Below are 50,984 nucleotides of genomic sequence, written 5' to 3' on the forward strand. Positions count from 1 at the left end.
GAACCGGGCCGCGCGCGGGTACGGGACCTCAGGCGGAGGCCGGGGGGTACAGCTCGCGGGGGAGGGCCGAGGCCGCCGCCGCGTCCAGCAGCCACAGGGTGCGGCTGCGGCCGTACGCGCCCGCCGCCGGGGCCTGGATCTCGCCCGCGCCGGACAGCGCGATCTCCGCCGCCTTCGCCTTGTCCTCGCCCGCCGCCAGCAGCCAGACCTCGTGCGCCGCGCGGATCGCGGGCAGGGTGAGGGAGATCCGCAGCGGCGGCGGCTTGGGCGCGCCGTGCACCGCGACCACCGTGCGCTCGGTCTCCCGGACGCCCGGCAGCTCAGGGAAGAGCGACGCGACATGGGTGTCAGGTCCGACGCCCAGCATCAGCACGTCGAAGGTCGGCACCGGACCGTGGTCCTCGGGCCTGGCCGCCGCCGCCAGCTCCGTGGCGTACGCGGCGGCCGCCGCCTCCACATCGCTGCCGTACGGACCGTCCGAGGCGGCCATCGCGTGCACCCGGCTCGGGTCCAGCGGCACCGAGTCGAGCAGTGCCTCCCGGGCCTGGGTGATGTTCCGCTCCGGGTCGCCCTCCGGCAGGAAGCGTTCGTCGCCCCACCACAGGTCGAGCCGCGACCAGTCCACCGCGTCCCTGGCGGGCGCCGCCGACAGCGCGGCCAGCAGCCCGTTGCCGTTGCGCCCGCCCGTCAGCACCACCGACGCGGAGCCGCGCGCGGCCTGGGCGTCCACGATCTTCGTGATCAGCCGGGCCGCCGCGGCCTGCGCCATCAGCTCCTTGTCGCGGTGGACGACGAGCTGCGGAGCGCTCACTTCGACGCCGCCTTCTTCACCGGCATGCTCGCCGGCGTGACCGGATGCGCGGGCGTGTGCTCCGACGAACCCGCCTCCCTCGTCGGCAGGGGCGGCAGGGAGGAGGACTTCGAGTCCCCCAGCCGGTGCACACCGAACTTCAGCGCCGAGGCGTAGGTGTCGTCCGGGTCGAGCCGGCGCAGCTCCTCCGTGATCAGCTCCGCGGTGTCCCGCCGCTTCAGGGCGACCGCGCGGTCCGGCTGCCCCTCGATGGAGAGCGTGGCGAGCGAGCCGTCGGCCCGGTCCAGCTTGATCGGCCCGCAGGTCGTCTCCATCCGTACGGCCGTGAGCCCGGGGCCCGAGGAGACGGAGCGCCGTACCGGCACCCCCAGCCGGTTCGCGAGCCACATCGCGAGCAGCTCACCGCTGGGGTTGTGCTCCTCGCCCTCCACCTCGACCGAGGTGACCTTGCAGTCCACCTGGTCCAGGGCCGCCGCGACCATCGAGCGCCACGGCGTGATCCTGGTCCAGGACAGATCGGTGTCGCCCGGGGTGTAGGCGTCGGCGCGGGCCGTCAGCTCCTCCACCGGGTGCTCGGCGGCGTACGTGTCCGTCACCCGGCGCTGTGCCAGCCTGCCCAGCGCGTCCTTGGCCGGGTTGACCGGCGAGTTGACCGGCCACCAGACCACGACGGGGGCGTCGGGCAGCAGCAACGGCAGCACCACCGACTGGGCGTGGTCCGTCACCTCGCCGTACAGCCGCAGGACGACCGTCTCGCCGGTGCCCGCGTCCGTGCCGACCCGTACTTCGGCGTCGAGCCGGGCCTGCGCCCGGTCGCGCGCCGAGCGCGAGACCCGCTTCACGACGACGAGCTTGCGCGACGGGTGCTCGCGGGACGCCTCGTTGGCGGCCTTGAGCGCGTCGTACGCGTTCTCCTCGTCGGTGACGATGACCAGCGTGAGGACCATGCCGACCGCGGGGGTGCCGATCGCGCGACGCCCCTGCACGAGCGCCTTGTTGATCTTGCTGGACGTGGTGTCCGTAAGGTCGATCTTCATGGCCGACGCCAGCTCCGTCCGTCTCGTGCGAGCATTTCGTCCGCCTCGACCGGACCCCAGGTCCCGGACGCGTACTGCGCGGGCTTGCCGTGCTTGTCCCAGTAGTGCTCGATCGGATCGAGGATCTTCCAGGACAGCTCGACCTCCTCCAATCGCGGGAAGAGGTTCGAGTCGCCGAGCAGCACATCGAGGATGAGCCGTTCGTACGCCTCGGGGCTGGACTCCGTGAAGGACTCGCCGTACGCGAAGTCCATCGAGACGTCCCGGACCTCCATGGAGGTGCCGGGGACCTTCGAGCCGAACCTCATCGTCACGCCCTCGTCCGGCTGGACGCGGATGACCAGGGCGTTCTGCCCCAGCTCCTCCGTGGCCGTGTGGTCGAAGGGCGAGTGCGGCGCGCGCTGGAAGACGACCGCGATCTCCGTGACCCTGCGGCCGAGCCGCTTGCCGGTACGGAGGTAGAAGGGGACGCCCGCCCAGCGGCGGTTGTCGATCTCCAGCTTCACCGCGGCATAGGTGTCGGTCTTCGACCGGGCGTCGATCCCGTCCTCCTGGAGATAGCCGACGGCCTGCTCGCCGCCCTGCCAGCCCGCGGCGTACTGCCCGCGCACCGTGCCCTCTCCCAGGTCCTTGGGCAGCTTCACCGCACCCAGCACCTTGGTCTTCTCCGCGACCAGCGCGTCCGCGTCGAAGGAGGCGGGCTCCTCCATCGCGGTCAGCGCGAGCAACTGGAGGAGGTGGTTCTGGATGACGTCACGGGCCGCGCCGATGCCGTCGTAGTAGCCGGCCCGGCCGCCGATGCCGATGTCCTCGGCCATGGTGATCTGGACGTGGTCGACGTACGACCGGTTCCAGATCGGCTCGAAGAGGGTGTTGGCGAACCGGAGCGCCAGGATGTTCTGGACGGTCTCCTTGCCCAGGTAGTGGTCGATCCTGAAGACCTCGTTGGACGGGAAGACCTCGTGGACGACCTTGTTCAGTTCCTTGGCGGAGGCCAGGTCGTGCCCGAACGGCTTCTCGATGACGGCGCGGCGCCAGGAGCCCTCCGTCTGATCGGCCAGCCCGTGCTTCTTGAGCTGCTGGACGACCTGCGGGAAGAACTTCGGCGGCACGGAGAGGTAGAACGCGAAGTTCCCGCCCGTGCCCTGGGCCTTGTCCAGCTCCGCGATCGTCGCCTTCAGGTTCTCGAACGCGTCGTCGTCGTCGAAGTCGCCCTGGACGAAGCGCATCCCCTGGACGAGCTGCTGCCAGACCTCCTCGCGGAACGGCGTACGCGCGTGCTCCTTGACCGCGTCGTGCACCTCCTGCGCGAAGTCCTCGTCCTGCCATTCACGGCGGGCGAAGCCGACGAGGGAGAAGCCCGGCGGCAGCAGACCACGGTTGGCGAGGTCGTAGACCGCAGGCATCAGCTTTTTGCGGGACAAATCGCCCGTGACGCCAAAGATGACCAGGCCCGACGGCCCCGCGATACGCGGGAGCCGTCGGTCCGCGGCGTCACGGAGCGGGTTCGCTCCGTGGGTTGCGGTCAAGGGTTCAGCCCTCCGAAGGGGCGAGGCGCTTGAGCTCCGCCTCGGTCGACTTGAGCAGATCGGTCCAGGACGCCTCGAACTTCTCGACGCCCTCGTCCTCAAGGAGCTGGACGACCTCGTCGTACGAGATGCCCAGCTTCTCCAGGGCCGCCAGCTCGGCGCGCGCCGTGTCGTACGTGCCGCGCACCGTGTCACCGGTGATCCGGCCGTGGTCGGCGGTCGCCTCCAGGGTGGCCTCCGGCATGGTGTTCACCGTGTTGGGCGCGACCAGCTCGTCCACGTACAGCGTGTCCTTGTACGCGGGGTCCTTGACGCCCGTCGAGGCCCACAGCGGACGCTGCTTGTTGGCCTGCGCGCGGTCCAGGGCGGCCCAGCGCTCCGACGCCGGAGTCGATTTGCCGGCAAGGCCGAACACCTCCTCGTACGCCTCGTACGCGAGGCGCGCGTTGGCCAGGGCGGCCTTGCCGCGGGCCTCCTTGGCCTCCGGGGTGCCCAGCGCGTCGAGCCGCTTGTCGATCTCGGTGTCCACGCGGGACACGAAGAAGGACGCCACCGAGTGGATCTTGGAAAGGTCGAGGCCCGCGGCCTTAGCCTTCTCCAGACCCGTGACGTAGGCGTCCATGACCTCGCGGTACCGCTCCAGCGAGAAGATCAGCGTGACGTTCACGCTGATGCCCCGGCCGATGGTCTCGGTGATCGCGGGCAGCCCCGCCTTCGTCGCCGGGATCTTGATGAGGGTGTTCGGGCGGTCCACCAGCCAGGCGAGCTGCTTGGCCTCGGCGATGGTCGCCGTGGTGCTGTGCGCGAGACGGGGGTCGACCTCGATGGAGACCCGGCCGTCCTGGCCCTGCGTCGCGTCGAAGACGGGGCGCAGGATGTCGGCGGCGTCCCGGACGTCCGCCGTCGTGATCATGCGGATGGCTTCCTCGACGGTGACCTTCCGGGCCGCGAGGTCGGTGAGCTGGGTCTCGTACCCGTCGCCGCCCGAGATCGCCTTCTGGAAGATCGACGGGTTGGTGGTGACACCCACCACGTGGGACTGGTCGAGGAGCTCCGCCAGGTTCCCGGACGTGATCCGCTTGCGCGACAGGTCGTCGAGCCAGATCGCGACGCCTTCGTCGGAGAGGCGCTTGAGTGCGTCTGTCATGAGGTTTGCATCTCCTACAGTTCGTATATGAGCGTCAGCGCGCTGCGGCCTCAAGAGATTCCCGGGCGGCGGTGACCACGGCGTCCGCGGTGAAACCGAACTCGCGGAAAAGGACCTTGGCGTCCGCCGAAGCCCCGAAGTGCTCCAGTGACACGATCCGGCCCGCGTCGCCCACGTACCGGTACCAGGTGAGCCCGATGCCGGCCTCGACCGCCACACGCGCCTTCACGGCCGGCGGCAGGACGCTGTCCTTGTACGCCTGGTCCTGCTCCTCGAACCACTCGACCGACGGCATCGAGACGACCCGCGCCGGCACCCCGGCCGCCTGGAGCCGCTCACGCGCCTCCACCGCGAGCTGCACCTCGGAGCCCGTACCGATCAGCACGACCTCCGGAGCGGCGGCCTGTCCGTCCGCGCCCTCGGCCTCGAACAGGACGTAACCGCCCTTCGCCGCGTCCTCGTTGGCCGCGTACGTCGGCACGCCCTGGCGGGTCAGCGCCAGACCGTGCGGAGCGCCCTTGTCGTGCCGCTTGAGGATCTCGGCCCAGGCGGTCACCGTCTCGTTGGCGTCGGCCGGGCGGACGATGTTCAGGCCGGGGATGGCGCGCAGCGCCGACAGGTGCTCGACCGGCTGGTGCGTCGGGCCGTCCTCGCCGAGGCCGATGGAGTCGTGCGTCCACACGTACGTGACGGGGGCCTGCATCAGCGCGGCGAGCCGGACGGCGGGTCGCATGTAGTCGGAGAACACCAGGAAGGTGCCTCCGTAGATACGGGTGTTGCCGTGCAGCGCGATGCCGTTCATCGTCGAGCCCATCGCGTGCTCGCGGATGCCGTAGTGCACCGTGCGGCCGTAAGGCGACGCCTCCGGCAGCGGGTTGCCCGCGGGGAGGAACGACGACGTCTTGTCGATGGTGGTGTTGTTCGAGCCCGCGAGGTCGGCGGAGCCGCCCCACAGCTCGGGGATGACCTCGCCCAGCGCCTGGAGGACCTTGCCGGACGCGGCGCGCGTGGCGACGGCCTTGCCGGTCTCGAACACGGGCAGCTTGTCCTGCCACCCCTCGGGCAGCTCGCCCGCCCGCACGCGGTCGAACGTGGCAGCGCGCTCCGGGTTGGCGGTGCGCCAGGCGGCGAAGGTCTTCTCCCACGCCGCGCGGATCTCGCGGCCCCGGTCGAGCGCCTCACGCGTGTGCGCGATGACCTCGTCCTCGACGGCGAAGGACTTCTCGGGGTCGAAGCCGAGCACCGCCTTCGTCGCGGCGACCTCGTCGGCGCCGAGCGCCGAGCCGTGCGCCGCCTCGGTGTTCTGCGCGTTCGGCGCGGGCCAGGCGATGATCGAGCGGGCCGCGATGAACGACGGGCGCCCCGTCTCGGCCTTGGCCGCCTTCAGCGCCTCGTACAGCGCCTCGGGGTCGAGGTCGCCGTCCGGCGCCTGCTCGACCCGCTGGACGTGCCAGCCGTACGCCTCGTACCGCTTCAGGGTGTCCTCGGAGACCGCGGTCTCCGTGTCCCCCTCGATCGAGATGTGGTTGTCGTCCCACAGCAGGACCAGATTGCCCAGCTTCTGGTGCCCGGCCAGCGAGGACGCCTCGGCGGAGATGCCCTCCTGGAGGCAGCCGTCGCCCGCGATCGCGTAGATGGTGTGGTCGAACGGCGAGGTGCCCGCCGCGGCCTCCGGGTCGTACAGTCCGCGCTCGTACCGCGCGGCCATCGCCATGCCCACCGCGTTCGCGACACCCTGTCCGAGGGGGCCCGTCGTGGTCTCCACGCCGACCGTGTGCCCGTGCTCCGGGTGACCCGGGGTCTTCGAGCCCCAGGTACGGAAGGACTCCAGGTCGGTCAGCTCCAGGCCGTACCCGGCCAGGTAGAGCTGGGTGTAGAGCGTCAGGGACGAGTGGCCCACCGAGAGGATGAACCGGTCACGGCCGGTCCACTGCGCGTCGGAGGGGTCGTGCCGCATCAGCTTCTGGAAGAGCACGTACGCGGCGGGGGCCAGGCTCATGGCCGTACCCGGATGGCCGTTGCCGACCTTCTGTACGGAATCCATGGCCAGGACGCGGGCGGTGTCTACAGCCCGACGGTCCAATTCGGTCCATTCAAGGTCTGTGGTGGTCGGCTTGGTGCTCACCCTGAGTCAGGGCTCCTCTCCACATGTTCTCATCCCGGTGTCTGAGGGCGCACCGGGTCGTTGTCGAGCCTACCCGCAGCATCCGACATCTTTCCGAGCGTCTTTCCAGGGTGCGGTGCGTGCGGGGACTTCGCCTCTCGGCGGGCTGTCGGCAGGGTGTACGGGGCGGGTCAGGACCGCGTTCAACACGGCGTTCAACACGACTCCGCACGCCCCACCCCGGCGACAAACGGGATATGGGCAACGTCTAGAGTGGCGCGGTAAGAGCAAGCCTTTACGGGGCCTTCACGCCCGGATGCTTGCTGGGATTTCTCTGTCAGGGGTGTGCGTGACGGCCGTCGAGTCCCGACCCGCAGGGGTCGCCTTGACTCCGAGCTCGGGGGGCCACCGGCCGTTCGGTGCCCGCGTCAAGGCGTTCGTGATGCTGACCAAGCCGCGGATCATCGAACTGCTGCTGATCACCACCGTTCCGGTGATGTTCCTGGCCCAGCAGGGCGTACCGAATCTGCTGCTGGTGCTCACTACGTGTATTGGCGGTTATCTCTCCGCCGGTGGCGCCAATGCGCTCAACATGTATATCGACCGCGACATCGACGCGCTGATGGACCGTACGTCGCAGCGCCCACTCGTCACGGGAATGGTCTCGCCGCGTGAAGGGCTGGTCTTCGGCCTCACGTTGACGGTCGTCTCGACCCTCTGGTTCGGATTTCTCGTCAACTGGCTGTCCGCGGCCCTCTCGCTGGGCGCACTGCTCCTCTACGTGGTCCTCTACACGATGATCCTCAAGCGCCGCACCTCCCAGAACATCGTCTGGGGCGGTATCGCGGGGTGCATGCCGGTGCTGATCGGCTGGTCGGCCGTGACGAACTCGATGTCCTGGGCCGCCGTCATCCTCTTCCTGGTCATGTTCTTCTGGACCCCGCCGCACTACTGGCCCCTGTCGATGCGGGTCAAGGCGGACTACGAGCGCGTGGGCGTCCCCATGCTGCCGGTCGTCGCGACCAACCGCGTGGTGGCCCGCCAGATCGTCCTCTACAGCTGGGTGATGGTCGGCGTCTCCCTGCTGCTGACGCCGCTGGGGTACACCGGGTGGTTCTACACGACGGTGGCGCTCCTGGCCGGCGGCTTCTGGCTCTGGGAGGCGCACGGGCTCCAGTCGCGCGCCAGGGCCGGGGAGTCGGGCGCGAAGCTCAAGGAGATGCGGCTGTTCCACTGGTCCATCACCTATGTGTCGCTGCTCTTCGTGGCCGTCGCGGTGGACCCCTTCCTCCGCTGACCCCCTGGGGGACGCTGCCACCCCTGTGGGACACCTCTCTCCGAGAGACGCCTTTCCGGTGACGGGCGGGCCGCGTGGTCAAGGCCACGTGGCCCGCCCGTCGCCCGTTGATCTACCCGTCGGTAGCATCCCGTTCATGGCAGAGACCCAGCAGGCAGACCAGAGCGGCGAGACCGGCGAGAGCAACGCACGGACCCGGCACGAGGCGCGCGCCGAGCGCAGGGCCGCCCGGCTCGCGAAGCGGATCGGCGCCTTCGCCGGACAGCACGGCGGCGCCGAGGGACAGCTCGCGTACATGGGGCAGGCCGGCACCCGGATCGTGCTCGTCGGCGAGGACGGCGCGTGGGGCGATCTCGTCGCGCCCACCCACGCGGTCGCGAGCGCCGCGGCGGAGCGGGCCGGGCTCACCCTCCACGAGTCCTTCGACGGCGCGTTCGCGGCCAAGGTGCGCACCGGACCGTACGAGTGGGGACGGATGGCCGGACTCCAGCTCGGCGGCCGGCCCGACCACACCTGATCCGCCCGGTGTGCGCCCCCGCAATGCTCCCCGAGCGCTCCCGGAGAGATCCCCGGGGCGCCACCGGAATCCTCGTTCACCCGTTAGGACTGTGAGGAGTGACGACCAGGTCGTCGGACCGTCGGTCACCGGTCCGGCCGGTCGTGCGGTCCATGATCCACGGTCCACGACGGGAAGCCCGATGATCGAGACAGCGTCCCTCGTGGACCAGTACTGCCACGGCGTGGTCACCACGGAGCTGGGGCTCGGCACCTTCGAGGCCCAGCTCCGCGGGGCCGCGCAGGCCGCCCCCGGCACCACCTTCTTCGACACCCAGACAGGGGTGGCGGTACGGCGCTGGTGCCCGCCGCTGCTCGGTCTGGAGCCGCACTGCACACCGGCCCGCTATCTGGCCCGCCGCCGGGAGCTCGGCTCCCTCGAAGTCTCCCGGCGGCTGCTGCGCGCCACGGGGATCTCCACCTATCTGGTCGACACCGACGGCACCCACGACGACGGCACCCACGGCGCCGCAGGCTCGCCCGATGAACTGACCGGGCCCGCGGAGACCGCGGCGATGGGGGCCGCCCGCGGCCGGGAGATCGTCCGGCTCGAACCTCTTGCCGCGCGGGTCGCCGCCACCGCGGGCGGCGTCGGATCCTTCCTCGCCGGGCTCGCCGAGGCCGTTCACACCGCCGCCGCGTCGGCCGTCGCGCTCAGCGCCGCCGCCACGACCCGCCCCGGTCTCGCTCTCGACCCCGAGCCGCCGGGCCCCGGCGAGGTGCGCGGCGCCGCCGGCCGCTGGCTCTCCGGGCGCGGTCCCGGGAGGGGGCCCGGCCCTGGAAGGGGTCCCGGCCCCGGAGAGAATCGTGGCCCGGGGCCCGGGGGAGGCCCGTACATCGACCCCGTACTCCTGCGCCATCTCCACTGGACCGCCGTCGGCACCGGGCTGCCGCTGCACCTGGACACCGGAGGCGGCGCCGACGCGTACCCCTTCGCGGCGGCCATGGCGGGCGTCGGCGGCGCGCTCGTCCTGCGGGACACGTATCCGTACCACCGCGACGCGGCCCGCCTCACGGGCCTCTTCCCTCAGGTGTACGCCGACCTGGGCTCCGTCCTCACCCGTACGGGGGCCGGGGCCGCGGGCGTGCTCGCGGAGATGCTGGAGAGCGCGCCGTTCGGGAAGCTGCTCTTCTCGACCGGCGCGCGCGGGCTGCCCGAACTGCATCTGGTGGGGGCCCGGGTCTTCCGGGCCGCGCTGGAGCGGGTCCTCGGCTGCTGGGTACGTGACGGGGGGTGGCCGGTGGGCGACGCCCGGCGGGTGGCGGGGCTGATCGCGGCGGGCAACGCCCGCCGCGTCCACGGCCTCGCGGACGGCTGACCTCAGACGGCCGCGCGCGCCGGGTCCTGGTCCGCCTGGGCGGGGATCTCCGCCGTCGTGACGGGCCGCTCCCGCATGCTCACCGCGACCCGCAGGACGGCGATCCACACCACGGCCGAGCCGAACATGTGGCAGGCCACCAGGACCTCCGGGGAGTCGGTGAAGTACTGCACGTAGCCGATGGCGCCCTGCGCGAGCAGGATCAGCAGCAGGTCCCGGGCGCGCGCCCGGGTGTCGGCGGGGGCGTCCACCACCCGCAGCACCAGCCACATCGCCACCGCCAGCGCGCAGACGACCCAGGCGAACGCCGCGTGCACATGGGCGACGGTGATGTAGTCGAAAGGCATGCGCGGCACATCGCTGCTGTCGCCCGCGTGCCGGCCGGAACCCGTCACCGTCGTACCCGCCGCGATCAGCACCACCGACGAGACGATCAGCGCCCAGGACAGCTTCCGCACCGGGCGCGGGACGCGCGGGCGGGGGGCGCCGTCGCCCTCGTGCGTGCGCAGCCAGGTGAGCGTGGTGACCGTGAGGAGGGCACTGGCGGCCAGGAAGTGGCCCGCCACCGTCCACGGGTTGAGCTCCGTGAGCACCGTGATGCCGCCGATGACCCCGTTGGCCATCACGAGCCAGAACTGCGACCAGGCGAGCTTGGTCAGACCGGGCCGCCGGGGCTTGACGGAGCGCGCCGCGATGATCGCCCAGCCGACCGCCGCGCTCAGCACGTACGTCAGCATCCGGTTGCCGAACTCGATCGCCCCGTGCAGCCCCTGCTCGGGGGTGGCGATGAGGCTGCCCTCCGTGCACTTGGGCCAGGTGTCGCAGCCGAGGCCGGAACCGGTCAGCCGGACCGCGCCGCCGGTCACGATGATGAGCACGCTCATCACGACGGCGGAGAAGGCGGCGCGCCGGAGGATACGGGGGGAGGGTGTCCAGCGCTGGGCGATGTACGCGAGGGGGTTCAACACGGCCACCATGCTAGGACGGAGCTTGTGCAGGTTTTCACGAGGGGTACGTATGCCGCGTGCGCGCTGGTGGGGCGGGCACCCGGCGGGCGGACACCCGCTCCCCGCGGCCTACTCCCAGCGGAAGAGACGGCCCGCCGCGCCGAGGCCGAGCGCGGCCCACACCGCCAGTACCCCGAGACCGCCCCAGGGGACCCCCGCCCCGTGCTGGAGCACATCGCGCAGCCCGCCGGAGAGCGCCGAGATCGGCAGCAGCTCCAGCACCGCGCGCGCCGCGTCGGGGAACCGGTCCAGCGGCACGATCACCCCGCCACCGACCAGCAGCAGCAGGAAGACCAGATTCGCGGCGGCCAGCGTCGCCTCCGCCTTGAGCGTGCCCGCCATCAGCAGCCCCAGCCCGGAGAACGCGGCGGTGCCGAGGACGAGCAGCAGCAGTACGGCGAGGGGGTTGCCGTGCGGCGACCAGCCGAGACCGAACGCGATCACCGTCAGCAGCACGACCTGAAGGACCTCCGTGACCAGCACGGAGAGCGTCTTGGCCGTCATCAGGGCCCAGCGGGGCAGCGGCGACACCGCGAGCCGCTTGAGCACCCCGTACCGCCGCTCGAAACCGGTGGCGATGGCCTGCCCGGTGAACGCCGTGGACATCACCGCCAGCGCCAGCACGCCCGGCGCGAGGAAGTCGACCGCCCTCCCCTCGCCCGTGTCGACCACGTCGACCGTGGAGAAGAGGACCAGCAGCAGCGACGGGATGATCACGGTCAGCAGGAGCTGCTCGCCGTTGCGCAGCAGCAGTTTCGTCTCGAACGCCGTCTGCGTCGCGATCATGCGCGCCAGGGGGGCCGCGCCGGGCGCCGGGGTGTACGTACCGCCGCTGGTGGCGCCCTTACCGCCGGCGGCTCCGCCGGTGCTCGTACTCATGGACGCAGCTCCTTGCCGGTCAGTTCGAGGAACACGTCCTCCAGGGTGTGCCGCTCGACGGAGATCCCGTCCGCCATGACGCCGTGCTGCGCGCACCAGGAGGCCACCGTGGCCAGCAGCTGCGGGTCGATCGAGCCGCTGATGCGGTACGCGCCCGGCGACAGCTCGGCGGCCTCGGAGCCGTCGGGCAGGGCCTTCAGCAGCGAGCCGAGGTCGAGCCCTTGGCGTCCGGTGAAGCGCAGGGTGTTCTCGGCGCCGCCGCGGCACAGCTCCTCGGGGCTGCCCTGCGCGATGACCCGGCCCGCGTCGATGATCACGACGTCGTCCGCCAGTTCCTCGGCCTCGTCCATGAAGTGCGTGGTCAGCACCACCCCGACGCCGTCGGCGCGCAGCTCGCGTACCAGCTCCCAGGTGGAGCGGCGGGCCTGCGGGTCGAGCCCGGCGGTCGGCTCGTCCAGGAAGACCAGCTCGGGGCGGCCGACCACGGCCAGCGCCAGCGCGAGCCGCTGCTGCTGGCCGCCGGAGAGCCGCCGGTAGGTCGTACGGCCGCAGCCACCGAGGCCGAGCCGTTCGATCAGGGCGTCCACGTCCAGCGGGTGGGCGTGCAGCCGGGCCATGTGGCGGAGCATCTCCCCGGCGCGCGCGCCGGAGTACACGCCGCCCGACTGGAGCATCACCCCGATGCGGGGGCGCAGCCTGGCGGCGTCGGCGACCGGGTCCAGGCCGAGGACCCGTACCGAGCCCGCGTCGGGCCTGCGGTAGCCCTCGCACGTCTCGATCGTGGTGGTCTTGCCGGCTCCGTTGGGGCCGAGGACCGCGGTGACCGTACCGGCGCCGACCACCAGGTCGAGGCCGTCCACCGCGGTGCTGGTGCCGTACCGTTTGACCAGGCCACGGACCTCTACGAGGGGCGTTCCCGCGGGCGGGCCCACGGTCGTGCCGCTGTCGGGCAGGGGGCCACCCGGGAAGACGCTGCGCATGCCGGGAAGTCTAGGCAGGGCGGGCGCGCCCGGGTCCGGCGGGGGCGCGAGGTGGACGAAAGGGGCACCGGAAGGGCCGGAAAGAGCCTTTCTTAGGTAACCCTTAGTGATGAAGCGCACCGGCACCCGTCCGGCACCTCGGTTGTCAGCGCCGAAGGAATTACGCAACAATGGCGTTGTGAAATACGTTGGCGAGGCTCCGCAGGAGGAACTCGCGACCGGTGAGCACTCCACTCGCAACCGGGTCGCGCGCTCCATCCTGGACCACGGCCCGTCCACCGTCTCCGACCTGGCGAAGCGCCTCGGGCTCACCCAGGCGGCCGTCCGCCGCCATCTCGACGCGCTGGCCGCCGACTCCGTGGTGGAGCCGCGCGACCAGCGGGTCTACGGCTCGCGCGGACGCGGCAGGCCCGCCAAGGTGTTCGCCCTGACGGACTGCGGCCGGGACGCCTTCGACCAGTCCTACGACCAGCTCGCCGCCGACGCCCTGAAGTGGATCGCGGCCTCCGCCGGCGGCGGCGCACCGGGCGAGGCGGCCGTCGCCGCCTTCGCCCGCGCCCGGATCGCCGCCCAGGCCGAGAGCTACCGGAAGTCGGTCGAGGCGGCGGGGCCCGGCGGGCGCACCGAGGCGCTCGCGAAGGCGTTGAGCGCCGACGGGTACGCTGCTACGGCCCGCGGCGCGCCGGGCCAGCAGGGCGAGCAGCTCTGCCAGCACCACTGCCCAGTGGCGCATGTCGCCCAGAAGTTCCCGCAGCTCTGCGAGGCGGAGACGGAGTTCTTCTCCCAGCTTCTCGGGACGCATGTGCAGCGGCTCGCCACCATCGCCCACGGTGACGGCGTGTGCACGACCTTCATTCCCCGCGCCACCCCACAGACCACCGATCACGCATCCGAAAGCACAGCCGGGAGGAACCCCGCATGACGCTCCCCACCGAGACTGCCCATCCTGAGCTCGAAGGCCTGGGTACGTACGAATTCGGCTGGGCGGACTCCGACGCCGCCGGTGCCGCGGCCAAGCGCGGCCTCTCCGAGGCTGTCGTGCGCGACATCTCGCAGAAGAAGAACGAGCCGGAGTGGATGCTGAAGCTGCGGCTCAAGGGTCTGCGGCTGTTCGACAAGAAGCCCATGCCGAACTGGGGCTCCGACCTGTCGGGCATCGACTTCGACAACATCAAGTACTTCGTCCGCTCCACCGAGAAGCAGGCCGCTTCCTGGGAGGACCTGCCGGAGGACATCAAGAACACGTACGACAAGCTCGGCATCCCGGAGGCGGAGAAGCAGCGCCTCGTGGCCGGTGTCGCCGCCCAGTACGAGTCGGAGGTCGTCTACCACCAGATCCGTGAGGACCTGGAGGAGAAGGGTGTCATCTTCAAGGACACCGACACCGCGCTGAAGGAGCACCCGGAGCTCTTCCAGGAGTACTTCGGCACGATCATCCCGGTCGGCGACAACAAGTTCGCGTCGCTGAACTCGGCCGTGTGGTCCGGCGGATCGTTCATCTACGTGCCGAAGGGTGTGCACGTCGACATCCCGCTCCAGGCCTACTTCCGTATCAACACGGAGAACATGGGCCAGTTCGAGCGGACGCTGATCATCGTCGACGAGGACGCCTACGTCCACTACGTGGAGGGCTGCACCGCCCCGATCTACTCCTCGGACTCGCTGCACAGCGCCGTCGTCGAGATCATCGTCAAGAAGGGCGGCCGCTGCCGCTACACGACCATCCAGAACTGGTCGAACAACGTCTACAACCTGGTCACCAAGCGCGCCGTGGCGTACGAGGGCGCGACCATGGAGTGGGTCGACGGCAACATCGGCTCCAAGGTCACCATGAAGTACCCGGCCGTCTACCTGATGGGCGAGCACGCCAAGGGCGAGACGCTCTCCATCGCCTTCGCGGGCGAGGGCCAGCACCAGGACGCGGGCGCCAAGATGGTCCACATGGCCCCCAACACCTCGTCCAACATCGTCTCCAAGTCGGTGGCGCGCGGTGGCGGCCGTACCTCCTACCGCGGTCTGATCGAGATCGGTGAGGGCGCCGAGGGCTCCAAGTCCAACGTGCTCTGCGACGCGCTGCTGGTCGACACCATCTCGCGCTCCGACACGTACCCGTACGTCGACGTCCGCGAGGACGACGTGTCGATGGGCCACGAGGCGACCGTCTCCAAGGTCTCCGAGGACCAGCTCTTCTACCTGATGAGCCGCGGTCTCTCCGAGTTCGAGGCGATGGCGATGATCGTGCGCGGCTTCGTCGAGCCGATCGCCAAGGAGCTGCCCATGGAGTACGCGCTGGAACTGAACCGGCTGATCGAGCTCCAGATGGAAGGCTCCGTCGGCTAGCCGGACCGGCCGGCCGGACCCGGCACCCGCGCGGCTCGTACGACCTGAGTGGCGTACCGAAGCAGCGGACCGATTTTCTTACGCAGAGGCAGAGAGAGAGCACGACGACAGCCATGGCTGAGGCTCAGAACATTCCGGCGGGCTCCACGACTGCCGGTTCGATCGCGGTGGCCGCCGAGTCGACCGTCGCCACGCGCATGAGCGCGCCCCCGTCCTTCGACGTGGCGGACTTCCCCGTCCCGCACGGCCGCGAGGAGGAGTGGCGGTTCACGCCGCTGGAGCGGCTGCGCGGGCTGCACGACGGCACCGCCGTCGCGGTGGACGGAGGCGTCACGGTCGAGGTGACCGCCCCCGAGGGCGTCACCGTCGAGACCGTGGGCCGCGACGACGCGCGGCTCGGCAGGGCCGGCGTCCCGGTGGACCGGGTCACCGCCCAGGCGTACTCCTCGTTCGAGAAGGCGTCCGTCGTCTCGGTGCCCAAGGAGACCGTGGTCGCCGAGCCGATCCGGATCGCCGTCCACGGCGAGGGCGGCACCGCCTACGGCCACCAGGTCGTCGAGCTGGGCGCCTTCGCCGAGGCGGTCGTGGTCCTCGACCACACCGGCGACGCGGTGCTCGCCGCCAACGTCGACTACCTGATCGGGGACGGCGCCAAGCTGACCGTCGTCTCCGTCCAGGACTGGGACGACAAGGCCGTCCACGTCGGCCAGCACAACGCGCTGGTCGGCCGCGACGCCTCGTTCAAGTCGATCGTCGTCACCTTCGGCGGCGACGTCGTACGGCTCCACCCGCGCGTGCAGTACGCGGGGCCCGGCGGCGAGGCCGAGCTGTTCGGTCTCTACTTCACCGACCAGGGCCAGCACCAGGAGCACCGCCTCCTGGTCGACCACAACGCCCCGCACTGCAAGTCCAACGCCGTCTACAAGGGCGCGCTCCAGGGCAGCGACGCCCACGCCGTCTGGATCGGTGACGTCGTCATCCGCGTCCAGGCCGAGGGCACCGACACGTACGAGATGAACCGCAACCTGGTCCTCACGGACGGCGCGCGGGTCGACTCCGTACCGAACCTGGAGATCGAGACCGGTGAGATCGCCGGCGCCGGTCACGCCTCGGCCACCGGCCGGTTCGACGACGAGCAGCTCTTCTACCTGATGGCCCGCGGCATCCCGGAGACCGAGGCCCGCCGCCTCGTCGTCCGCGGTTTCTTCGCCGAGCTGGTCCAGCAGATCGGACTGCCGGACGTCGAGGAGCGCCTGCTGGCCAAGATCGAGGCGGAGCTGGAGGCGTCAGTCTGATGGCCTTCGTCCGTGTCTGTGCGCTCGGCGAGCTGGAGGAGGACGCCCCGAAGCGGGTGGAACTCGACGGCACGCCGGTCGCCCTCGTCCGCACCGAGGGCGAGGTGTTCGCGATCAACGACATCTGCTCGCACGCGAACGTCTCCCTCTCGGAGGGCGAGGTGGAGGACTGCGCGATCGAGTGCTGGCTGCACGGATCCCGCTTCGACCTCCGTACCGGCAAGCCGTCCGGTCTTCCCGCGACGCGCCCCGTCCCCGTATACCCCGTACAGATCCAAGGGGACGATGTGCTCGTCTCCGTCACCCAGGAGTCCTGAGTCACCCATGGCAACGCTTGAAATCCACGACCTGCACGTCTCCGTCGAAGCGGAGAACGGCCCCCGCGAGATCCTCAAGGGCGTCGACCTGACCGTCAAGCAGGGCGAGACGCACGCCATCATGGGCCCCAACGGCTCCGGCAAGTCGACTCTCGCGTACTCCCTCGCGGGCCACCCCAAGTACACGATCACCGGGGGCACGGCCACGCTGGACGGCGAGGACCTGCTGGAGATGACCGCCGACGAGCGCGCCCGCGCCGGTCTCTTCCTCGCGATGCAGTACCCCGTCGAGGTCCCCGGCGTCTCGGTCTCCAACTTCCTGCGCACCTCGGCGACCGCCGTGCGCGGCGAGGCCCCCAAGCTGCGTACCTGGGTGAAGGAGGTCCGGGAGACCATGGAGCGTCTCCAGATGGACCCCGCCTTCGCCGAGCGCAATGTCAACGAGGGCTTCTCCGGCGGTGAGAAGAAGCGCCACGAGATCCTCCAGCTCGAACTGCTCAAGCCCAAGATCGCGATCCTGGACGAGACCGACTCCGGCCTCGACGTGGACGCGCTGCGGGTCGTCTCCGAGGGCGTCAACCGCGTCCGGGAGACCGGCGAGGTCGGCACTCTGCTGATCACGCACTACACCCGGATCCTCCGCTACATCAAGCCCGACTTCGTGCATGTCTTCGCCCAGGGCCGGATCGCCGAGTCCGGCGGCGCCGAGCTGGCCGACAAGCTGGAGAACGAGGGCTACGAGGCATACGCGAAGGGCGGCCCCGTGAGCGGAGTGAACTCGAAGGAGGACGTCGCGTGACACAGCTTCCCGGCCTGCTCGACACCGAGGCGATCCGCAAGGACTTCCCGATCCTGGACCGGGTGATCCATGACGGCAAGAAGCTCGTGTACCTGGACTCCGCCGCGACCTCGCAGAAGCCGCGGCAGGTACTCGACGCGCTGAGTCAGTACTACGAGCAGCACAACGCGAATGTCCACCGAGGCGTGTACACCATCGCCGAGGAGGCCACGGCGCTGTACGAGGGCGCCCGCGACAAGGTCGCCGCCTTCATCAACGCACCCAGCCGCAACGAGGTGATCTTCACCAAGAACGCCTCCGAGTCGCTGAACCTCGTGGCCAACATGCTGGGCTGGGCCGACGAGCCCTACCGGGTCGACCACGAGACCGAGATCGTCATCACGGAGATGGAGCACCACTCCAACATCGTGCCGTGGCAGCTCCTCGCGCAGCGCACCGGTGCGAAGCTGAAGTGGTTCGGCATCACCGACGAGGGCCGTCTCGACCTGTCGAACATCAACGAGGTCATCACGGAGAAGACGAAGATCGTCTCCTTCGTGCTGGTCTCCAACATCCTGGGCACCCAGAACCCGGTCGAGGCGATCGTCCGCCGTGCCCAGGAGGTCGGCGCGCTGGTCTGCGTCGACGCCTCGCAGGCCGCCCCGCACCAGGTGCTGGACGTCCAGGCGCTCCAGGCCGACTTCGTGGCCTTCACGGGCCACAAGATGGTCGGTCCGACCGGGATCGGCGTGCTCTGGGGCCGGCAGGAGCTGCTGGAGGACCTGCCGCCGTTCCTCGGCGGCGGCGAGATGATCGAGACCGTGTCGATGCACTCGTCCACGTACGCCCCCGCGCCGTACAAGTTCGAGGCGGGCACGCCCCCGATCGCCCAGGCCGTCGGCCTCGGCGCGGCCGTGGACTACCTCGCGGCGATCGGCATGGACAAGATCGCCGCGCATGAGCACGCGATCACCGAGTACGCGGTCAAGCGGCTGCTGGACGTCCCCGACCTGCGGATCATCGGCCCGGCGACGGCCGAGGACCGCGGGGCCACGATCTCCTTCACGCTCGGTGACATCCACCCGCACGACGTGGGCCAGGTCCTGGACGAGCAGGGCATCGCCGTCCGGGTCGGGCACCACTGCGCGCGGCCGGTCTGCCTGCGGTACGGAATTCCCGCGACGACGCGAGCGTCTTTCTATCTGTACTCCACTCCGGCCGAGGTCGACGCCCTGGCCGAGGGGCTGGAGCACGTCCGTAACTTCTTCGGATGAGGACGAGAAGGGCTGGCTGTCCGTGAAGCTGGATTCGATGTACCAGGACGTCATCCTGGACCACTACAAGCACCCCCATGGGCGCGGTCTGCGGGACGGCGACGCCGAGGTGCACCACACCAATCCGACGTGCGGTGACGAGATCACCCTGCGGGTGCGGTACGAGGGCTCGCTGATCGCGGACGTCTCGTACGAGGGGCAGGGCTGCTCGATCAGCCAGGCCAGCGCGTCCGTGCTCAACGATCTCCTGGTGGGCAAGGAACTGGCCGACGCGCGGAAGATCCAGGGCGCCTTCCTGGAGCTGATGCAGTCAAAGGGCCAGTTGGAGCCGGACGACGCGATGGAGGAGCTGCTGGAGGACGCGGTCGCGTTCTCGGGCGTCTCGAAGTACCCCGCCCGCGTGAAGTGCGCCCTGCTGAGCTGGATGGCGTGGAAGGACGCGACGGCCCAGGCCCTGGGCGACAGCGCGACGAAGGAGACGGCATGAGCGAGAACGAGACCCTGACGACGAAGCCGGCCTCGGAGGAAGAGGTCCGCGAGGCCCTCTACGACGTCGTCGACCCCGAGCTGGGCATCGATGTCGTCAACCTCGGGCTGATCTACGGCATTCACGTCGATGACGCGAACATCGCCACCCTGGACATGACCCTGACGTCGGCGGCCTGTCCGCTGACCGACGTGATCGAGGACCAGGCGAAAGCGGCGACGGACGGCATCGTCAACGAGCTGAAGATCAACTGGGTCTGGATGCCCCCGTGGGGCCCGGACAAGATCACGGACGACGGCCGCGAGCAGTTGCGCGCGCTGGGCTTCAACGTCTGAGACGCCTCGGTGAGCAGGGCCCCCGGCATCGCGCCGGGGGCCCTGCCGCGTTCCGCGCGGGGCCGGCGGGCGACCGCTCGGTGCGCCTCCCGGCGTTCCGCTTCATGTGTACGACCGTACGCAACGATATGTACACTCGTACGCATGGGATATGGACTGCTGGCCGTGGCCATCGCGGCAGAGGTGGGCGCGACCACCGCCATGAAGTACAGCGAGGGCTTCACCCGGTTGTGGCCCTCGGTGGTGACCGTGGCCGGGTACCTCCTCGCCTTCGCCTTCCTCTCGCAGACGCTCAAGACGCTCTCCGTCGGGACGGCGTACGCGATCTGGGCCGGGGCCGGCACGGCGGCCGTCGCCGCCATAGGGATGATCTTCATGAACGAGTCCGCGGACCTGCTCAAGCTGCTGGGGATCGCCCTGGTGATCGCGGGCGTCATCGTGCTCAACCTCGGAGGGGCCCACTGATGTCACGCCGTTACGACCCCGAGCGCCGCCAGCGCATCATCGACGCCGCGCTGCGGGTGGTCGGGCGCGCCGGCATCGCCGGACTGAGCCATCGCACGGTCGCCGCCGAGGCCGATGTGCCGCTCGGCTCGACCACGTACCACTTCGCCTCGCTGGACGAACTGCTGATCGCCGCGCTCCGGCAGGCCAACGAGGGGTTCGCCGACGTCGTACGGAAGAGCGGCGCACTCGCCGACCCCGCGTGCGACATCGCCGCGGAGCTGGCCCGGATCACCGGGGAGTGGCTGGCGGGGGACCGTACCGGAGTGGAACTGGAGTACGAGCTGTACCTCGCGGCCCTGCGCAGGCCCGCGCTGCGCCCGGTCGCCGCGGAGTGGTGCGGCGCGGTCGTCGAGCCGCTGGCGGAGCGCATCGACCCCGTCACCGCTCGGGCGCTGGCCGCGCTGCTGGACGGGATCTGCCTCCAGGTGCTGCTGACGGACGCGGTGTACGACGAGGAGTACGCGCGGCAGGCGCTGGCGCGGCTGATTCCGCCCGCCGTAGGTTGACGGAATGAGCGATCCGTCTCCCGGGCCCGAGATCACCTACGCCGAGTGCCGGCAGTGCGGCACCCTCATCGCCGGACTCGACGGCCGCTACAGCTGCGGCGTCTGCGGCTGGGTCAACCACCACTCCGAGGGGCACGGCCCGCTGCCCGGCGCGGAGGACGACGTCGACCACAGGGCGGGCGGCCGTGAGGGCAACCGGCTGAGCTGAGCCGAGCCTTTGACCTGTGGCCGGGGGCCGGGCGGGGCCGGGACGGTCGCCCGGCACCTGAGACCGGTTGGCCCGGGCGGCGTCGAGAACGTTAGGTTCTGACCATGACCGACACGTCTTCCCAAGGTTCCCCCCGTTCCTCCCGGGCCACCGGCGCCGTCGCCGCCGGCCTCGCCACCCTCACGGCGGACGGCACCGTCCTCGACACCTGGTTCCCCGCCCCCGCGCTCACCACCGAGCCCGGCCCGGCCGGCACCGAGCGGCTCTCCGCCGAGCGCGCCGTGGAACTGCTCGGTGACGGCGCGGCGAAAGCCATCGGGCCCGATGCCCGGCGCGGGGTCGAGATCGTCGCGGTCCGTACGGTCATCGCCTCCCTCGACGACAAGCCGCTGGACACGCACGACGTGTACCTGCGACTGCACCTCCTCAGCCACCGGCTGGTCCAGCCGCACGGCCAGAACCTGGACGGCATCTTCGGGCTCCTCGCCAACGTCGCCTGGACCTCGCTCGGCCCGGTCGCCGTGGACGCGCTGGAGACCGTACGGCTCAACGCCCGCGCCGAGGGGCTGCACCTCCAGGTGACCTCGGTCGACAAGTTCCCGAGGATGACGGACTACGTGGCACCGGCCGGTGTCCGGATCGCCGACGCCGACCGCGTACGCCTGGGCGCGCACCTCGCCGAGGGCACGACCGTGATGCACGAGGGCTTCGTCAACTTCAACGCGGGCACCCTCGGTACCTCCATGGTCGAGGGCCGTATCTCCGCGGGCGTGGTCATCGGCAACGGCACCGACATCGGCGGCGGCGCCTCCACCATGGGCACGCTCTCCGGCGGCGGCAAGGAGCGCATCGTCATCGGCGAGCGCTGCCTGGTCGGCGCGGAGGCGGGCGTCGGGATCGCCCTCGGCGACGAGTGCGTCGTGGAGGCCGGGCTCTACGTCACGGCCGGCACACGCATCACCCTGCCGGACGGCCAGATCGTCAAGGCGCGCGAACTGTCCGGCGCGAGCAACATCCTCTTCCGCCGCAACTCGATCACCGGCGCCGTCGAGGCCCGCCCGAACAACGCGGTCTGGGGCGGCCTCAACGACGTGCTCCACAGCCACAACTGACCCCCGGTCACCGACCTCACGTCGCGGCGGCCCCCACCAGCTCGCCGTACAGCCCCAGCAGCCCGTCGGCCGTCTCCCGGCCGGCGGGCCGCAGTGGTTCACGGACCGGGCCGCCCGGCAGGCCGAGGCGGCCGAGCAGCGCCTTCGCGGTCACCGTGCCCGGCAGTCCGGACGCCATCATCGCCTCGATCAGGGGGAGCGCGCGCTGGTGCGCCCGTACGGACCCGGCGCGCCCGTCCGTACGGTAGGCGCCGCCTGCTGTTCCGTTCGTGCCGGTTCCGCCCGTGGCGCAGTCGCCTGTGCCTGAGTCGTACGCGTCCAGTACGTCGCGCAGCGGGCCCGGCGCGACGTTGGCGACCGTACTCACGAAGCCCGCGCCGCCGACCGCGTACAGCGGAAGGTTCAGCTCCTCGCAGCCGGAGTAGTACGCGAGCGAGGTGCGGGCGATCACCTTCGAGCTGCCCGCCAGGTCGTACGCGCAGTCCTTCACGGCGACGACGCGCGGGTGCGCGGCGAGCCGGATCAGGGTGGCCGGCTCGATCCTGGTGCCGGTGCGCGCGGGGATGTCGTACAGCATCAGCGGGACGCGCGCCGCCTCCGCGATCCGCAGGAAGTGCGCCTCGACGTCCGCCTGCGGCGGGCGGCTGTAGTACGGCGTGACCACCAGCAGGCCGTGCGCTCCGGCGTGTTCGGCCGCGCGCGCCAGCGCGAGGGTGTGCCGGGTGTCCGCGCTGCCGACGCCCGCGATGACGTGCGCCCGGTCGCCGACCTCCGCGCACACGGCTTCGATCAGGGCGGTCTTCTCGGCGTCCGTCGTGGTGGCGGACTCCCCGGAGGTCCCGTTCAGGACGAGTCCGTCGCATCCCCTGTCCACGAGACGGCGGGCGAGCGTGCGCGCACCGGCCCGGTCCAGCTCCGCGGAGGGGGTGAAGGGGGTGACCATGGCGCACAGAGCCCGTCCGAAAGGGCGGCGTGAAGTCGTCATGCCCGGAGTCTCCGCCCACCGGACTGTGAAGGTCTACTTAGATTTCCTTCGGGTGGGTGTGAAGTAACGCTGAAGGATCCGGTGGTCTACCGCCGGTCTGGCATGATCGGTAAAGGTCCCTCAGCTCGTACCGGCGGCTCGTACAGGCAGTTCGGGCATGGGCCGAACGGGGGAAGGGGGATCGCGTGGTGCGCGTGCATCGGGCGGTGAGGGCGGGGCGCGGGCGCAGCCATGGTGGTGCGGGCCGTGCCGGACACACCGACGAGCCGGGGCCAAGGGCCTTATCGCGTCAAGGGGCCACCGGGTGCCGAGGTTCTGGCCAAGGATCGTGTGCCGCTCACGCTGACGACGATCCTGGCGCCCGGGGGGCGCCGTGACATCGGTTCCTCCGCCGAGCCGGGCGTCACCGCCCGGACCGCCGCCCGTATCTCTCCCGCCGCGCCCACCTGCCAGGACGCTCCCGCAGGCGGAGCCGCCGGGCGCTCGCGGTGTGAACAGGACGCCGTGGCCGGGTCTCGCGCCCCGGGACGTACACAAGAGTACGCGGGGGCGGAAGGGGGCCATATCGTACGGCTCAACGGCGAGGGCGCCCCCGACAACAGCGTGCGGGAGGGTGCTTCGGGGTAGCAGGGGTCGAAGTGTCAGTGGGTGCTGGTCCAATGAGGGACATGGAGGGCATGGAGAGCATGAACACCGAATACGCCGACCGGGGCGGAGCGGACCGGGGCGAACTCGACGCGCTGCGCGCGGCCTTCCCGCCGGAGCGACGGCTGCCGCCGCTGGGCTGGGAGGCCGTGCGGGCCTTCGAGCGTGAGCAGGGCATCGTCCTGCCCGAGCCGTACCGCACGCTGGTCGCGGAGATAGGCGACGGCTGCACGGAGGGGCCCGCCGACGTCGACGGGCTGATACCGGTGGCCGCGCTTCCCGAGGACTGGGGCTGCGACCAGACGCAGCGGGTGCTCGCGAAGCCGTTCCCCCTCACCGAGGCGTGGGTGTGGGAGGACGACCCCCGGCCGTACGAGGAGATAGAGCCGCTCATCGACGAGGTGAGCAACCACGGCAGTGTGGTGCTGGGCACGGACGGCTGCGGCATGTACTGGCATCTCGTCGTCACGGGTGCGGAGCGTGGCCGGATATGGAACATCAGCGATGTCGGGGCGGCACCGTTCGGGGCGGCGTTCGGCCACCCGGCGGCCGGGGCCGGCTTCGCCGGCTGGGTGGCGCACTGGGCCACCACGCGCCGGCCGTGGTTCGACGTCGTGGTCTGACACCGCGCCGCTGAACGGCGAAGGGGGAAATGGGGGAAGGGGGAGCGGGCGGGTACGGGGATACGGGGTGAACGGGGCGACGGGGATACGGGGTGGCTTGCACTTGCCCGGGGGCAAGGGGGCGCGAGGCGGGGGCTCGGGACGACGCCCCGGCCAGGGGGTGACCTCCACCGCGCTTCGTCTCTGCGCACGGTGATCGTGGGCGCGCCGCGGGGGTGTGCCGCGAGGAGGCCTCGCCCTGTCCGTACGGTCGAGCACCCTCCCTGATGCCGTGAGCCCCGGCGTGGGCTCCGTCACGATCGGCACGCCGCCGTGCCCGGCATCGAGCGCGCGCTGCCGCGCCCCGTCACACGTCCGCGATCAGGCGGTTCTCCGCCGGTGACACCGCCCCTGACGGAGCGGGCCGACGAGGGCCGGGGGCGGGGGAACGACCGTGCTGCCACCGCCGGGCCAAGACAGGCGCGGGGGAGGGTGATTGTCGGGTACATGAACCGGGTGGGAAGGGTCCAAAAGCGTCTACGCTGGGGAACCCTTCGGCTGTCCGTACCCCACAAGGAGACCCACCCGATGCCCGCAGACCACCCCACCCTGCCGCCGGTACGGCTGCTCCCGGACGCCGAACTGGCCCGGGACGCGCTCGCCGCGCCGCTGCTCGCCCGAGCCGTACGCCTCGCCCGCTGGGCGGGCCCGGAGACACGGGTGAGCGCCGGGGGCGAGCTGGTCGACGAGCAACTGCCCGCCGCGGCCGAACAGCTCGGCCTCGGCGACGAGATGTCGGAGGGCGACGGGGAGGCGTACGCGAGCGAGGCGTGGCGCGTCGCGGTCGACACGGGACTGGTGGACGTCGAAGACCTCGACGAGCCCGTGGACGGCGCGCACCCGGACGGCGCGGAGGAGCCCACGGGCAGCGTCACGGCGGGCGAGCAGCTCCCCCTGGTCACGTCCGGCTCCCCACAGGACGTCCTCTCCCTCTGGCTGGACGCCCTGGACGTCGCCTTCGCGGACGCCACCGTGCCCGTGATCGACGATCTCGCGGCGGCCATCGACGACGACGGCGAGATCGACTTCGAGTCGCTCGACTGGGACCCGGAGGAGGAGGCGGAGTTCCTCGAAGGCGTCCTCGGCAACCTCTACCTGCTCACCGTCGCGGAAGGCGGCGGCACGGACATCTCCGTGCCGTTGCCCGTCCTCGCCGCGTCGATGATCGTCCCCGACGACATGGGCGAGCCCACGGACGACATCCTGGAGCAGGTGTCCGAGGCGATGATGCGCCTCGACGAGCAGTTCCGGGTGCTGGAGCCGATCGGGCTCGTCTCCTACGTACCGGTGGACGAGGCCCTGATGGCGGAGGACGCCGACCAGGAGCCGCCGGTGGACGAGGACGACTTCTCCCGGTACGGCATGGTCCGGCTGACACCGCTCGGGCTCTACGGGATCAGGTCCCGGATGCTGGAGGCGGGTGTCGCCGCGCCCGTCGTCGGCGAACTCGCGGACAAGGACGCCCACGCGCTCCTCGACGGTATCGCGCGCTTCCCCGAGGCGGCGGCCCGCGCCGAGACGGAGCAGTGGCTCACCGGCCGGGCGCCCCTCGAAGCCGTACGCGAACTCCTCGCCGCCGCACGGGGCAGGGACTCCGGCGCGCCGCTGCGCCGCCTCCAGTGTCAGCAGGCGCTCTCCCTCGTCGGCGCGGAGGCCGAGGCGGCCGTACGGGAGGTCCTGGACGACGCGGAACTGGGCGGTCTGGCGCGGGTCTGGCTCGCGGAGCTCGGTGCCGGGGACGTACCGCCGCCGCCCGAGCCGATGATCTTCTGGCTGGCCGTCGACACGATCGCCGCGCAACTCGACGCGGAGGGCGAGCCGGACGAGCTCCAGGAACTGGTGGAGGGGCTGGTGGGGCAGCACAGCGGGTTCTTCGAGGCGGCGTGGCGGGTGGACCATCCGGCGACGGCGGACGTCCTGGAGGCCATGGGCCGGCTGCACCGGGACCGGGCCGTGTCGAAGGACGCGCGCAAGGCGGCGTTCAAGGCGCGCTCGCGCGGCGGCAATTGAGCGGTCGCGAAGGCTCTGGCGGGCGGTGAAGGGCAAGCGCGAGGGCTCTGGCGGGCGGTGAAGGGGGACGGCGTGCGGGGGCGCGTTCGGGGCACCGAAGCGTGATGTGTGGTGCACGAGCGGCCGGAACAGGAGCACAGAGCCGCAGGAGAACAGAGCCGCGTGCGCCGTACGTCGTGCCGTCCCGAATGTGCCCCCCCCGGGGCCTTGGCGGCAACTCGTCACCGTACGCCCCGGGGCCCCGCGCCCTCCGGCCGTGCCCCTCAGCGGAGGTGCGACGCCCCGTTCAGGTCCAGGACCGCTCCCGACGACCACTCCGCGCCCGGCGAGGCCAGCCAGCGCACCGCCTCCGCGATCTCGTCGGCCGAGGCCACCCGGCCGTACGGGCTCTGGGCGCGGATCCTTGCGCCTTCCTCGCCCGCCAGCCGGGACGCCACCCGCTCCGTCTCGAAGAAGCCCGGCGCCACCGACGCGACGCCGATGCCGTACGGGGCCAGGGAGACCGCGAGGGACTGGCCCAGGGCGTGCACGGCGGCCTTCGTGGCCCCGTACGCCGGATGGTCCGGTTCGCCGCGGAAGGCGCCCCGGGAGCCGATGTTGACGATCCGGCCGGCCGTGGCGCGGGCGATCATGCCGTGCGCGGCGCGGTGGCTGAGCAGCGCCGTCGCCAGGAGGTTGACGGAGAGATGGTGCTGCCAGGCCGCCGTCCACTCCTCGTAGTCCGTCGTGGGCAGGGGGTGGGGCGCGTTCACCGCCGCGTTGTTGACGAGGACGTCGATCCCGCCGAGCGCGTCCGCCGCCTCGTCCGCGACGCGGGCCACCTCCGCCGGGTCCGAGAGATCGCCGCCGACCAGCACATGGCCCGCGCCGGGCAGGGACTCCAGGGTGTCGCGGGCGTCGGCGGAGCGGCTGCCGTAGTGGACGGCGATCCGGTCGCCCTGGGCGGCGAAGGCTTGGCAGACGGCGCGGCCGAGGCCGCGGGACGCGCCGCTGACCAGCACGCCGCGGTTGGTGGCCGCAAGCCGCGCCCCGGGCTTTGCGGCGGGCTCCGCCGTGGGCTCGTTCCCGGGCTCCGGCTCGGGCTTTCCGCCGGGGAGATTCATGGAGGGGCGCCTCTCGACGTCGGACGGTGTTCAGCAGCCGTTCAGGCACGCGCGGCAGCCTGGGGAGCGTACCTCCGCACCTCCGCACCCCGAATCTCCGCTCCCCGCCGTACCCGCCCCGGTCCCTCCTTCCGTCCCCAGGAGCCACCATGCCGCTGACCCGCAGGGAATTCACCGGAAGATCGGCGCTCACCGGCGCCGGACTCGTCCTCACCGGCGCCGCGGGGGCGCTCGCGACGGCGCCCGGCGCGCTCGCCGCCGACGACGGCCCCGACGTCGCCTCGGGGCCCGTCCCCGAGCCGGGGTACGGGCCCCTCGTCGCCGACCCGCGGGGCATGCTCGCGCTGCCGGCCGGGTTCACGTACCGGGTCATCACCCACAGCGGGGTCACCCGGCTGGAGACCGGCGAGTACACGCCCTCGAACCACGACGGCACCGCGACGTTCGAAGGCAGCCGCGGTGTCACCCTGCTCGTCAACAACCACGAGCTGAAGGGCCCCAGGTCCGACTGGCCCCACCCCGTACCGCTCACCGAGGGCCTGGTCTACGACCCCGCCGCGGCCGGCGGCTGCACGGTCGTGGAGACCCGCCCCGACGGCCGGACCGCCGAGTGGGTCGGCATCGCCGGTACGTCGACCAACTGCGCCGGCGGACGCACCCCCTGGGGCACCTGGCTGACCTGCGAGGAGAACACCGACCGCGCGGGCGAGAACGGGATGACCAAGGACCACGGCTACGTCTTCGAGGTCGACCCGTACGACCGGCGCGCCAACCGTGACCCGCGGCCCGTCAAGGCGCTCGGCCGCTACGACCACGAGGCCGTCGTCATCGACCCCCGCACCGGATACGCGTATCTCACCGAGGACGCCTCGGGCCCCAACGGCCTCTTCTACCGCTGGATCCCGCCGCACGGCTTCAAGCACGGACGCGGCGGGTTCGCCGGGCTCGCCGACGACGCGGGCGCCCTCCAGGCGCCGCGCTGCTTCGACGCGGGCGGCTCGTTCGTCGACGATCTCTCGCGGGCCACACGGATCGGCACGGTCTACGGCGTCGACTGGGTGGACGTACCGGAACGGGACGCGCGGACCGTCGAGGTACGGGAGCAGTTCGGCGCCGGGGACGTCACCCGGGCCAGGAAGCTGGAAGGCATGTGGTGGGGGGACGGCGGCGCGTACCTCGTCTCCTCGTACGCCCGCGACGAGAGCCCCGGGGCCCCGCACGACGGCCAGGTGTGGTTCTACCACCCCAGGCGGCGCACGCTCACCCTCAAGGTGCTGCTCGGCGTCAACCCCGATCCCACGAAGGACGGAGCCTTCGACGGGCCCGACAACATCACCGTCTCGCCGTACGGCGGGCTGGTCATCGCGGAGGACGGCCAGGGGCTTCAGCACCTCTTCGGCGCTACGGAGAGCGGACGGACCTATCCCATCGCGCGCAACGACCTCAACGACAGCGAGTTCACGGGGGTCGTGTTCTCGCCCGACGGCCGCACGCTTTTCGCCAATATCCAGGAACCGGGCATCATGCTGGCCGTCACCGGCCCGTGGCGGCGCTCGCCGCGCCGCTGACGCCGCCGGGTCCGGGGCTGCCGTAGGCCCGGACCGCCGCTTTGCCGGTACGGGCCCGGCCGGCCCGCGCCGTCCGCCGCCGGCGCTCCTCGCCGGTGGTGGGGTCCAGGGCCTGGAGGGTGGTCCCCGGACCCGCGCGGCGCTCGCGCGCTCCCGGTTCGGTCACCGCGGTGCCCGGAGCGCCCCGGAAATCTTCTCGCGGGGCGCTCCGCTCGGATGAGCTGGTCCAGCGCGCCGGTCCGGTGGGCCCGTCGGATGGCCGATCGGGTGCGCCGACCGGGTGGCCGCACCCGGCGGTGAAGGAGCGTCGACGGGGGAGTGCAAGGGGAGTGAAATGGGCGCGAGAAAGGGGCGCATACGACTCGGGAACGGGTCGTCCGGCCGCTCGTCCGGGGCCGGGCATGGCGCGGCAGGGCCCCTTGGGCGCATACTCCAAGTAATGACAAAGTCAGCCGGATCCCGGCGCCACCTGCCGTCCAGTCCCTTCAACCGCCAGGCCCCGGCCTCACCCCCGCCCGAGCAGTTCGATGTGGGGGACAGGGTTTCCCACGACCAGTTCGGGTTGGGAAGAGTCATCGGAGTCGAGGGCGAACACGCAGTGCTCATCGATTTCTCGGGTCGACAGGGGCGGATTCTGAGCCCCTTCGCCAAGCTCACCAAGCTCTGAGGTCCGTCCCGGCCCCCGGGCCCGCAGCGGACCTTCAGGACCCGCGGCGGCCCGGGGGCTCCGCCCTGCGCGCACGGGGCGGAGCGTCTCCCGGCGATGTCGGAGGATCTTCCGGTGTCAGAGGATCTTCGCGGCGGGCTTCACCATCCCGCGGACCGTCCGGGACTTCACGAACTCCCCGAGCCCGGTCATCTCCCACTCGCCGGAGAACTGGCGGATCAGCTTCGCCATCATCACGCCCGTCTGCGGCTCGGCCGTGGTCAGGTCGAAGCGCACCAGCTCCTCGTCGGTCGCCGCGTCGATCAGCCGGCAGTACGCCTTTGCCACCTCGGTGAACTTCTGCCCGGAGAACGAGTTGACCGTGAAGATCAGGCCGCTCACCTCGGCGGGGATCTTGCCGAGATCGACGACGATCACCTCGTCGTCTCCCCCGCCCTCGCCCGTGAGGTTGTCGCCGGAGTGCTTGATCGCCCCGTTCAGGATCGAGAGCTTGCCGAAGTAGCAGCTGTCGAGATGATTCCGGGTCGGGCCGTAGGCGATCACGGACGCGTCGAGGTCGATGTCCTTGCCCCGGTACGCGGGCTCCCAGCCGAGGCCCATCTTCACCCGGCTGAGCAGCGGGGCGCCGCCCTTGACCAGCGAGACCGTCTGGTTCTTCTGGAGGCTGACCCGGCCCTTGTCCAGGTTGATCTTCCCGCTGCCGGGCGCGGGCGCGGCGGGTGCCTGGGGCGGGGTGGCCGGGACCGGGGGAGCGGCGACCCGGGGGTCGGCGATCGCGGGCGCGGGGGCCGGGGTGGGCGCCGAGGCCGGGGCGGGCTCCTCGACGGAGACGCCGAAGTCGGTGGCGATCCCGGCCAGCCCGTTCACGTACCCCTGCCCGACCGCGCGGGCCTTCCAGGCGCCGTTGCGGAGATAGATCTCCACGATCACGAGGGCCGTCTCCGCGCCCAGCCGGGGCGGGGTGAACGTGGCCAGCGCGCTGCCCGTGGAGGCGTCACGGATCGTGGCCGTGGGCTCGATGCCCTGGAAGCTCTGCCCCGCCGCGTCCGGGCTCGCGGTGACGACGATCTTCTCGATGCCGGCGGGGACGGCGGTGGTGTCGACGACGATCGCGTCGGGCGCCGAACCCCCGCCGGAGCGGTAGCTCACGCCGGGGCCCGCCGGCTGGTTGTAGAAGATGAAGTCGTCGTCTGAGCGCACCTTGCCGTCGGCGGTGAGCAGCAGGCCCGATACGTCGAGCCGCACGGGAGCGGCGACGTCCACCGCGACATGGGCGGTGGGAAGGGGGATGTTCGAGCCAGGGGTCATAGCTGTCATGCCAGACGTAACGAACGACCCCGCTTTGCCGTTCCCTTACCTTCGGCCGCCTTCGTGACCTCCGGCGACCCCCCCCGCCACCGCCTGCGGGCACCCTCCGCCCGGCCTCTGAGGGAGCCTCAGTACGGCCACCGCGGCGGGTCGGTGGTGAAGGCTCCGCCCAGCCGTGTGTGCGCCGGGTTCGCCGGATCGGCCTCACCCTGTTCCGCGATCAGCTTCTCGGCGTACTGCTCCGAGTCGTCCTGCGGCGTGTAGCCGAGCGCGCGCGCCGTCGTCAGGTCCCACCACAGCCGGGTGTTGGCGGACGAGCCGTAGACGGTGGTGTGGCCGACGTCCTCGGCGGTGAGCGCCGCGTGGAAGAGCCGGGCGCAGTCGCCGGGGCTCAGCCAGATGGAGAGCATCCGTACGGAGGTGGGCTCCAGGAAGCAGGAGCCGATCCGTACGGAGACGGTCTCCTGGCCGTGCTGGTCCCAGTAGAGCTGCGCCAGGTCCTCCCCGAAGCATTTGGAGAGCCCGTAGAAGGTGTCGGGGCGGCGCGGCGTGTCGATCGGGATCAGCGGCTCGCCGGGCTCGGGGCGCGGGGTGAAGCCGACCGCGTGGTTGCTGGAGGCGAACACCGTGCGCCGCACGCCCGCCTCGCGTGCCGCCTCGTAGAGGTTGTACGTCCCCTCGACGTTGGCGCGCACGATCTTGTCGAAGGAGGCTTCCAGCGAGATGCCCGCGAGGTGGATGACCGCGTCGACGCCCGACACCGCCTCGCGCAGCGCCGCCGTGTCCGCCAGGTCCGCCGTGATGGCGTCCGGCTCGCCCTCGATGGGTGTGGCGTCGAGGAGCCGCAGCTCGTAGCCGTACGCGGGCAGCAGGCCCCGCATCAGGGTGCCGAGGCCGCCGGCGGCGCCGGTGAGCAGGACGGTTCGGGGTGCGGGCATGGGCGGAATCTCCTCGACGGTTCGGAGAATACTCAGATTCGTAGACAGAATTCACATGCGTGGACAAAATAGGCAGCGTGCCGCGCCCTCGTCAAGTGTCGCCCCCAGGGTGCGAATCCGCCCCCGCGTTGCGGTATCCCGTCTTGACCGGCCCCTCAAGGCTGGCCTAGCGTGGCGCCGTTCAGACATATGGACGTCGATCAGAGTGATGCACGAGCCATCAACGCTCGCCCCACGGCCAGGGAGCGCCCGTGACCTCAGCCCCGCTCGCCGCCCGCCTCACCCGTGTGGCCGGGCCGCTGTTCTTCCCCGTCACCGCGTACGGTCCTGACGGCGGCCTCGGCCTCGACGCCTACCGCGCGCACGTACGCGGCGGTGTCGACGCGGGCGCCGCCGCGGTCTTCGCGTGCTGCGGCACCGGCGAGTTCCACGCGCTGGACCCGGAGGAGTACCGCCGGTGCGTCGCCGCCGCCGTCGAGGAGGCCGCGGGCCGCGTCCCCGTCGTGGCGGGCGCCGGCTACGGCACGGCCCTCGCCGTGCGGTACGCGCGGATCGCCGAGGAGGAGGGCGCGGACGGGCTGCTCGCCATGCCGCCCTATCTGGTCGCCGCCGACCAGGAGGGCCTGGTACGCCACTACACCGAACTGGCCGCCGCCACGTCCCTGGAGACCATCGTCTACCAGCGCGACAACGCCGTCTTCACGCCCGCGGCCGTCGTCGAGCTGGCCCGGGTCGAGAAGATCATCGGCCTCAAGGACGGCTGTGGCGACCTCGACCTGATGCAGCGCGTCGTCAGCACCGTCCGCCGCGAACTGCCCGGGCGCGAGTTCCTGTACTTCAACGGCCTGCCCACCGCCGAACTCACCGGCCTCGCCTACCGGGGCCTCGGCATCACCCTCTACTCCTCCGCGGTCTTCGCCTTCGCCCCCGACATCGCCCTCGCCTTCCACCGGGCGCTGACCACCGGCGACGACACGACGGCCGTCCGGCTGCTCGACGGCTTCTTCGTACCGCTGGTCGAACTGCGCAACCTGGGCCGTGGCTACGCCGTCTCGCTGGTCAAGGCCGGGGTACGGCTCGGCGGTCTGGACGTCGGCGAGGTACGGCCCCCGCTGCGCGAACCCCGGGCCGACCACCTCAAGGCCCTCGCGGAACTCGTCGAGCACGGCCGTACGCTGCTCCCGGACACCACGGAGGACGGCGGGTCCGGCGGGTCCGTTCGGTCCGTCAGGTCCGGCGAGTCCGGCGACCGCGCCGAGGAGGACGCGTGAAGACTTCCGCCTTCGTCTATCCCTGGGACGTGGTGGGCGACCTCGACGCCCCCGCCAGGATCGCGGACCTCGGCGTCCAGCAGGTCACCCTCGCCGCCGCCTACCACTCCACCCGCGCCCTGACCCCGCGCCATCCCCGCCACCGGATCGTCACCGCCGAGCACGCCGCCGTCCTCTACCCGCCGGACCCCGCCCGCTGGGCGGACCGTGAGCCGCGCCCGTACCCGTCCGGTGCCTGGGCACCCGGCGACGCCTACAGTGAGGCCGCGGAGGCGCTGGCCGGCGCCGGGCTCGACGTGCACAGCTGGGTCGTCCTCGCGCACAACTCCCGCCTCGGCGCCGAGCGTCCCGACACCTCCGTGGTGAACGCCTACGGCGACCGCTACCCCTGGGCGCCGTGCATCGCGCGCCCCGCCGTCGCCGCTTACCTGACGGAGCTGGCCGCCGAGGCCGCCGTACGCCCCGGCACCGGCGGCACCGAGCTGGAGTCCTGCGGCTGGTACGGACTGGGCCATCTGCACGCCCACGACAAGACCGCGGGCGTCGGCCTCGGGGACGCCGCGCAGTACCTGATGTCGCTCTGCTTCTGCGAGGTCTGCCGGCAGGGGTACGCGGGCCTCGGGGCGGCCCCGGACGAACTGGCCGCCGCCGTACGGCGCGCCCTGGATCCGGTGTGGGCCACGGGATCCCAGGAGAGCGGCTGGACCGCCGTCGAGAAGCTGCTCGGCGCGGATCTAGCGGCCCTCGCCGCCACCTGGCGCCGCGGCGTCGCCCAGGGGCTCCAGGAGGCGGCCGTCGCGGCCGTACGGGCGGAGGCCCACCCCGGATTCCAGGTGCTGCTGCACGCCGACCCCACCCCGTACCGCGTCGGCGCCAACCCGGGCGTGAACCCGGCGCACATCCTGGGCGTCGCGGACGGCGTCGTCCTGCCCTGCACCGGCGGCGCGGCGGCGGCGATGCTCGGCCCGTTCGCCGGCCACCGCACCGCGACCTCCGTACTGGCCGCCAACTTCGGCGTCGTCAGCGGCATGGGCGGCGACCCGGCCGCCCTCGCCGAGGACGCGGCGCACGCCGCGGAGCTGGGCGCGACCGAACTGCGCCTCTACCACGCGGGCCTCGCCTCGGACGCGGACCTGAAGGCGGTGACGGCGGCGCTGTCCCGGCTACCCGGGTGAGCCCGGAGCCCGGTCAGCCCCTTCAGTCCCTGTCAGCCCCCTAAAGCCTCTTCAGCCCGTTCGCTTCCCTCGGTCCCGTCCGCGGCCGGCGCCGCCCGCAGGAGCCACCCGGCCACGAGCAGCCCGGCCGCCCCGGCCACCGGCAGCAGTACGGTGTGGCCGACGACGGCGACGAGCCCCGCGCCCAGCGCCAGCGCCACCGCGTTCGGTACGTACATCAGGGTGTTGGCGCTCGCCACCGTCCGGCCGAGCACCGCGTCCGGAGTCTCCCGCTGGACGGCCGTCAGCGCGGCGATCAGCACGCACGGCAGCCCCATGCCGATGCCCACGGCGCTCGCCAGCACCACCGCGTCGTACGGCAGCGCCCGCGCCCCGACGGACACCGCGAACAGGGCGATCCCGGCGGCGGCGTACACCCGCTCGGGCAGCCGCCGCAGCAGCGGGCCGCCCAGCAGCCCGGTCAGCACGGACCCGGCCCCCTGCGCCGCGTACAGCACCCCCGCGTACGGGGGCGCGTGGCCGAGCCCCCGGTCGATCACGGCGTGGATCACCGCCCCGTTGACCCCTGCCAGCAGCATGGTGGCCGACGCGGCGAGCACGAGCGGCCGGACGGCCGGCGATCCCCGCAGCCGCCGGACGCCCTCGGCGAGCCCGGACCGCCAGGCGCCCGGCGGCCCCGGGGCCGGCCGGTCCTCCCGTACCCGCAGCAGCGCGAAGAGGCCGGCGGCCAGCACGAACGTCGCCGCGTCGAGCAGGGCGACCGGGCCGCCGCCGTACCGTGCGTAGAGCGCCGCGCCCGCGAGCGGTGCCAGCAGCTTCATGCCCTCGTTGGCGGTCATCCGCAGCCCGTTGAAGTCGCCCAGCAGCCGCCGGTCGACGGCGGTCGCGACGAGGGCCGCCTCCGCCGCGTCCTGGACGACCCCGCTCGCGCCGTACACGACCAGCACACCGAACAGGATCCAGAGCCGGTCCGCCCCGTCGACGGCGGGCAGCGCGGTGAGCAGCACCGCCAGGGCGAGCTGACAGCCGATCAGCAGAGGTCGCCGCCGCACCCGGTCGGCCACCACCCCCAGCACCGGACCCACGAGCACCGGCGCCCACATCGCGAAGACCGTGAGCGCGGCCAGACTGTCCGACCCCGTCAGTGACTTGACCCAGATCCCCGACACCAGCCACAGCGCGGACGTACCGAACCCGGAGACGACGACCCCGGCGAGAGCGAGCGCCGCGTTCCGGTCCCGCAGCACGCCCCCACGCGTCGACCCCATGGCGCCCCGCCTCTCCGCCGGGCCGCACCGCCCCGCCGGAGAGGCGGGGAGGCGGGCCGGTCACCGGGCGCCAGTGTGGCCGCTGAGGAGCGGCCCGCCGCATGGGGAGAACGACCTACTTCCCGCCACGACGAGGGACCCGCGAACCCTGAGGACCCTTAGGGCGGCTCAAGGGCCGTCGGCGCGGGCCGCTTCAGGACGGACGGGTCACTTCAGCGCCGCCTTCATCATCTTCTGCGCGATCGGCGCGGCCAGCCCGTTGCCGCTGACCTCCGAGCGGGCCGCTCCCGAGTCCTCCACGACCACCGCGACCGCCACCTCCTTGCCGCTGGAGGAGTCCTTCGCGTACGACGTGAACCAGGCGTACGGCGTGCGGCTGTTGTCCACCCCGTGCTGCGCGGTGCCCGTCTTGCCGCCCACCTCGGCGCCGTCGATCCTCGCGTTCGTCCCGGTGCCGTCCTCGACGACCGTCACCATCGCGCTGCGCAACTGCTCCGCCGTCGTGGACGAGACGATCCGGGTCGTGTCCCCGTCCGGGTACGACCGGAGGGTGTCGCCGCTCGCGCTCACGACCTTCGACACCATGTGGGGCGCGGCCATCAGCCCGTCGTTCGCCAGCGCGGCCGACACCATCGCCATCTGGAGCGGCGTCGCCGTCACATCGAACTGACCGATGCCCGTCAGCGCCGTCTGCGCCTTGTCCATGCCGGACGGGTAGACGCTCGCCGAGGCGCGGACCGGCATGTCCTGCGCCGTGTCGTTGAACCCGAACTTCTCTGCCATGGCGCGCACCTTGTCCTGCCCGAGATCGTCGGCCATCTTCGCGAAGACGGTGTTGCAGGAGTAACGCAGAGCCGTGCGGATGGTGGCGTTCTCGCACGGCGCCGAGGTGTTCTCGTTGCCCAGGTCCTGGGACGTCGTGGGCAGCGTGTACGGGTCGGGGCTGTCCGTCGCCTCGTCCACCGAGCTGTAGAGACCGTCCTCCAGCGCCGCCGCCGCGACGACCAGCTTGAACGTCGATCCCGGCGGCAGCGGCTGCCGCAGGGCGCGGTTGACCATGGGCTTGTCCGTGTCCCCGGTGAGCTTGCGCCACGCCGCGCCGTCCGTCGTCCCGCTGATCTCCGTGGGGTCGTACGAGGGGGTGCTGACCACGGAGAGGACACGGCCGGTCTTCGGGTCGATCGCGACGGCGGCGCCCTTGTTGGAGCCGAGCGCGGCGTATCCGGCGCGCTGCACGGCGGGGTCGACCGTCGTCAGCACGTCGCCCGGCCGGGTCGATCCGCCCATGAGCGCGCCGAGCGGGTTCTGGAGCCGGCTGTCCGTCCCGTCGAGGACATCCGCGTAGATGCCCTCCAGCTGGGTGGAGCCGTACGCCTGCGAGCTGTAGCCGGTGACGGGCGCGTAGAGCGCGCCGTCCTGGTACGTCCGCTTGTACTCCAGATCGCTCCCGCTCGTCCTCGCGGAGCCGGTGACCGGCGAACCGGCCACGATGATGTCGCCCAGTGGCCGCGCGTACTGGGCGATGGCGGTACGACGGTTGTGCGTGTCGTCCGCGAGCGCCTTGGCCTCGTACGCCTGGACCCAGGTCGCCCGCACGAGGAGGGCGAGCACCAGGGACAGGCAGATGACCGCTGTGTGTCTGATCGTCTTGTTCATCCCGTATCAGGGACGAGCGGGGAGGTGACCGCGTTCCACCTGAGGGCGCTTCTCAGGAACTCTTCATCCTGGGGGCGCGGTCACTCCTGGGCGTCCCGGGGTTCAGAGCCGCCGCGTGGCGAGCGTGAGCCGGTCACGCGCGTCGAACAGCGTGTCCTTGATCATCTGCTCGTGCGCGGGCGTGAGCCGGGCCACCGGCACCGAGCAGCTGATCGCGTCCCGCGCCGGCGTCCGGTACGGGATCGCGATCCCGAAGCAGCGCAGCCCCAGGGTGTTCTCCTCGCGGTCCACGGCGTACCCCTGCTCGCGCACGGCGTGCAGCTCCTCGATCAGCAGCTCGCGGTCCGTGATGGTGTGCTCGGTCAGCGCGGGCAGCGTCTCCGGCAGCAGCTTGCGCACCTGCTCGTCGCTGTGCGTCGCGAGCAGCGCCTTGCCCAGCGAGGTCGAGTGCGCGGGCAGCCGGCGGCCGACGCGGGTGAAGGGCCGCAGATAGTGCTGGGACTGGCGGGTGGCGAGATAGACCACATTGGTGCCGTCGAGACGCGCGAGGTGGATGGTCTCACTGGTCTCGTCCGACAGCCGGTCCAGCGTCGGCCGCGCGGCGGCCACGACCTCGTCCCCGTCGATGTACGACGTGCCGACCAGCAGCGCCCGTACGCCGATGCCGTACCGCGTCCCCGTCGCGTCCGTCTCCACCCAGCCCAGCTCGACCAGCGTGCGCAGCAGCATGTAGAGGCTCGACTTGGGGTAGCCGACCGCCTCCTGGACGCTGGCCAGGGAGTGCATGCCGGGGCGCCCGGCGAAGTATTCGAGCAGCTCGACCGTCCGCACCGCGGACTTGACTTGCGCTCCACCGGTTTCCGCAGCCGACATCGTCCCTCGCCTCTTCTGGCCCGCTCGTCTTGCCCACTTGACCGCTCTTGACCACACAGAACGTGCGGAAATAGAGTCCTTGCACATTCACTATCAGGAACCCTGTTCAGAATACCGAACAGTATCGGGATCGGGGCACCGATGACGGTGAGTGGTCCGTACGTACGTGAGTCGGGAAGGAAGCCGCGGTGGCAGCAGCACCAGTCTGGAGTGTCGACCCCCGAACGGGGAAGCCGCGTGAGCAGGTCGCGCAGGAGGCCACGGCCGCGGAGGTGGACAGCGCGGTCCGGGGCGCGCACGCCGTCAGAGGAGCGCTCGCGGACCGTACGGTGCGCGCCGCCCTGCTCCGTACGGCGGCCGACCTGCTCGACGCCGCCGGCGAGCACGTCATCGAGGCGGCGGACGCCGAGACCGCCCTCGGGCCCGTCCGCCTCACCGGCGAGCTGGCCCGCACCACGGCCCAGTTGCGGGCCTTCGCCGAGGTCGTCGACGAGGGCGCGTTCCTCGACGTACGCATCGACCACGCCGACGGCGACCGCACCCCGCCCTGGCCCGACCTGCGCCGCTACAAGGTGCCGCTCGGCGTCGTCGCCGTCTACTCCGCGAGCAACTTCCCGTTCGCCTTCTCCGTGCCCGGCGGCGACACCGCGAGCGCCCTCGCGGCCGGCTGCCCGGTCGTCGTCAAGGCGCACCCCGACCACCCCGCCACCTCCGAGCTGTGCGTCTCCTTGCTGCGCAGGGCCGCCGCCCAGGTGGGGCTGCCCGAAGACGTGGTGAACCTCGTCCACGGCTTCGAGGCCGGGGTCGAACTGGTCCGCCACCCGCTGGTGTCGGCGGCCGGCTTCACCGGCTCCGTACGCGGCGGGCGCGCCCTCTTCGACGCGGCCTCGGCCCGGCCCGCCCCCATCCCCTTCCACGGCGAACTGGGCTCCCTCAACCCCGTCGTGATCACCGAGGCCGCCGCCGCCGGGCGCGCCGAGGAGATCGGCGCCGGGCTGGCCGGTTCGATGACGCTGGGTGTCGGCCAGTTCTGCGTCAAGCCGGGCTTCGTCCTGGCCCCGGCCGGTGAGCCGGGCGACCGGCTCCTCAAGTCGCTGACCACGGCGGTCAGCGAGACCGAGCCCGGCGTGATGCTCGACCACCGGATGCGCGACGCCTTCGTCGCGGGCGTGGCCGAACGGGCCGCGCTCCCCGGCGTGGACGCCCCCATCACGCCCGGCGCGGGCGGCGAGCACACCGTCAGCGCGGGCTTCCTGACCCTGCCCGCCGAGCTGCTCACGGCGGAGGGACCGCACGACCTGCTGCTGGAGGAGTGCTTCGGCCCGGTCACGGTCGTCGCCCGGTACACCTCCACGGACGAGGTCACCTCGATCCTCTCCCGCCTCCCGGGCAACCTCACCGCCACCCTCCAGCTCGCCGACGAGGAGGCCGACGGCACCGAGCCGGGCGCCACCGAACTCCTTGCCGAGCTGACCCCGCTGGCCGGTCGCGTCCTGGTCAACGGCTGGCCCACCGGCGTCGCGGTCGCCCCCGCGCAGCACCACGGCGGCCCGTACCCGGCGACCACCTCCACCTCCACCTCGGTCGGCGCCACGGCGATCGAGCGCTGGCTGCGCCCGGTCTCGTACCAGTCGACGCCGGCCGCGCTGCTCCCGCCGGAGCTGCGCGACGAGAACCCGCTGGACCTGCCGCGCCGCGTCGACGGCCGCCCGGAGAGCTGAGCCCGCTCACCTCTTCCTCCCCTGCCCCACCGCGCGCCCGCGCGGTGGGGCAGGGGCGTTCTCGCGGCGCACAATGATGGGAGCGCCAAGGTCGTCGGCCGAGCCGTTGCCCACCGCCGCCCCCAGGAGGCATCACGTGTCACGTCCGGTCACCATCGTCACGGGCGGCAGCCGAGGGATCGGCGCCGCGACCTGCCTCCGGCTCGCGGCCGACGGCCACGACCTGGCCCTCGGGTACGTCAGCCACCCCGAGGCGGCCGAGGGGACCGCGGCCTCGGTGCGCGCGGCGGGCGCCCGCTGTGTGACCGTACGGGCGGACACCGCCGAGGAGGCCGACGTGGAGCGGCTCTTCGACACCGCCGCCGCGGCGCTCGGACCGGTGACCGGCCTGGTCAACAACGCCGGCGTGACCGGCCCGCTGGGCCGGCTCGCGGACGCACGCACCGAGGACCTGCGCCGGGTCCTGGACGTGAACCTCCTGGGCGTACTGCTCTGCTGCCGCCGGGCCGCCCGGGAGATGACGGCCCTCGGCTCCGGCGCGATCGTCAACGTCTCCTCGGCGGCGGCCACGCTCGGCGGCCCCGGCGACTACGTCCACTACGCCGCCTCGAAGGCCGCCGTCGACGCCCTGACCGTCGGCCTCGCCAAGGAGCTGGGCCCCGACGGCATCAGGGTCAACGCGGTGGCGCCCGGCCTCGTCGAGACCGACATGCACGCCACCATGGGCGACCCCGGCCGCGCGGAGCGTGCGGCCCCCGGGATCCCGCTGCGCCGCCCCGGTGCCCCGGCGGAGATCGCCGCCGCGGTCGCCTGGCTGCTCTCCGCCGACGCCTCGTACACCACGGGCACGGTCCTGCGGGTCTCCGGCGGTCGCTGACCCGCCGTCCCGCGGACCACCGGAGTCACCGACGTACCGACTCGCCGCCCTCGGACGGGTGAGGGCGGAACGTTTCCGCGACCGCTTTCGGGTGACATCGCGCTGATCCGCCCGTATGCCCGGCCGGCGTCGTGCAGCCTCAAGGCCCCGCACGACAAAGGAGTTCCCCCGCATGCGTCTGCGCACCACGCTGGCCGCCGCCGTCGGCGCCCTCACCCTGCTCGTCGCCCTCCCGGGTCCGGCCTCGGCCGCCGAGGGCACCTTCAGCTACGTCTACACGGACATCGCGGGGGAGCCCCGCCTCGGCGTGCTGGTGGACCCCGAGAGCCGGGAGTGCATCACGATCCCCGAGGCGGCCGGCGAGTACGTACCGCCCGCCCACTCGCCGCGCAACCGCACCGACTCCAGCGCCACGGTCTTCACCGGGCCGGACTGCGACGGCGAGCACTACACGCTCCGCCCCGGCGGCTCCGCGTCCGCGCGGCTCAAGCTGCGCTCCGTGGTCTTCTCCTGACGGACCTCCCGACCGACGGTCCCTCCGGGTGACCTCACCCGGAGGACGGTGTTCCCGCCCCGTCAGGCCCGCTGAGCCGGACGGGGCATTTACGTCCCCGGCTCGGTTCCCCGGTCATGGCGCAGGTCAGGAGATACACCATGGACTACGAAATGCGCGCGGAGTACGAGGAGGGCGCCTCGCCCCATGACTCCGAACCCCGGTTCTTCGTCTGGCACATGACACGCGCCGGCGAGATGACCGCCCTCTGCGGACGCGACCTCGACCCGGCCGCCGCCACCCAGTCCGCCGACCTGTGGGGCACCCCCGGCGGACAGCCCCTCTGCCACGGCTGCGGAGCCTTCTACATCCACCAGGTGCCGCACCACATGCTGTGAGGGAATGAGCCACCGGCGGGGCGCGTTGCCACAGGGGGCGGAGGGTGCCTCCGTACCGGCAGAGCGCGGTCGCCGTACCCGTACCGGGGCGCGATCGCGGCGGACGTGACCCCGGAGGGAATCAGACACATGCGCGTGGAGATATGGAGCGACATCGCCTGTCCCTGGTGCTACATCGGCAAGGCCCGCTTCGAGAAGGGGCTGGCCGGGTTCGCGCACCGTGACGAGGTGGAGGTCGTGCACCGGTCCTTCGAGCTGGACCCCCGGCTGACCAAGGGGGAGACCGGCACCGTCATCGACATGCTCGCGGCCAAGACCGGGCGCACCCGTGAGGAGGCGCGCGCGATGGAGGAGAACGTCGCCTCCAACGCCCGCTCCGAGGGGCTCGGTTACCGCGTCGAGGGCCGTGACTACGGCAGCACCTTCGACATCCACCGGGTGCTCCATCTCGCCAAGGCCCGTGGCCGCCAGGACGCGCTGCTCGATCTCGTCTACCGGGCCAACTTCGCCGAGGAGCGCTCCGTCTTCGACGAGGACACGCTGGTGGGGCTCGCGGTCGAGGCGGGGCTGGAGGACGCCGAGGTGCGCGGGGTGCTCGCCGATCCCGACGCGTACGCCGCCGAGGTACGGGACGACCAGCGCGAGGCGGCGGAGCTGGGCGCGAACGGGGTGCCGTTCTTCGTGCTCGACCGGAGGTACGGGGTCTCCGGGGGCCAGCCGGCCGAGCTGTTCACGCAGGCGCTGGAGCAGGCGTGGGACAGCCGTACGCAGGCCGGAGCCGGTGCGTAAGGAACGCTGAGGTCCACCCTTCAGCAATACGTGATTGACCGGGGGACGCCGGGCTTACAGGGTGGAGCGCATGGACACCCTGGTGAGCACAGAGTTCGCGCCGGACATGACGTATCTGAACACCTCGACCTGCGGTCTGCTGCCCCGCCGGGCCGTCGCCGCCGTCCAGGAGCTGGCCGAGGCCAACGCGACCGGGCGGGGCGGGGAGGGGCCGGGGAGCTTCGAGGTCCTGGACGCCGCCCGCGCCTCCTTCGCCCGGCTCGCCGGGGTGCCGGCCGAGCGGGTCGCGACCGGCGGCGCGGTCTCCGTACACATCGGGATGATCGCCGCCTCGCTCCGGCCGGGTGCCGAAGTCCTTCTGCCCGAGGGCGAGTTCAGCTCGCTCCCGACGCCCTTCGCGGTCCGTGGCGACCTCCGGCCGCGGTACGTCCCGCTGGAGAGGCTGGCCGAGGAGATACGGCCGGAGACCGCGCTCGTCGTCTTCTCCGGCGTTCAGTCGGCGGACGGCAGACTCGCCGACGCGGCGGCGGTACGGGCCGCCGCCGCGGCGCACGGCGCCCGTACGCTGCTGGACGCCAGCCAGTCGGCCGGCTGGCTGCCGCTGGAGGCGGGGGCGTACGACTACACCGTCACCGCCGGCTACAAGTTCCTGTGCTGCCCGCGCGGCACGTCCTTCCTCACCGTGACCGAGGAGGCGCAGGAATCGCTGGTGCCGATCCACGCGAGCTGGGGCGCGGGCGAGGACCGCTGGGGCAGCGTCTACGGTCCCGTAGGGGAGCTGGCGCACTCGGCGCGCCGCTTCGACGCGTCGCCGTCCTTCCTCTCGTACCACGGCGCCGAACGGTCCCTCGCCCTCCTGGAGGAGATCGGCGTCGGCCGGATCCACGCCCACGCCACCGCCCTCGCCGACCGCTTCCGTACGGGGCTGACCTCCCTGGGCCACGCACCCGTGGCCGCCGGGGGTTCAGCCGTCGTCTGCGTACCGGGGCTGGACCACCGCCACCCCGATCTCCGGCAGGCCAGGGTGGCGGTCGCGGTCCGGGCGGGTTCGCTGCGGGCCGCCTTCCACCTCTACAACACCGCCGCTGATGTGGACCGGGCGCTGGAGGTGGTGGGAGCGGCCTCCTGAAGACGGCCGCCGAGGCGGGTGGTCAGAGGAAGCGGGAGAGGAACGCCCTGGTCCGCGGGTTGGACGGGTGGTCCAGTACCTCTTCGGGCGTGCCGCTCTCCAGCACCCGGCCGCCGTCCATGAACACCACCCGGTCGGCCACCTCCCGCGCGAAGCCGATCTCGTGCGTCACCACGAGCATGGTGAGCCCGTCGCGCGCCAGATCGCGCATCGTGGCCAGGACCTCGCCGACGAGTTCCGGGTCCAGGGCGCTGGTCGGCTCGTCGAAGAGCATCAGTTTCGGCCGCATCGCGAGCGCGCGGGCGATGGCCACCCGCTGCTGCTGGCCGCCGGACAACTGGCGCGGGTAGGCGTCGGCCTTGTCGGAGAGACCCACCCGCTCCAGCAGTTCCAGCGCCGTCCGCCGGGCCTCCGCCTTGGGTACGCGGAGCACGCCCACCGGCGCCTCCGTGACGTTGCCCAGGATCGTCAGGTGCGGGAAGAGGTTGAAGTGCTGGAAGACCATGCCGATGTCGCGGCGCTGCCGGGTCACCTCGGCGGGACGCAGATGGTGGACGCGGGTGCCCGAGCGGCGGTGGCCGATGAGCTGTCCGCCGACGTGGACGGAGCCCGAGTCGATCCGCTCCAGGTGGTTGACGCACCGCAGGAACGTCGACTTGCCGGAGCCGGACGGGCCCAGCAGCACCACGACCTCGCCCGCGTGGACGTCGAGGTCGATGCCGCGCAGCACCTCCAGATGGCCGAAGCTCTTGTGCACGCCCCGTGCCATGACGAGCGGCGGGCCGGCCGCGTCCGAAGGCGCGTCCGAAGGCGCGGGCTCCGGGGCTTTCGTCAGGCTGTCCTTCGTCATGGTGTCCTCTCCTCCTGCTCGTGCCCCGCGTCCCGCTCCCCGGCGACGGGCGCCCTTCCGGCGGCCCGCCGCCGGAAGAAGGCGAAGTCCCAGAACCCCTGCGGGGCGTTACGGGTCGCCCCGCGCGCGTAGTACCGCTCGATGAACGACTGGCCGACGTACAGCACGGACGTCATCACCAGGTACCAGAGGCAGGCCACGATCAGCAGCGGGATGGTCTCGAAGGTGCGGTTGTAGATCGACTGCACGGTGTAGAGCAGATCGGCCAGCGCGATGACGCTCACCAGCGAGGTGGCCTTCATCATGTTGATGACCTGGCTGCCGGTGGGCGGCACGATGAACCGCATCGCCTGCGGCAGCACGACCCGCCGCAGGATCCGCGCCCGGCCCATGCCGAGCGCCGCCGCGGCCTCCGACTGGCCGGGGTCGACACCGAGCAGCCCGCCGCGCACGATCTCCGCCATGTACGCGGCCTCGTTGAGGCCGAGACCGAGGATGGCGGCGAGCAGCGGGGTGATGAGGGAGTTGGTCTGGCCGCTGACGAACTCGGGGCCGAACGGCACCCCGAAGGAGATCCTGGGCAGCAGCGCGGACAGGTTGTACCAGAACACGAGCTGGACCAGGACGGGGATGCCGCGGAAGAACCAGACGTACGCGCCGCACACGGCGCTCAGTACCCGGTTCTCCGACATCCGGCCGACCGCGACGAGTACGCCGCCGACGATGCCGATGAGCATGGCCACCACGGTCAGTTCGACGGTCGTGGCGATGCCCTGGCCGATGACCTGGGCGCCGAAGTAGCTGCCGACCGTGGACCATTCGAAGTTGGCGTTGGTCACGAGGAAGTGCGTGAGCTGGGCGGCGAGGACCGCGAGGACCAGCACCGAGAGCCAGCGCAGGGGATGCCGGACCGGGCTGGCCCCGGCGACGTCCACGGTGTCCACGGTGGGGACCGGGCCGGACCGGCCGGCGGAACCGGGTCCGGAACCGGACTTCGCCGGGTCCTCGCCGGTCATGGGCGGGGGAGCGTCAGTGGTGGCCATGGTCGGCTCACCTCCTCACGGTGTTCATGCGGCGCCGCCGAGGTTGACGCCGGGCCTGTCGATCTGATTGGCGGACAGGCCCCACTTCTTCATGATCTGTCCGTACGTGCCGTTGTCGATCAGCTTCTGGACGGCCTTCAGGAGCACGTCGCGCAGCGGTGAGTCCTTGGCGACGACGGCGCCCTGGTAGAGGTCGTTGAAACCGTTGGAGCGGCCGGTGCCCGCCAGTTCGAGGTCGCCCTTGGCCTGGGACACGAAGTACGTGAGCGGTGCCTGCGAGGAGAAGAACGCGTCGGCCCGGCCGGAGCGCACGGCCAGGATGGAGCCGGGCTGGTCCTTGTAGGACTGGACCTGTACGGCCGCCTTGCCGTCCTTGACGCACTTCTCGGACTGCGTCCTGATCACGCCTTCGGCGGAGCCGCCGCCCATGACCGCGATCCGCCGGCCGCAGGTGTCGTCGAGGGTGTTGAGGGAGCGCGGGTTCCCCTTGGGCACCGCGAAGACGACGAACTCCTTGACCCAGTCGACGAAGTCGTTGGCGCCCTGGCGCTCCTTGAAGTCACCGACGGGGCCGATCGCGAGGTCGTAGCGGCCCGCCTTGATGCCGGTCAGTTCGCTGGGCAGACCATCGGCGGTGACGTGCTCGATCTTCACCCCGAGGAGCTGTTCGAGCGAGGTGGACAGGTCGGCGGAGGCACCGGTGAGGCTGTGACCGTCGGAACCGGCTATCTCGTACGGCGGGAAGGAGCCGTTGTTGACGGAGACCAGCGTGCCGGAGTCACGGTTCTTCTCCGGTAGCAGCGCGTGCAGCGCCTTGTCCTCGGTGAGCCGGGCCCCCGCGGCCTCGGCCGTGGCCCCGGTGGTGGTGCCGGTGGCGCCCCCGGCCTGGGGCGGGTTGGTGCCGCAGCCGGTGAGGACAAGACAACAGGAGAGGGCGGCGGTGGCCAGCAGGGCCACGCTCTTCGGGGATCTCATCACACGCATCAGTGGGCTCCGAGGGGAAGGACGGTCGGGTCGACGGCGAAGCGCCGGTTGGCCAGGACGGGCAGCGTGCGACGGGCCGCCGCCGTCATGTCCGGGTCGGCCTCGGCCCAGGCCAGGCCGCGGACCGCGGCGAGCCGGGAGCGTACGGTGCCGAGGGGGTCCACGATCAGGCTGTTGCCGATGTTGCGGGGGCCGCACTCCCCGCTCGCCGCGACCCAGCAGGTGTTCTCCAGGGCGCGCGCGGCGGTCATGACCTCCCAGTGGCGCTCCTTGGCCGGGCCGCGCACCCAGGCGGCGGGGAGGGCGAGCACCTCGGCGCCGGCGTCCACGAGCAGCCGGGCCAGCTCGGGGAAGCGCACGTCGTAGCAGGTCATCAGGCCGACCTTGGTGCCGGCGACCTCGACGATCACCGGCGGCTCGTCCGCCGGGCGTACATGGGCGGACTCCTGGTCGCCGAAGGCGTCGTACAGGTGGATCTTGCGGTAGCGGGCGATCAGCTCCCCGTCGCGCAGGGCCACGAGCGTGTTGAACACGCGGCCGTCGTCGGACGGTTCGTGGATGCCGACGACGACGGTGGCGCGGCCCCCGGCGGTCGCCGCGCGCAGCTCGGTGACGAACGGGCCGTCGAGCGGCTGCGCGACCTCGCGGATCCGGTGACGGTCCTCGGTGAAGCGGGCCAGGACCCCTTCGGGGAGGACGAGCAGATCCGCGCCGCCCCGCTCCGCCTCGGCGGTGAGCTCCTGGCAGGCGGCGAGGTTGTCCTTCCAGTCGGGGCTGGCGGCGAACTGTCCGACGGCGATACGCATGGTGTGGTCTCCGGAGTTACGTGGGTGGGAGTGCGGCGGGGTCAGTGGGCGGTGGCGAGCGCGGGATCGGGGAAGACCACGCGCGGGTCGATCGGTTCCGGCCATATCCCCTGCGCGTACAGCTCCTCGCAGAAGGCCCGGGTCATCTCCGCGTTGGGATCGGTTCCGTACGGCATCCAGTCGTCGCCGAACAGCCGTGCCGACTCGGTCAGTTCACGCAGCAGCCAGGGGGTGGTGTCGGTGAGCAGCCGGCGCCGGGCGACCCAGCGGAGCTTGGAGCGCTCCAGCGCGGCGAGCAGCGCGGCGGGCAGCGTGGGATGGGCCTCGACCGTCTCCTTCTTGAGCGTGACCAGATGGATCCCGGGGACGAATCCGGTGGTCTCCCAGTACGCGCGCTCCGCGGCCGGATGGTCGTCGAGGAGATGCCGGAAGCGGCTGGCGGAGGTGAAGAGTTCGGCCGGCATGAACGGGGTGAGGACCGCGTCCAGCCGGCCCGCGGCCAGCTCCTCCTCCAGCGATTCGCCCTCGGCCAGGACGGAGACGTGTCCCGGGAGGGGCCTGGAGCCCAGCCGGTCCTTTCCGGACTCCCCGGCGGTCAGGGGCCCCACCCGCCACTCGACCCCCGTGAGGTCGACGCCCGCGCCGCGCAGCAGGGCGCGGGTCCAGGTGTTGCCGGAGTCGGGCCAGCCGGTGAGCCCGATACGGGCCCCGGCGAGCTGGGCGAGGGTACGGACCGGGCTGTCCGCCCGTACCAGGACGCAGCGGTGGCGGAACCCCCGCATGATGAACGCGGGCAGTCCCACGAGCCGGTCGTCACCCGCCGCCCGCGCCTGCACATAGCGGCTGAACGAGGTCTCGCCGCCGTCGAGTCCCGGCTCCGCGAGTACGTCGGGCGTGACGTCCCGCGAGTCGACCCGGACCGTGAAGCCCGCCACGTCCACCAGGCCGGAGGCCAGCGGTACGAGATGGTCCCAGTCGCGCAGTCCCAGATGGATCACGGGAGATGACACAGCGGACGCTCCTTGCCTTTTGGTGCACATGACGCATGGTGCGCAATCATGCCGAACAAGCCGTATTCGGCCCTGCGATGGCTGGAACACTATTGTTCAGCGATAGGTCAAACAAGATGTGGTTTGTGTCCGAACATAAATTTTCCATGCCGTAATCTACGGAGCGTGTCGGCGAGGCGGGAGGACGAAACGGTGGACAAGGCGTGGGCGGCCGGGCCACAGGGCGCGGCCCGACTGGCCGGACGCATCTCCGACCCCAGTGCGCGCGGGGTCGCGGCGGCCATGACCGACCTCATACGCTCCGGTGAACTGGCCCCGGGCAGCGCCCTGCCGACCGTGCGCGGCCTCGCCGTCGAACTGGGGGTCAGCCCCGGCACCGTCGCGGAGGCCTGGGCGGTTCTGCGCAGACACCGGATGATCACGACGCTGGGCCGGCGCGGCAGCGTGGTCAGCGGACCGCCGAGCGTCCCGCACCCGGCCCGTTACGAACGGGTCGGCGACCTCGGCAGCCACCTCACCCTCGACCTCGCGGTCGCGGCCCCCGACCCGGCGCTGCTGCCCGGACTGGCCGACGCCCTGCTCGCCGGGGCGCGCACGCCGCGGCTCAACGACTACTCGCGTACGGCCATCACGGACGCTCTGCTGGACGCCGTACGGGACACCTGGCCGTTCGAGGCGGAGGCGTGGACGGCGGTGGGCGGCGGCTACGAGGGCGTGCACCTGCTCTGCCAGGCGCTGATCGTGCCGGGGGACCGGGTCGCCGTGGAGGACCCGACGGCGGCGCGGCTGCTGGACATCCTGGAGGCACTGGACGCGCAGATCGTGCCCGTGGCCTGCGACGCCGACGGGCCGCTGCCCGGCTCCCTCGCCCAGGCGCTGGAGCGGCGGCCCGCGCTCTTCCTGCACCAGTCGAGGGCGCAGGCGCCGTGCGGCTGGACGATCGGCGAGGAGCGCGCGGCGGCGCTCGCGAAGGTGCTGGAGACCGCGCCCAACGTCATGGTGCTGGAGGACGACGGCATCGGACCGCTCGCCGCCGACCCGGTGGCGAGCCTCGGCACCCATCTGCCCGGCCGTACGGTCCTGGTGCGCTCGTACTCCAAGGCGTACGGCCCCGACCTGCGCATCGCGGTGATCGGCGGGCCCCGGGACATGGTCGAACGGGCGCGGGTGCTGCGCACGTTCGGTACGGGGTGGACCAGCCGGATCCTCCAGGACGCCCTCGCCCATCTCCTCACCGACGACACGGCGGCCCGGTGCGTACGGGCCGCCGGCCACCGCTACGACCAGAGGCGCGAAGGGCTCGCCGGGCGGCTCGCCCGGCGGGGCGTGCACACCGCGAACCGGGCCGGACTGATGCTGTGGGTGCCCGTGGCGGACGAGGCGTCCGCGCTGGTCACCCTGGCCGCGAGGGGGGTCACGGTCTCTCCGGGCAGCCGCTTCTGCGTCGCGTACTCCCTGCCCCACGTGCGGATCGCCACCAGCAGGCTCACGGACGACGAGGCGGCGCTCGACGGGACGGCCGAGCTGATCGCCCTCGCGGCGTCGGCGTCGGCCGGCCGCCTGGACTGAACGGCCGACGCGGGTGACCGGAGGAACGAGCCGGAGCGGGTGGAAAGGAACGAGCCGGCGATCGTCCGAGGAATGAGCGGGGGCGGGGCGTGGTTGATGATCTGGCCGAGCGCGTGGCACCGACCACGCGGCGGCGTCGCTCACTTGAGTCTGCGCCCTCCCCAGGAGATCTCATGACCACCGCTTTCGACCCGATCGACCTCTCGGGCACCCAGCTCGCCAACCGCGTCGCGCTGGCCCCGATGACCCGCAGCCGTGCCTTCGGCCCCGGGAACTCCCCCACCGCGTCGACGGTGGAGTACTACAAGCAGCGGGCCTCGGCAGGGCTGCTGGTCACCGAGGCCATCCAGCCGTCCGTGATCGGCCAGGGCTACCCGGACACCCCGGGGCTGCACAGCCAGGAGCAGATCGCGGCCTGGCGGCAGGTCACCGACGCCGTGCACGGCGTGGGCGGCCGGATCTTCGCCCAGCTCATGCACGGCGGCCGGATCGGCCACCCGGACCTGCTCCCGGACGGCCTGGTGCCGGTCGGCGTCTCGCCCGTCGCCGCGCCCGGCCAGGTCTATCTGCACGGCGGCCCCAAGGACTACGTCACCCCGCGCGAGCTGACCTCCGACGAGATACGCGCGACCGTCGCAGACTTCGTCTCCGCCGCCCGCAACGCGGTCGAGGCGGGCTTCGACGGGGTCGAACTGCACGGCGCCAACGGCTACTTGATCCACCAGTTCCTCGCCCCCAACACCAATCTGCGCACCGACGAGTGGGGCGGGTCCGTCGAGGGCCGTATCCGCTTCGCCGTCGAGGTGACCCGCGCCGTCGTGGCGGAGATCGGGGCGGCGCGCACCGGGATCCGGATCTCGCCCGCCATCGGGCTGCTGGGCACCGAGGAGCCCGACCCGGAGCCGACGTACACCGCGCTCGTACGGGAGCTGGAGCCGCTGGGCCTCGCCTATCTCAGCCTGATCGAGAACACCCGTGAATTCGCCCGGACCGTGCGCAAGCTCTACTCGGGGACGCTCATCCTGACCGCCAGGACCGAGTCCGGCACCGGCGCCGAGGAGCTGAAGGCGATCGAGGACGGGACGGCCGACCTGATCACCTTCGGGCGGCTCTTCCTCGCCAACCCCGACCTGCCGGCCCGGCTGAAGGCCGGCGGCCCGTACAACGCCCCCGACCCGTCGTCCTTCTTCGGCGGCGACGACAAGGGCTACATCGACTACCCGGCCCTGGAGGGCTGATCGCGGTCCCGCGAAGGCGATCCGCGGGACCGCCGTACGGAAGAGGCCTGGGGCCGTCGTACGGAAGGGGCCTGGGGCCGTCGTACGGAAGGGGCGTGGGGCCGGTCGCCCCTGACTACCTGTC

The 50,984-nt window shown here is 71.9% G+C and carries 50 protein-coding genes; 29 read left to right on the forward strand and 21 right to left on the reverse strand.

All coding sequences use genetic code 11. The features are described 5' to 3' along the window. Nucleotides 1-28: 28 nt before the first annotated feature. The 5 genes from pgl to tkt are packed head-to-tail and all read right to left on the reverse strand — an operon-like array spanning nt 29 to nt 6,649. The gene (gene pgl, locus ACFXPL_RS28830; protein ID WP_384925052.1) at nt 29-811 is read right to left on the reverse strand and encodes a 6-phosphogluconolactonase; all 783 of its coding nucleotides are present in this window, start codon (nt 809-811) and stop codon (nt 29-31) included. Beyond that, on the reverse strand, nt 808-1,848 hold the full coding sequence (gene opcA, locus ACFXPL_RS28835) for a glucose-6-phosphate dehydrogenase assembly protein OpcA (RefSeq protein ID WP_384925054.1): 1,041 nt from the start codon (nt 1,846-1,848) through the stop codon (nt 808-810). Before opcA ends, pgl begins: the two co-directional genes overlap by 4 nt. Then, nucleotides 1,845-3,377, reverse strand: a complete 1,533-nt coding sequence (gene zwf / locus ACFXPL_RS28840) for a glucose-6-phosphate dehydrogenase (protein ID WP_384925056.1) — start codon at nt 3,375-3,377, stop codon at nt 1,845-1,847. Before zwf ends, opcA begins: the two co-directional genes overlap by 4 nt. A gap of 4 nt (nt 3,378-3,381) precedes the next feature. Beyond that, a complete protein-coding gene (tal, locus tag ACFXPL_RS28845; protein ID WP_384925058.1) occupies nt 3,382-4,524 on the reverse strand; it encodes a transaldolase in 1,143 nt (380 codons plus the stop codon). Between the two features lie 34 nt (nt 4,525-4,558). After that, nucleotides 4,559-6,649, reverse strand: coding sequence for a transketolase (gene tkt / locus ACFXPL_RS28850; protein ID WP_384925060.1), 2,091 nt, complete (start codon nt 6,647-6,649; stop codon nt 4,559-4,561). 322 nt (nt 6,650-6,971) lie between these two features. Here tkt and ACFXPL_RS28855 point away from each other — a divergent pair, with 322 nt between their 5' ends. The 3 genes from ACFXPL_RS28855 to ACFXPL_RS28865 all read left to right on the forward strand — a co-directional run bounded on the left by ACFXPL_RS28855 (nt 6,972) and on the right by ACFXPL_RS28865 (nt 9,799). After that, nucleotides 6,972-7,925, forward strand: a complete 954-nt coding sequence (locus tag ACFXPL_RS28855) for a heme o synthase (RefSeq protein ID WP_384925062.1) — start codon at nt 6,972-6,974, stop codon at nt 7,923-7,925. 136 nt (nt 7,926-8,061) lie between these two features. Next, complete coding sequence (locus ACFXPL_RS28860; protein WP_384925064.1) at nt 8,062-8,442, forward strand: hypothetical protein; 381 nt, start codon at nt 8,062-8,064, stop codon at nt 8,440-8,442. A 181-nt stretch (nt 8,443-8,623) separates the two neighbouring features. Beyond that, nucleotides 8,624-9,799: an amidohydrolase gene (locus tag ACFXPL_RS28865; protein ID WP_384925066.1), complete on the forward strand. Its 1,176-nt coding sequence runs from the start codon at nt 8,624-8,626 to the stop codon at nt 9,797-9,799. A gap of 2 nt (nt 9,800-9,801) precedes the next feature. Here the strand turns inward: ACFXPL_RS28865 and ACFXPL_RS28870 are convergent, their stop codons facing one another. The 3 genes from ACFXPL_RS28870 to ACFXPL_RS28880 form a co-directional block, all read right to left on the reverse strand. Continuing rightward, complete coding sequence (locus ACFXPL_RS28870) at nt 9,802-10,776, reverse strand: heme A synthase (RefSeq protein WP_384925068.1); 975 nt, start codon at nt 10,774-10,776, stop codon at nt 9,802-9,804. A 99-nt stretch (nt 10,777-10,875) separates the two neighbouring features. After that, nucleotides 10,876-11,685 (reverse strand): ABC transporter permease, encoded by an 810-nt coding sequence (locus ACFXPL_RS28875; protein ID WP_384925070.1) that lies wholly within the window; start codon nt 11,683-11,685, stop codon nt 10,876-10,878. Further along, nucleotides 11,682-12,665 (reverse strand): ABC transporter ATP-binding protein, encoded by a 984-nt coding sequence (locus ACFXPL_RS28880; RefSeq protein ID WP_384925072.1) that lies wholly within the window; start codon nt 12,663-12,665, stop codon nt 11,682-11,684. Before ACFXPL_RS28880 ends, ACFXPL_RS28875 begins: the two co-directional genes overlap by 4 nt. Before the next feature lie 178 nt (nt 12,666-12,843). On the opposite strand from ACFXPL_RS28880, the gene ACFXPL_RS28885 reads away from it, so the two are divergent. The 12 genes from ACFXPL_RS28885 (at nt 12,844) to dapD (ending at nt 21,824) form a co-directional block, all read left to right on the forward strand. After that, the gene (locus tag ACFXPL_RS28885) at nt 12,844-13,587 is read left to right on the forward strand and encodes a helix-turn-helix transcriptional regulator (RefSeq protein ID WP_384925074.1); all 744 of its coding nucleotides are present in this window, start codon (nt 12,844-12,846) and stop codon (nt 13,585-13,587) included. After that, nucleotides 13,584-15,005, forward strand: coding sequence for a Fe-S cluster assembly protein SufB (sufB, locus tag ACFXPL_RS28890; RefSeq protein WP_384925076.1), 1,422 nt, complete (start codon nt 13,584-13,586; stop codon nt 15,003-15,005). Before ACFXPL_RS28885 ends, sufB begins: the two co-directional genes overlap by 4 nt. A gap of 113 nt (nt 15,006-15,118) precedes the next feature. Continuing rightward, nucleotides 15,119-16,300, forward strand: a complete 1,182-nt coding sequence (sufD, locus tag ACFXPL_RS28895) for a Fe-S cluster assembly protein SufD (protein ID WP_384925078.1) — start codon at nt 15,119-15,121, stop codon at nt 16,298-16,300. Next, on the forward strand, nt 16,300-16,617 hold the full coding sequence (locus ACFXPL_RS28900) for a non-heme iron oxygenase ferredoxin subunit (protein ID WP_384925080.1): 318 nt from the start codon (nt 16,300-16,302) through the stop codon (nt 16,615-16,617). The genes sufD and ACFXPL_RS28900 overlap by 1 nt, the downstream gene beginning before the upstream one ends. 7 nt (nt 16,618-16,624) lie before the next feature. Further along, the gene (sufC, locus tag ACFXPL_RS28905) at nt 16,625-17,416 is read left to right on the forward strand and encodes a Fe-S cluster assembly ATPase SufC (RefSeq protein WP_384925082.1); all 792 of its coding nucleotides are present in this window, start codon (nt 16,625-16,627) and stop codon (nt 17,414-17,416) included. Further along, nucleotides 17,413-18,669: a cysteine desulfurase gene (locus tag ACFXPL_RS28910; protein WP_384925084.1), complete on the forward strand. Its 1,257-nt coding sequence runs from the start codon at nt 17,413-17,415 to the stop codon at nt 18,667-18,669. The genes sufC and ACFXPL_RS28910 overlap by 4 nt, the downstream gene beginning before the upstream one ends. Before the next feature lie 22 nt (nt 18,670-18,691). Further along, nucleotides 18,692-19,156 (forward strand): Fe-S cluster assembly sulfur transfer protein SufU, encoded by a 465-nt coding sequence (sufU, locus tag ACFXPL_RS28915; protein ID WP_384925086.1) that lies wholly within the window; start codon nt 18,692-18,694, stop codon nt 19,154-19,156. Further along, nucleotides 19,153-19,491, forward strand: coding sequence for a metal-sulfur cluster assembly factor (locus tag ACFXPL_RS28920; protein ID WP_384925088.1), 339 nt, complete (start codon nt 19,153-19,155; stop codon nt 19,489-19,491). Before sufU ends, ACFXPL_RS28920 begins: the two co-directional genes overlap by 4 nt. Nucleotides 19,492-19,635: 144 nt before the next feature. After that, entirely contained in the window at nt 19,636-19,956 is a 321-nt protein-coding gene (locus tag ACFXPL_RS28925; protein WP_384925090.1) for a DMT family transporter, read from the forward strand. Then, a complete protein-coding gene (locus ACFXPL_RS28930; RefSeq protein ID WP_384925092.1) occupies nt 19,956-20,504 on the forward strand; it encodes a TetR/AcrR family transcriptional regulator in 549 nt (182 codons plus the stop codon). The genes ACFXPL_RS28925 and ACFXPL_RS28930 overlap by 1 nt, the downstream gene beginning before the upstream one ends. A 4-nt stretch (nt 20,505-20,508) precedes the next feature. Next, nucleotides 20,509-20,712 (forward strand): hypothetical protein, encoded by a 204-nt coding sequence (locus ACFXPL_RS28935; RefSeq protein WP_384925094.1) that lies wholly within the window; start codon nt 20,509-20,511, stop codon nt 20,710-20,712. A gap of 104 nt (nt 20,713-20,816) precedes the next feature. Continuing rightward, a complete protein-coding gene (dapD, locus tag ACFXPL_RS28940) occupies nt 20,817-21,824 on the forward strand; it encodes a 2,3,4,5-tetrahydropyridine-2,6-dicarboxylate N-succinyltransferase (protein WP_384925096.1) in 1,008 nt (335 codons plus the stop codon). Between the two features lie 16 nt (nt 21,825-21,840). Here the strand turns inward: dapD and ACFXPL_RS28945 are convergent, their stop codons facing one another. After that, the gene (locus ACFXPL_RS28945) at nt 21,841-22,809 is read right to left on the reverse strand and encodes a 4-hydroxy-tetrahydrodipicolinate synthase family protein (RefSeq protein ID WP_384925098.1); all 969 of its coding nucleotides are present in this window, start codon (nt 22,807-22,809) and stop codon (nt 21,841-21,843) included. A 686-nt stretch (nt 22,810-23,495) separates the two neighbouring features. Here ACFXPL_RS28945 and ACFXPL_RS28950 point away from each other — a divergent pair. Next, on the forward strand, nt 23,496-24,077 hold the full coding sequence (locus ACFXPL_RS28950) for an SMI1/KNR4 family protein (protein WP_384925100.1): 582 nt from the start codon (nt 23,496-23,498) through the stop codon (nt 24,075-24,077). A 567-nt stretch (nt 24,078-24,644) separates the two neighbouring features. Beyond that, complete coding sequence (locus ACFXPL_RS28955; RefSeq protein WP_384925102.1) at nt 24,645-26,126, forward strand: hypothetical protein; 1,482 nt, start codon at nt 24,645-24,647, stop codon at nt 26,124-26,126. 263 nt (nt 26,127-26,389) lie between these two features. Here the strand turns inward: ACFXPL_RS28955 and ACFXPL_RS28960 are convergent, their stop codons facing one another. Continuing rightward, nucleotides 26,390-27,229, reverse strand: coding sequence for an SDR family NAD(P)-dependent oxidoreductase (locus ACFXPL_RS28960; RefSeq protein ID WP_384925104.1), 840 nt, complete (start codon nt 27,227-27,229; stop codon nt 26,390-26,392). Between the two features lie 149 nt (nt 27,230-27,378). On the opposite strand from ACFXPL_RS28960, the gene ACFXPL_RS28965 reads away from it, so the two are divergent. After that, a complete protein-coding gene (locus ACFXPL_RS28965) occupies nt 27,379-28,797 on the forward strand; it encodes an alkaline phosphatase PhoX (RefSeq protein WP_384925106.1) in 1,419 nt (472 codons plus the stop codon). On the opposite strand, the gene ACFXPL_RS28970 is transcribed toward ACFXPL_RS28965, so the two are convergent. Beyond that, entirely contained in the window at nt 28,763-28,963 is a 201-nt protein-coding gene (locus ACFXPL_RS28970) for a hypothetical protein (RefSeq protein WP_384925108.1), read from the reverse strand. The two genes, ACFXPL_RS28965 and ACFXPL_RS28970, sit on opposite strands and share 35 nt — an antisense overlap. Nucleotides 28,964-29,236: 273 nt before the next feature. Here ACFXPL_RS28970 and ACFXPL_RS28975 point away from each other — a divergent pair, with 273 nt between their 5' ends. After that, nucleotides 29,237-29,464: a hypothetical protein gene (locus tag ACFXPL_RS28975; RefSeq protein WP_078490871.1), complete on the forward strand. Its 228-nt coding sequence runs from the start codon at nt 29,237-29,239 to the stop codon at nt 29,462-29,464. Between the two features lie 117 nt (nt 29,465-29,581). Here ACFXPL_RS28975 and ACFXPL_RS28980 read toward each other — a convergent pair whose 3' ends face one another. Next, the gene (locus ACFXPL_RS28980; protein ID WP_384925110.1) at nt 29,582-30,781 is read right to left on the reverse strand and encodes a TerD family protein; all 1,200 of its coding nucleotides are present in this window, start codon (nt 30,779-30,781) and stop codon (nt 29,582-29,584) included. Between the two features lie 119 nt (nt 30,782-30,900). Beyond that, complete coding sequence (locus ACFXPL_RS28985; RefSeq protein WP_384925112.1) at nt 30,901-31,710, reverse strand: NAD-dependent epimerase/dehydratase family protein; 810 nt, start codon at nt 31,708-31,710, stop codon at nt 30,901-30,903. 251 nt (nt 31,711-31,961) lie between these two features. Here ACFXPL_RS28985 and ACFXPL_RS28990 point away from each other — a divergent pair, with 251 nt between their 5' ends. Next, nucleotides 31,962-32,981, forward strand: a complete 1,020-nt coding sequence (locus ACFXPL_RS28990; RefSeq protein WP_384925114.1) for a 5-dehydro-4-deoxyglucarate dehydratase — start codon at nt 31,962-31,964, stop codon at nt 32,979-32,981. Beyond that, on the forward strand, nt 32,978-34,156 hold the full coding sequence (locus ACFXPL_RS28995) for a hypothetical protein (RefSeq protein ID WP_384925116.1): 1,179 nt from the start codon (nt 32,978-32,980) through the stop codon (nt 34,154-34,156). Before ACFXPL_RS28990 ends, ACFXPL_RS28995 begins: the two co-directional genes overlap by 4 nt. Nucleotides 34,157-34,188: 32 nt before the next feature. Here ACFXPL_RS28995 and ACFXPL_RS29000 read toward each other — a convergent pair whose 3' ends face one another. The 3 genes from ACFXPL_RS29000 to ACFXPL_RS29010 all read right to left on the reverse strand — a co-directional run bounded on the left by ACFXPL_RS29000 (nt 34,189) and on the right by ACFXPL_RS29010 (nt 37,953). Next, nucleotides 34,189-35,424 carry an MFS transporter gene (locus ACFXPL_RS29000; RefSeq protein WP_384925118.1) on the reverse strand — a complete coding sequence of 412 codons (1,236 nt, stop codon included), beginning with the start codon at nt 35,422-35,424 and terminating at the stop codon, nt 34,189-34,191. Nucleotides 35,425-35,631: 207 nt separating this feature from the next. Next, nucleotides 35,632-37,080 carry a penicillin-binding transpeptidase domain-containing protein gene (locus ACFXPL_RS29005; RefSeq protein ID WP_384925120.1) on the reverse strand — a complete coding sequence of 483 codons (1,449 nt, stop codon included), beginning with the start codon at nt 37,078-37,080 and terminating at the stop codon, nt 35,632-35,634. Nucleotides 37,081-37,182: 102 nt separating this feature from the next. Then, entirely contained in the window at nt 37,183-37,953 is a 771-nt protein-coding gene (locus tag ACFXPL_RS29010; RefSeq protein ID WP_384925122.1) for an IclR family transcriptional regulator, read from the reverse strand. Between the two features lie 188 nt (nt 37,954-38,141). On the opposite strand from ACFXPL_RS29010, the gene ACFXPL_RS29015 reads away from it, so the two are divergent. The 6 genes from ACFXPL_RS29015 to ACFXPL_RS29040 all read left to right on the forward strand — a co-directional run bounded on the left by ACFXPL_RS29015 (nt 38,142) and on the right by ACFXPL_RS29040 (nt 43,360). Beyond that, nucleotides 38,142-39,674, forward strand: a complete 1,533-nt coding sequence (locus tag ACFXPL_RS29015) for an aldehyde dehydrogenase (NADP(+)) (protein ID WP_384925124.1) — start codon at nt 38,142-38,144, stop codon at nt 39,672-39,674. A 136-nt stretch (nt 39,675-39,810) separates the two neighbouring features. Beyond that, nucleotides 39,811-40,551, forward strand: a complete 741-nt coding sequence (locus tag ACFXPL_RS29020) for an SDR family NAD(P)-dependent oxidoreductase (protein WP_384925126.1) — start codon at nt 39,811-39,813, stop codon at nt 40,549-40,551. Between the two features lie 172 nt (nt 40,552-40,723). Then, nucleotides 40,724-41,065, forward strand: a complete 342-nt coding sequence (locus ACFXPL_RS29025) for a hypothetical protein (protein WP_384925128.1) — start codon at nt 40,724-40,726, stop codon at nt 41,063-41,065. Nucleotides 41,066-41,205: 140 nt separating this feature from the next. After that, complete coding sequence (locus tag ACFXPL_RS29030) at nt 41,206-41,442, forward strand: hypothetical protein (protein WP_384925129.1); 237 nt, start codon at nt 41,206-41,208, stop codon at nt 41,440-41,442. Nucleotides 41,443-41,571: 129 nt separating this feature from the next. Continuing rightward, on the forward strand, nt 41,572-42,231 hold the full coding sequence (locus ACFXPL_RS29035; protein ID WP_384925131.1) for a DsbA family oxidoreductase: 660 nt from the start codon (nt 41,572-41,574) through the stop codon (nt 42,229-42,231). A 70-nt stretch (nt 42,232-42,301) separates the two neighbouring features. After that, entirely contained in the window at nt 42,302-43,360 is a 1,059-nt protein-coding gene (locus ACFXPL_RS29040) for an aminotransferase class V-fold PLP-dependent enzyme (RefSeq protein WP_384925133.1), read from the forward strand. A 22-nt stretch (nt 43,361-43,382) separates the two neighbouring features. Here ACFXPL_RS29040 and ACFXPL_RS29045 read toward each other — a convergent pair whose 3' ends face one another. The 5 genes from ACFXPL_RS29045 to ACFXPL_RS29065 form a co-directional block, all read right to left on the reverse strand. Beyond that, entirely contained in the window at nt 43,383-44,129 is a 747-nt protein-coding gene (locus tag ACFXPL_RS29045) for an amino acid ABC transporter ATP-binding protein (RefSeq protein ID WP_384925147.1), read from the reverse strand. Between the two features lie 77 nt (nt 44,130-44,206). Further along, on the reverse strand, nt 44,207-45,253 hold the full coding sequence (locus ACFXPL_RS29050; RefSeq protein WP_384925135.1) for an amino acid ABC transporter permease: 1,047 nt from the start codon (nt 45,251-45,253) through the stop codon (nt 44,207-44,209). Between the two features lie 24 nt (nt 45,254-45,277). Continuing rightward, complete coding sequence (locus ACFXPL_RS29055; RefSeq protein WP_384925137.1) at nt 45,278-46,237, reverse strand: ABC transporter substrate-binding protein; 960 nt, start codon at nt 46,235-46,237, stop codon at nt 45,278-45,280. Then, nucleotides 46,237-47,043, reverse strand: coding sequence for a deaminated glutathione amidase (locus ACFXPL_RS29060; RefSeq protein ID WP_384925139.1), 807 nt, complete (start codon nt 47,041-47,043; stop codon nt 46,237-46,239). The genes ACFXPL_RS29055 and ACFXPL_RS29060 overlap by 1 nt, the downstream gene beginning before the upstream one ends. A 41-nt stretch (nt 47,044-47,084) precedes the next feature. Continuing rightward, nucleotides 47,085-48,053 (reverse strand): hypothetical protein, encoded by a 969-nt coding sequence (locus ACFXPL_RS29065; protein WP_384925141.1) that lies wholly within the window; start codon nt 48,051-48,053, stop codon nt 47,085-47,087. A 165-nt stretch (nt 48,054-48,218) separates the two neighbouring features. Here ACFXPL_RS29065 and ACFXPL_RS29070 point away from each other — a divergent pair, with 165 nt between their 5' ends. Beyond that, nucleotides 48,219-49,622 carry an aminotransferase class I/II-fold pyridoxal phosphate-dependent enzyme gene (locus ACFXPL_RS29070; RefSeq protein ID WP_384925143.1) on the forward strand — a complete coding sequence of 468 codons (1,404 nt, stop codon included), beginning with the start codon at nt 48,219-48,221 and terminating at the stop codon, nt 49,620-49,622. A 173-nt stretch (nt 49,623-49,795) separates the two neighbouring features. Further along, nucleotides 49,796-50,860, forward strand: a complete 1,065-nt coding sequence (locus tag ACFXPL_RS29075; RefSeq protein WP_384925145.1) for an alkene reductase — start codon at nt 49,796-49,798, stop codon at nt 50,858-50,860. Nucleotides 50,861-50,984 lie beyond the last annotated feature (124 nt).

The sequence above is a fragment of the Streptomyces sp. NPDC059092 genome (assembly GCF_042756365.1).
Classification (GTDB): Bacteria; Actinomycetota; Actinomycetes; order Streptomycetales; family Streptomycetaceae; genus Streptomyces.

Bases quoted from the DNA above. Each gene is read 5' to 3' on its own strand.
- ACFXPL_RS29025 (WP_384925128.1), top strand. From the start codon at position 40,724: ATGCGTCTGCGCACCACGCTGGCCGCCGCCGTCGGCGCCCTCACCCTG.
- ACFXPL_RS28900 (WP_384925080.1), top strand. From the start codon at position 16,300: ATGGCCTTCGTCCGTGTCTGTGCGCTCGGCGAGCTGGAGGAGGACGCC.
- ACFXPL_RS28955 (WP_384925102.1), top strand. From the start codon at position 24,645: ATGCCCGCAGACCACCCCACCCTGCCGCCGGTACGGCTGCTCCCGGAC.
- sufB (WP_384925076.1), top strand. From the start codon at position 13,584: ATGACGCTCCCCACCGAGACTGCCCATCCTGAGCTCGAAGGCCTGGGT.
- ACFXPL_RS28960 (WP_384925104.1), bottom strand. From the start codon at position 27,229: ATGAATCTCCCCGGCGGAAAGCCCGAGCCGGAGCCCGGGAACGAGCCC.
- ACFXPL_RS29075 (WP_384925145.1), top strand. From the start codon at position 49,796: ATGACCACCGCTTTCGACCCGATCGACCTCTCGGGCACCCAGCTCGCC.
- ACFXPL_RS28975 (WP_078490871.1), top strand. From the start codon at position 29,237: ATGACAAAGTCAGCCGGATCCCGGCGCCACCTGCCGTCCAGTCCCTTC.
- tal (WP_384925058.1), bottom strand. From the start codon at position 4,524: ATGACAGACGCACTCAAGCGCCTCTCCGACGAAGGCGTCGCGATCTGG.
- ACFXPL_RS28965 (WP_384925106.1), top strand. From the start codon at position 27,379: ATGCCGCTGACCCGCAGGGAATTCACCGGAAGATCGGCGCTCACCGGC.
- ACFXPL_RS29000 (WP_384925118.1), bottom strand. From the start codon at position 35,424: ATGGGGTCGACGCGTGGGGGCGTGCTGCGGGACCGGAACGCGGCGCTC.
- dapD (WP_384925096.1), top strand. From the start codon at position 20,817: ATGACCGACACGTCTTCCCAAGGTTCCCCCCGTTCCTCCCGGGCCACC.
- sufD (WP_384925078.1), top strand. From the start codon at position 15,119: ATGGCTGAGGCTCAGAACATTCCGGCGGGCTCCACGACTGCCGGTTCG.
- sufC (WP_384925082.1), top strand. From the start codon at position 16,625: ATGGCAACGCTTGAAATCCACGACCTGCACGTCTCCGTCGAAGCGGAG.
- ACFXPL_RS28980 (WP_384925110.1), bottom strand. From the start codon at position 30,781: ATGACAGCTATGACCCCTGGCTCGAACATCCCCCTTCCCACCGCCCAT.
- ACFXPL_RS28945 (WP_384925098.1), bottom strand. From the start codon at position 22,809: ATGACGACTTCACGCCGCCCTTTCGGACGGGCTCTGTGCGCCATGGTC.
- ACFXPL_RS28875 (WP_384925070.1), bottom strand. From the start codon at position 11,685: ATGAGTACGAGCACCGGCGGAGCCGCCGGCGGTAAGGGCGCCACCAGC.
- ACFXPL_RS28880 (WP_384925072.1), bottom strand. From the start codon at position 12,665: ATGCGCAGCGTCTTCCCGGGTGGCCCCCTGCCCGACAGCGGCACGACC.
- ACFXPL_RS28950 (WP_384925100.1), top strand. From the start codon at position 23,496: ATGAACACCGAATACGCCGACCGGGGCGGAGCGGACCGGGGCGAACTC.
- ACFXPL_RS29010 (WP_384925122.1), bottom strand. From the start codon at position 37,953: ATGTCGGCTGCGGAAACCGGTGGAGCGCAAGTCAAGTCCGCGGTGCGG.
- ACFXPL_RS28920 (WP_384925088.1), top strand. From the start codon at position 19,153: ATGAGCGAGAACGAGACCCTGACGACGAAGCCGGCCTCGGAGGAAGAG.
- ACFXPL_RS29040 (WP_384925133.1), top strand. From the start codon at position 42,302: ATGGACACCCTGGTGAGCACAGAGTTCGCGCCGGACATGACGTATCTG.
- ACFXPL_RS28930 (WP_384925092.1), top strand. From the start codon at position 19,956: ATGTCACGCCGTTACGACCCCGAGCGCCGCCAGCGCATCATCGACGCC.
- ACFXPL_RS29050 (WP_384925135.1), bottom strand. From the start codon at position 45,253: ATGGCCACCACTGACGCTCCCCCGCCCATGACCGGCGAGGACCCGGCG.
- ACFXPL_RS29060 (WP_384925139.1), bottom strand. From the start codon at position 47,043: ATGCGTATCGCCGTCGGACAGTTCGCCGCCAGCCCCGACTGGAAGGAC.
- ACFXPL_RS28925 (WP_384925090.1), top strand. From the start codon at position 19,636: ATGGGATATGGACTGCTGGCCGTGGCCATCGCGGCAGAGGTGGGCGCG.
- opcA (WP_384925054.1), bottom strand. From the start codon at position 1,848: ATGAAGATCGACCTTACGGACACCACGTCCAGCAAGATCAACAAGGCG.
- ACFXPL_RS28860 (WP_384925064.1), top strand. From the start codon at position 8,062: ATGGCAGAGACCCAGCAGGCAGACCAGAGCGGCGAGACCGGCGAGAGC.
- ACFXPL_RS29005 (WP_384925120.1), bottom strand. From the start codon at position 37,080: ATGAACAAGACGATCAGACACACAGCGGTCATCTGCCTGTCCCTGGTG.
- ACFXPL_RS29045 (WP_384925147.1), bottom strand. From the start codon at position 44,129: ATGGCACGGGGCGTGCACAAGAGCTTCGGCCATCTGGAGGTGCTGCGC.
- ACFXPL_RS29055 (WP_384925137.1), bottom strand. From the start codon at position 46,237: ATGCGTGTGATGAGATCCCCGAAGAGCGTGGCCCTGCTGGCCACCGCC.
- ACFXPL_RS28935 (WP_384925094.1), top strand. From the start codon at position 20,509: ATGAGCGATCCGTCTCCCGGGCCCGAGATCACCTACGCCGAGTGCCGG.
- ACFXPL_RS29030 (WP_384925129.1), top strand. From the start codon at position 41,206: ATGGACTACGAAATGCGCGCGGAGTACGAGGAGGGCGCCTCGCCCCAT.
- ACFXPL_RS28985 (WP_384925112.1), bottom strand. From the start codon at position 31,710: ATGCCCGCACCCCGAACCGTCCTGCTCACCGGCGCCGCCGGCGGCCTC.
- ACFXPL_RS28865 (WP_384925066.1), top strand. From the start codon at position 8,624: ATGATCGAGACAGCGTCCCTCGTGGACCAGTACTGCCACGGCGTGGTC.
- ACFXPL_RS28870 (WP_384925068.1), bottom strand. From the start codon at position 10,776: ATGGTGGCCGTGTTGAACCCCCTCGCGTACATCGCCCAGCGCTGGACA.
- ACFXPL_RS29035 (WP_384925131.1), top strand. From the start codon at position 41,572: ATGCGCGTGGAGATATGGAGCGACATCGCCTGTCCCTGGTGCTACATC.